Genomic DNA, 41,008 nt, shown 5'->3' on the forward strand with positions numbered 1-41,008 from the left:
GCAATCAGCCTCAAGCGCTCTACCTCAGCGTCCGAGGCTCCGTTGTCCTTCGCTTCGTGATACTTACGCATCGCCTCGACCGCCTGGGCGTAGACCAGATGATCGGGCAGTAGCACCTCATGAGGATTACTCACATTGCCTCCTGGCTTAGTGAATCGAATCGGGAAGGTATCCTGTTTCCAGCAACTGGAAATCCACTACCGCTTGATAAAGCGAGTCTGCCAGCAGCTTCAGGCGCGCCACCTCATCCTGCGGGGCGCCACTATCTTCGGCGTCTCGGTACGCCCGTATTGCCTCAAGGGCTTCTCGCAGCATCGGTTCGCCAACTTTCGCCATGCCTTCAATTGTCCGCTTCACGATCTGCTCCGATTACTGAGTCAGAGCATTATAGGCCGCTTCGCTGACACTCCCCTGGGACCGACTAAACGGCAGTCACGCAGCCGAAACGCTCATCGGCAAGAAGCGTTGGCGGCAACCAGTTCGCGCTCGTAGCCGATCCTCTGGCGGCGCTCAGCCAACAGCGCTCTCACCTTAACCTCCAGGCTATCAGTCTTGCGCAGGCCGGCAGCTGCCCAAGGCGGCACCGTCACCTCCGGCGCGCGACACGGCACCTGGACTGGTACCTCGACTCGAACATATTGCCGCTCTGACGCAGGTTGCCATGCGCAGCCAGACACAAGCACGCCGACGATCGCCACCTGTAGCACCCGCAGCCTCATAGCCCCAGCTCCTTGTCGATGATCGATGTGGCAGCCGTGCACTGGTCACCACCGGTGCGCTCCTGCTGCAGGCGATTCGCCGCGGCGTAGTCTGCCTGGGCTTGCTCCCCAGCTTCTTGCACAGCTACCTCGGCCCTGGCCTGTCGCTCGTTCGCGGCCAGGGTCAGATCGCCCAGGGCTTTCCCTTGCTCCTGCGCCAGGCCGGCGAGGTTGTCGCGGGCCGCCTTGCAGGTGGTCGCCTCGTCCTGTGCGGCATCGAGCGCCGGACGGAAATGGCTGGTGGTTGCCCAAGAGCCAACCACCATGCCCAGGAGGATCAGAAGACCGGCCCCGGCAGTACGCGCCAGCCAGCCGTTCATGCCAGCGCCCTCCGCACACCCTCGTCGATGATCGCCGCCGGGTACGGGTTGCCGCCGTTCTCGTGGATGATGATGCTCACCACCATCCCGCGCAGCGTGGCCGGGTCCTTGATGTTGATTGGGTCAGTGGTGGCCACGCCGATCCGCTTGGCTACCGCCGAGGCATAGGCCTGGGTGTCGTTCTCGTTGCTCGGCGCCCAGCGGTTGATGGTCTCGAGCACGGTGTCGATGCCCTTCCCGCCCACGCCGGGCATGCCGTCCTTGCCCCGGTAGTTGATAAGCAGTTTGCCCAGGGCGCGGATGCCGTTCTCGGGCGTGTCGAAGATGGCGAAGCGGCCACCAGGTTCCTTGCCGATCTGGCCCTGCCAGTCGTTGCGCGGGTTGAAATCGATGTTGCCAGGGTTGCGGTTGCGCACCCCGCGGGGCTGCGATTGGGTCATGGGTTTTCTCCAGGCAAAAAAATACCGCCAGTTGGCGGTCGGTGGGTTCGGTATGGGTCAGGCCGGCGGCGCGGGCCAGTCGATACTGGCGGGGTAGCCTTCCTGATCAGCGAGGCGGTTGAGCGCGACGCGGTAACGTCTCCATTCGGTGAGCAGTGCCGCTTCGCTTTCGGTGGAATCGCCTAGATCCACAGCGTCTTGGAGCGGTGCTATAGCAGCGTCTGCAATTGCTCGACGCCTTGCAACTTCCGCAACTGCTTCGGTCAGTTCCTGCTCGGCAGCAGCCTTGGCCTTCGCTTCCGCAGTTACCTCCTGCGACCAGTCTATGATGCCGATCGCTGGAGTCTGTTGATCGAGCATCTCCAGGCCTGGAAATTGGATAGGCCCATCAACGGGATGGAAAATATCCACCGGGAACAGGGCCGAGTCGGGCGAGTCCGGCCAGCATGGCAGAACGAGTTGCACCACCAGCTCTTCGCCATCCCGATACACCGGGGCTTGGATCGCATCGCAGCCGATCGCCTCCGCGGGAAGCGTAGAGCCGGCGCCAAGCTTGGAGAAGTCGAATACCGCATTGTTGATCGTAAGGGCATCGCCACTCTTGGATACTTGCAGCGTGACATCTCGCGACAGTGGGGAAATTGGAGAAAGCTTGATGATCATCAGAACCACCTTCCTATTGCGACAATCTGCAGGACCCTGGCAACCAGAGAAGGCAAAGTTGGGCTGTAAAGTCTGGCCGATACAGTCGATGTGGTGGCAATACCCGTCCCCCACAGCGATACGGTAGAAGCGTCTGCGCAATAAACTCTCGGCACAGACGCGAATGTCATCGGCAGGTCTCTCGACACAGCGTCCGAGGCATACAGCGAACCGGTGGCAGAAAACGACGAGGTCGTTCCGTCCCGCATGGCTATTGCAGTTCCATCGGCGAACTTGACGTACTCACCATTGGCATTACTGCCGCGCTCGACGATGGCTCCTGTTGGAACTCCGCCGCTCTGGCTGACCGTGCCGAGGATTGCCGCAACGGCCGCAGCGCCTAGCCCCAATCCAGTGCGGGCGGCTGCCTGGGTCTTTCCGCCAGTCCCGCCCTGGGCAACGCTCAGCGCTGTAGTCAAGCCTGACAGTGAGGTGATGTCACTGTTTGCGCCACGGGTGGCCGCCAGGATGTTCTGCCGCAACGTCTCAATGTTGGTAGCGCCGCCGAACAGGGCGAAGGTCGCCCCGAGCTGATCCACCAACTGCCGAAGGCGGTCGGCAGATTCCTTCACGTAACCCTGCATGGGCGCCAGTCCGTAAGCGCCTCCGCTCACCGTCGAACCTTGGTAGGCTGGCAGAATGCTCAGCACCGTAGCGCTCGCAATGTTGGTCACCTCGTACCAGCGGCCATCGGGGCCTTGAAACGCATCGCCCACCCGGGCGTTCAGCGCGAATGCGGTGCCGGTGCCGTTCACCGTCGTTTGGCCAGCCGTGATCGCCACGGTGCCTGTTCTGTACCAGGGCATAGTGTTTCCTTGAATTAGAGTTGGCGCATCAAGCGCGCAGCGGAAATAGTTCGTATACCGAGCCCAGGTTGATATCTTGCTTGGCCATCAGGCCTTCTGTTTAGAACCCGGTAACGTCTACGATCATCAAAGTCGGGGGCTGCATTGCTGGAGAGGATGCCGGTGGCGCCACTCCCGCACCGCCGGTTGGCCTTGACGAGATCGGCAACTCGCCAACCCCAGCGCTGGACGGGCCAATGCTCACGCCGTACGACATTTGAACCCAATACGGCACGCCAGCCAGCGCGGCCCCAACTCCCCGTTTCGGGTAGCTGCCAATTCCAGCTGCATAATTTCTAGTCGCGCTGGGCCATGCTCTCGTGGTGCCTGACGGCGCGCCCCGCACAATGTCGGACACCCTTAAAAACTTGCAGTCGGAGTCGAAGGTGAGGATCCCAGCGGAATCGAACAGCTGAAGGCCAGAAGTCGAAGGGGCGATGGTTTGATCAGCAAATCCATAGATTTTGATCGTTCCCTCTGCTGAGCACTTGAACCGCCATGTCGTGCCTACCCGTGTCCACAGCCCGATGAACATTGAGGTATCGGAGTAGAAGAACAAAGATTTGACCGAGGTCGGGATCGTAATATCGAAGTAGTAATTGGCGCTGACGAAAGGCCCGGTGTTGCTTACAAACGGGCCGCTGAACGTGGCTTGATAGGCCAGGGTCGCCACTCTTGTCTCCGAATCAATCTGGAACACGCCATCATCAAACCAAACCGTCATGCCTGCTGGCATCAGAACGTTCCCGCTGAGATGTTGACAGCACGTCGCGGAACGCTAGCGCCGCCCATCGGGTTGGTGAAATCGACAAATGACCAAGTCACCGTCCTGCCGCTGATACTGACGTTGGGATAGGCATAGAGGGTGGCCAGCGTAAGATCCGCCGAGTTGTCTTCGACGAACACAAACGGCTCACCACCATCCGCTAGCCCAGCAACAGTTCTACTTCCATTGGCCGTACCGCTCGACCAGGTCTCATGGATACGGCCGATGCGAGACGTAAGGTCCAGCATCAGCACACCATCCGCATTCCATGTTTGTAGGCCTTCTGGCATATCACCCCCATATCCCAAGCCTGACACGCATACGGGTTTGGTCGTAGACGGTCAGAAGCTGGTTCGTAACGTTCATACGGCCTTGCCCGGCTCGCACTCCGTTGATCTCGAACTCATTGGTCACGAAGTTAATGCGAATCCCCTGTGAGCCTGCGACATAGTTCGAACTTTTCAACTCGCCGGTTATGATCAAGTTGATGATGTCGGCCTGGTTGATGATCGCGCTGTTCATGAATACCTGGCCGTTCTGGATGGCGAATACCGACTTCGGTGTTCCGCCCGGCTGGTGCATGACCGCGAACAGGTTGGCAAGGAATACCACCATGGATTGCATGCCGTCCGGGGTGTTCTCGACCCCAATGCCCATTCCGGCGCCGTAGTACCGCCCGTTCACGTCGACGCCGACCTTGATGTTGCGGGTGGCCGATACGTCTCCGTTGAGGTCTACCAGGGCCTCGGACGTGTCCTGTATCAGGGCTTCGGTGCTGCCCACCCGACTGCTGAGCTGCGATATCTTGGTGGCATTCGCACTTTCATTGGTTGTCACCACTCGATCGAGATCGGTAATGCTCGTCTCGTTCCCTGCCACCCTGGCGTCGAGGGTGGTCACCCTCTCAGCCATGGCCATGTTGTCGGATGCCTGCACCTTCTGCGCAGTAGCGATCGCCGCGGTGCTGTCCCAGCCTTTCAGAGCATCGGCCAGTTCGCCCTCACCGTCGTCATCCCGGTACGCCGCGCGCAGAGCCTCGAAGGCCGTGACCTGCGCTGTCACCTTCCCGTCGAGATCCGTGATGTCTGCCGTATTGGTGGCCACCTGTTGCGCCAGGCCGTTGGCCGTGGTCAAGGACTGGCCCACGTCCACCCAGTAGGTGGCATTCGGCGGAGCACTGGCACCGGTCGGGTCCGCTGGCACATCTTGCTTGGCCTGGTAGATGCGGCCATCTACGACAACCATTTGGCCCTGTTCGTACGGATCTTCCTTGATGTAGCCCTTTAGCCCGTCCAGGGCGTCGATCTGTTCCTGAAGGCCCGGAATCTTCTCGATCTCACTGAGCAGGCTCTGGCCGAGGTGGGTCTCGGTGATCTTGCCGGTGATGTAGTCGAGGATTTCGTTGGCGTCTGCGCTGGACTGGCCGTAGATCCAGTCCGACCATGGACCGATGTTGCCGGACCGGTCGACCAAACGACCGCGAAAGTACCGCACCACTGCCGCAGCCATACCGCTGTGTAGGTAGGTTGCCGTAGGGTATGAAAACTGCGCCAGAGCAATGGGGTTCTGCCCGGTTGGCTCGGAAGCCACCTGGAACTCGGTATAGGCGGTGTCTTCCGCCCCTTGAGGAAATCCCCAATTGAGCCGGATACCGAATATCTCCGAGGTAGTACTTAGGTATGCCAGGGCTGGCGGCTCACCGGTCTTCCCATACAGTTGGGTCGGCTCCGAGTACGCCCAAAGCGAGCTGCTATCTGCTACCCCTACCGCAGAGACACGAGCGGTGTACACCCCCGTGTAGATCCCCTTCACCTCAATTGCAGCGGTGTAAACGACGCCTGCATAGACCCAGTCACCTGAGTCGCGTTTCCACCAGACGTTATAGCGTTGAGCGCCGCGCGGGGCATCCCAGGTAATCCGCATAGTGGCGACGTTAAGCCCTTGGCTAACCGTGTCGAAGGTGCTCAGTTCGACATTTGTCGGCGGAGCCTGAATGGCCCCAGGCAGTACGCTGGTTGGTGGAGTGACGATCTGTGCACCGTTGTCGATCGCCGCGAACTTGCTCGAATTGTGCTGTACCGCGCCGACGTCGTACTGAAGCTTGTCGTCCCCAAAGTTCTCTGTCACGGAGAGGATGCGGTACGTCTCGGCGACCAACTGCGAGGTCTCTAATGTATAGATCGATTCCTTCACTGGAACCGCCGTGAAGGCCTGGGTCACTGTTACGACGCGGCCCGCAATCGAGCGGATGACACGGGTCTCAGCAACACCCTTTGGCAGGATAACTACCAGTGTGTCGCCGGCAGCACCTTCAACATCGTTATCCATAGTGATGGTGGTAGCGGTCGCCGCTTTCACCCGACCACTGAGCGGCGCGCCGGCGAAGTTCTCATCCGCCACTCGAATAATGTCGCCAGGCCTGCAAATCGTCCCGTCCAGTCCAACGCTGAAGCTGATGGTTCCGGTTTCCAGCCGGTTGGTGAGCAGAATGTACTTGCCGGCCCGCTGCGCCTGGCCCTGAGACACGCACCCGAATGCGGTCACCTCGGTCTCGCGAACGCCATAGCGCACCAGAGCCGTTCGATCCTGCACGTACTCGACGCGCTGGTTGCCGAAGTTCTCCCGGTCAGTCCAGGCCACTTTGGCGACGCTGAAGCGGGTAGAGCCACTGGAGCCTGCCCTACTGAACTTGCCGTCGATGACGTTGGCATTGGTGTAGGTGTAGACCGGGTCGGTCGGCATGTCCGCCGAGCATGCGACCTCGTTCGCAGCGTAGTAGCTCATGCCGCGGAACACGCTGGCCAGGTCCTGCAGCACGGTCAGCGCTTCGGCGCGGGACTGCAGGTAGACGTTGCAGGTGAAGCGTGGCTCTTGTCCGCCCTTCCCGTCCGATACGAACGCATCACAGTACTGGGCGATCTGGTACAAGCCCCACTTGTCGACTTGGCTCTGATCGATGAAGCGGCCCAGGCCGTATCGATCATTCAGGACAATGTCGCGCCAGATCCATGGCGGGCAGTCGGTCCATGCTGGCTTGAACGTGCCGTCCCAGGTGCCGGTATAAGTCCGGGTGGCCGGGTCGTAGTTGGTCGGTACCTGAACAATACGGCCACGGATCCTATAGGCCCGCTCCGGTACCGAGGAAAACTGGCTGGCGTCGATCTTCAGCCCGCACAGAGCGGTGTATGGATACTGCAGCTTGGCGTCGATGATCTCCGTATAGGTGCCCACCGACGTCTGCGCCTGGATGTTGGAGGTTTCAGAATCCGGAGTGGTGCGGCGTACCCGAATTCTCCAGCCTGTCTCTGCCGCCGGCAGGTCTACGCGGATCGAGCGTTGGTAACCGGTGGTGGTCTTGCCGTCGAAGGCGCCTTTGTTCACCACCACATAGTCGCTGTCATCGGTGGAGAGGTCGATCTCGTAATTGACCCTATACCCTACACGGTCTCCGTCGCTTTCAGTCTTGACCAGAGCGCCGACGGCCAGCTGAATTCGCACCGCCGACAGTTCCAGATTGCTGAACGATTGCACCCATGGCTGAGTTGCCTTGAGCTCAACGCCCACGCTGGTTTGGGACTCGACTGCAGGGAAGCCCGCGATGTGATCCTGATCATGCTCGCCGGTACGCTGCTCCCAGGTGACGCCGGTGAAGTTCAGGCTGCCATCGCTATTAGCCAGAGGAGTTCTGTCGAGATAAATGGACTGAGCGCCATTCACCAGCCCAACAATAGGACCTTCACTCAGTCCGTCGAGAATGTTGGCGTAACTGGTGTTGATCAGGCTGTCTGGACTTTCGACAGGCGTGTGCGGCTTGGACCCGCCTTTGGAGCCCAAGATAGAAAGGTCAGTCATGGGGGCCTCTATTGCTGGTCTTCAGCGCGGATGCCAAGTGATAGCTGGGCGGAACCCGAGGTCATCTCGCCGTAGCAGAGAGGGACCGGATTGCCCTGGGTGATGGTGTTTTTGATGCCAGAGAAGTTGTAGCTGGGACGGTTGTCGGCTGATTCGCTGCTGTCGATTTGGGCTTGCGTGCCAGTGATCATCTGGGCGATCCCGCCAATGGCCAGGGACAGGCCGACCATGGCTGTTGCGCCTGCAAGTCCGCCCGCAGTGAACGCGCCGCCCCAGGCCGATGCAGACGCCAAGCCAGCCACGCCGCCAGTCGCAATGGTCGCCGCAGCGATGAGAGCGATACCCAAAACGATCTGCAGCCCGCCACCACTCTTGCTGCCTTGGACGATGGGCGCGATCCTGATGTCGGCCGCGCCCGGAGGGTCGGCGAGTTCGTCCCTGCTGATATTCCGTTTGCCGTAGAACACGGCGAAAGCCAAGCCTTTGTCCTTGGATGACGCAAGGTATTCATTGAAGCCTGGAAACAGCACACCTAAAGCCCTGACGGCCTCGGCTGAAGAGTGCACGGCCAGATAGTGGACCCGACCAAAGAGACGGCCAAGCTCGCCATACAGGCGGATGGTACGGATGCGCTCAGCCATAGGGAGAATCCTTGTGTCGCATGAAGAACCGGGCCGACTCCCGCCAGAACCCACCAAAAACATCGCGCTTGGAGTCGCGACCGTAAAGGTGGTGCAGGATCCCGCCGGGCACTGGGTAATGTTCAGGTTCGGTTTTCAGGATCCCATCAGCCAGGTACACGCCGGCGTGGTTGGCCTTCTGGGCTCGAACCTGCATGACGATGAGGTCGCCCTGGCGCAAATCAGCCGGATCAACCGGATAGAAGCCCGCGCCCTCGAAGTTGTCGGCATAGAGGTCCTGCCCCTTGTCCCACCATCCATCTTCGCGCTCGAAGTCAGGCAGCGTGATACCCAGCTCTCGCTGGTAGTAGTCGCGGACCAGGGTGTAGCAGTCCAAAACGCCGTGGTGAAACGGCCTGCCCACGAGTGGCGCCTGGTAGCCGGTGGGCTCGTGCACCAAGTGCGAAACCGGTAGCCCTTCACGAACCTCGATGATCACCCAGGGCAGCGCGGTGGCCTCCATGGAAGTGCGGTCCGCGGCACTCAGCCTGGCCGACTGGCCGGGGTGGCTGTGCACGATTGCGGCAACCACGCCAAGGTCCTCAGCCTCTGCCCAGTCCTCGGCAGAAATCCGGAAATCTGCCTTCGGATCGGGCGCAGCATTGGGGCACGGCCAATACGACGACTTCCTGCCTACCTTCAGGATCAAGCCGCAGCATTCCTCAGGAGCTTTCTCGCGGGCGTGCTGGTACATGGCGTCGATGACAGCCTGGGAGAGCTTCATGGGAGACCTCAGTTGCCTGCGGAGGGGAAGCTGCCGTATCGCAGCGGGTTGTTCGCGCCGAAGCGCAGCTTGCAGCCGGTGAGCGTACCAGAGCACATGTCTTGCTCTGGGTCGTCTGTCTGGACGTCTTTGTCTGTGGCGTAGTTCGAACCGGTGTAGCCACAGTACACGCCACGGTACCCGCCAATGGTCAGCCACTGGCAGCAGTTGGCCACGATCTGCCGGCCGGGCAGCTTGCGGTCAGAGGCGATCAAGGGGGACTTGAGTACGAAGACCATCAGCTCACTGTCGCCCGACTGCTTCTGGTCGATCGTGTAGATGTCGTCGGCAAAGTGCTCATCTGGATCAGCCTCTGGGTTGCCGCCGGGAAAATTCGCAGCGTCAAGGAAGCGCCCCATGGTGCGATGCCTGACGATCTTCGCGTCCACCAAGTCGTCGTAGATCCGGCAGAGCGCCGTCAGGAGCCCGGAGACGTTGCCGACCGAGAGGGTCGGGCTGTTCTGCTGCCCCTCGCCGGTCATCCCCATGCCCTCGATCTTGATGGGCCAGGGCGTGTACTCCATGCCTTGCCAGTAGATCGGGCCGACCTGCGTGTAGCCGTGGAAGTAGTAGATATCGCCGCCCAGGTTCGTCAGGTCCATCTCGTACAGCTCGACATACTGCCCGGGCGTGAGCTTCTGGATGTCCTCGTAAATGCTCTCGGCCATCAGGTCACCTGGTGGGTCTGTTGGAAGGTTGCGGTAAGCGACCACATATCACCGCCCTGATCGGTCGGCTGGTAGGTGTTGCAGAGGAAATAGAGGTCGCCGTCGAATGGCGTCTTCCAAATGAAGGGCTTGTAGCCCTTCTGGGCGCGAAGGAAATTCAGGATCGCAGCGATCTTGGCTTTCCTCCCCGTGAACGTGAGATCCCAGGACTGGGTCTCGTTGTTGATGCCGTCGCCGGCGGTCTGCGTGTAGCCGTTGCCGAATTTCGCTGACCGCACGGCGTTTTGGAAAGTGCCAGGGGCCGAACGATTCGGCCTCCAAGTGAATCGTTCGGCCATCTGGCCCTCCTATTTTCAACGCATCGGACGGTTGATCGCGGTCCAGATCATGCCGCCGCGCTTCAGCTGCTTTGCGATCTCCTGCTGCGCGCCATCCTTGGCCGCCTTGGCATAGGCCTGGGCAACTGCGCTCATATCACCGGACCCACCGCCAGCCTGCCCGCCTCCGCCATCCACAGAGATCTCCTGCTGGACTACCACGGAGTTTGAGCCGCCAGCTGCAGATATCTGGCTGGGGATCGGTCTCGCCGTCACTGATCCGACCAGGCCGCCGTCGGCGTAGCCTTTGGTGTTGAGCGAGTCGAGGAACTCAAGCATCCCTGGCTGCTGAACGATTTCTTTGCGCATCACGAACTCGTCGCGGTGCACGATGCCGGCCGGCTCGTATTTGCCGCCAGGACCGGTGTAGCCGCCATCGGAGAACGTCGGCGTGTAACTCATCCCGGCAGAAGCACTACCCAACCCGAAGTCGAACCCGCCGCCAGCCGTACCAGCAGACGCCGCCGAGCCAACGCTGGCGCCGATCAGGCCGGTAGCAACCGTGCCGAAAATGCTGGAGAACACACTCGATGCCGCAGCCTGAAGCGCCATCTTGGCCAGCATCTTGCCGAAGCTGACTGCAACGTCGCCGAAGGTCTCGTCTGCGCCAAATGCCCACTCCACTGCGGCATCGGTGAGCCCGTCGTACAGGGAGGTGAATGCGGTCTGCATCTGGCCGGCGACGTTCATGGCCTGCTCTTGGTAGTTCGCCCAGGCAGCCCTCGCGCCGATAGACCAATCAGCCTGCGCGGTGTCGAGGTCGCCGTAGTACTTCTCCTGCATGGCCAGGCGCTTGTCGAGAGAGTCCTGCAAGGCCGCGTTTTCACGCTGGTACAGGCTCTCGCTGACCCGCCCCTCGTTGCGCTGCTGCTGCAGGTTGTCCATCTGCTGCTGATATCGCTGCTCGATGCTAAAGCGCTCCTGCATGCGCTGGCGGGCGACATCCCCAAGCCCCATTCCGGCAAGGTCGTTGCTCAGACCCACCGAATCACGCTGTAGCTGGTTGTTCAGGTTGGTCTCGAAGGCCGAAAGCTTCTGCGCCTCTTCGGTAGCCACCTTGCGCAGCTGCATTTCGCGCTCGAGTGCAGCGTTGCGCTTCAGCTGAGCAGTGATCAGGTCCTGATTGGCCAGAAGCGACTTCTGGTCGGCGGTCAAGGTCTTCTCGTCCTTGATGTCGGCGAGTTGTTGCTCCCATTTGACCAGGGCCTGGCCGGCCTCGCCGAGTTTCTGAACCTCGCCAACCTGGGCGCCGATGAGGGTGTTCTGTTGCTGGAGCACCGAGTATTGCTGACGGGCTTGGTCTAGGGCCTTGGTGCCGGCGTCTTCCCGGTAGGTTGGAGTCCTCTTGTCCTTGAGTCTCGTCTCTATGCCGGCAGCCAAGATGTCGTACGCACCGCCGGAAAACTTCTTTCCATCATATTGAACACCCTCCAGCAGAGGGCTTTCTTTTCCGCTGCGAGCAGCGGCAGACATCAACTCAAAGAACTGCTCATTGAGCTTTTTGTAAGCATCTGCTCGTTTGTTGGCCGGACTGACATTATCAAGTTGACTGTCAAGCTCTCGGCTAATCCGGATGAGGTCACGATTCGCGTTGCTAAGCTCCGTTTGAGCCTGAGTCTCACGCTCAGCAGCTTGCGCCCTCTCCTCTGAGGTCAAGACCAACTTTTTCAGGGACTGCGTCGAGTTGTCTCCGAAGCTGAACAGGTTAGAAAGCGACCCTAGGAATCCGCCTTCCTGTCGACGCTCAAGAATTCGCCGAGCAATATCTACCTGCTGCGCCTCGTTCGGAGCAATTTCAGCTTTTACCGCAGCGTATGCATTGCTGATCGCTTTTTTGATCGATTTCCAATCCTTCTCGATATCGGAAAGAGATTCTCGATACTTTCTCAATCGCTCTTGGGCAGCGGTATTAAGATCCTCGCTGAGGACGTCAAGTGCGCGCTGGTGCTCACCCTGGTCATCAAGAGCCTTAATAAACTCGTACTGCTCAAACGTCAGCAGACCGTACTGCTCACTGATCTTGGCAGCGGAATCGGTGGCGTTCTTCCCAGATTTCTCGAGCGCGCTTGCCACATCCTCGACACCCTTGCCCGTAATTTCGCTGATGGCTACGGCAGCGCTAGCAAGGTTTCGAATTTGGGTAGAGCTGCCAGCCAGACCTGACGATAGCGAGATCACCGCATCGCGAGCCCCTCCAAAACTACCGGTAACTTTTCCTACGGTAGTAGCGATCTGATTTAGAGAGTCGACGGTCTGACCAGATCGGTTCACACCCGTGAAAATCGCGCGACTGAACGCCCCTATCTCTCTCTGAGCGTCGTAAAAGGCATAGCCTAATCCAGCAATGGCCGCAGCCGAGACCGTCGCTGGGTTTACGAGCTCCAGCAGATAGCCGCCCATCGCTTTAGTCGCCGCCCCAATGCCGCCGAACGAATCTTTAATTTGTGCGCCTTGCTGCAAAAAAACCGTCAGCGGGGCCTGCCCTCCTTGCAAACTTACAAAAATGTCGCTGAACTGCGCGGGCAGCATTCGCATGGCCGCCGCAGTTTGCTTGGCACTAACGCCAGTTCTGCCAAGCGCCTCATCAAAGCGACTTAAATCATCGCGAGATTGCTGAATCTTCGATCGGTATTCATTGAACGTCGATGGATCAAGGTTGCCGAGCTTTCGCTGCTGAGACAGTCGTTTTTCTAGATCATCTAGCCTGCCAAGCGCCTTTGTGGTCGGGTCGATCTCACCTAGCAGAGCGGATACGTCGCCAGCCTGTTCCTTGAGCGCCTGTCCAGCCTTCTTGGCGCTTTGCTCGACCCCAGCGGCGGCTTTCTCTGCTCTACTGCCAGCGTCAACAAGGCGATCCAGATCCGCGGCAGCGCCCACGGCATCCCCAGAGTCAACTCGAATACCGAGCTCCGCAATGGTTGTCATGCTTTCCTCCAGGCATAAAAAAACCCGCCGCAGCGGGTTTTTACTGAAATGTGATTAGTCAGCCTTTAGGAGCCTGGCCTTTTCAGACTCGAACTCTTCTTGGGTTAGGTGGCCGCTTTCCTTCAATTTGGCGAGTTTCTCAAGCTTCTGAAAGCGGTCCAGAGCGACTGGTGAGGTTTCGCTTGAATAGATCTCTGCAGTTTTCTTAATCGCTGAGGCGGACCAGATTAAGGCGGCTAGCCAGCCTATGAAGGTCCAACCCAAAAAGAGATCAAGTAAGAAAATTGATGTCCCGTTCGGGTGACCTCGCTTCGCGGCCACAAACGTCGGCAAAAAATAAATCACGAATACTACGATCAGCATGATGAATGCTGCCACAGGGCTGGCTTGTTCCGCCATGGATGCTCTCCTTGTTGATGAGGGGAATCTACCATCGCATGGCGTCAGCACCAAACTGAGTGACGAATCCAAAAAGAAAAGGCACCCGAAGGTGCCCTCTCGATGCCGTTTACGGCCCATGCCTCACCTTGGCAGACCTGACCCCACCCCGCCTGACCTGAGCAGACCAGAGCACACCGTGCCATTTAGTGACTGTCGCCACCGCACAACGCACCCTCTGGATGCGCTGTACGCTGTGAAATCATCGCAGCGCTTTGCCTGTCATCCCGCGCAACGCCGAGAATTTCGCGACCTGGTCCAGATTGTCACGCCGCTGCTCGTCCGTCAGCTCAGTGATCCGCAAGTGCCGCAGCTTCTGTCCGGTGCTGCGGAACACCTTGCGCACGTTACGCCCCAGTTCTTCCATTGCAACACCGGTTTGCTCATGCGGCGGAACCCAGCGGTAGCCCCGTCCACGCACCGACTGCAGACAGACCTGGTGATCGCGCAGCAATTCAGCCTTGAACGCTTCGACATTGGCCAGCCATTCGAACTGCCGGTCGCGGAACTGCTCGACCGTCAGAGACTTGGACTCACTCATCGACGGCATGCCGAAGCGCGCCTCCAGCCAGTCATGACCGACGAGATCTCCGTACTTGAACTGCGCCAGAAAGTCCTCCACGACCTGCTTGTGAGCCGGATACTTGGTGACCTCAGACATAGGCTACCTCGAAGCGCCCGAAGCGCGGGCGGTACTCACAGACACCGATCAGCTTTCCGGAGTCTTCGATGGCCTTCTTGACCTCCTGAAGGTCCAGCACATCGGTATTGATCGCCACCTCAAGCTGGCAGGCCCAGTCGAGGAAGATCGGCCGATACCGCATGATCTTGGCCTGTCCAACCTTGACGCCGCGGCAGTCGACGAAGCGCTGATCCTCCCATAGCGCCTCCGGCGTATCCGGTCCGTCGAACTCCAGCAATGCCTTGTCCGTCATCACCAGTGCGCCACGCTTCCAGTGCGTGCCGAGCTTTTGAAGCTTCGCGCCAGCCAAGAAAGTGGCGTCGAAGTTCGCTCCAGGTATGTGAATGCCTGCGCGCGCATCGAAATAGGCGCCAGCAATGAACTCGGACTTCGCGATGGCGACGTGATCGTCATCAACTTTTTTGCGCTTGCTGGTGAGCTCCCGATGCGCCTTCGTGGCCGGGTGCAGCGGGTTAGCCAGCTTGTCAGAGTGCATCATCAGAGGAGAGGTGCCCTTGATGCTCAGGGTCAGAAGCTCCATGCTCATTTCCCAGTCCTACGGGTCATGTGCTCGTACCGGCTTTTCAGGTTCACGACAGCTGCCATCAGAAAATTGAACATGTCAGGTACCGAGACAGGAACATCACCCGGGGTAGCAACCATGCCCTCCATCAGCTCGTGCTGAGAAAGCACGTAAGCGTCATGCGGGATTTCCTCAACCGTTTGCTCGCCTTTGTTGTTGAAGGCAACCAAGTATCGCTTTTGCGGACCTCCTACGATCTCGACCTGTTCGCGCTTCGTCAGCAATTCGCCCTCAAGAGCGTAGGCTGCGACGAAGTTGCAGGCGTTCGGCAGCTCCTCCGCTGGGATAAGGGCGGTTTTCTGAACGTTGAAACGTGTGCGCAAGCGACTCTTCATGGTGTGTTTAAAGCTTCGACGGAGCGCGACAGGCAGAGCAGCTGCTTTCTGGTCTATAACGCGATCCAGAACCACTTCACCGCTACTGCCGATCACGGCACCAACCAAATCACCTACGAGCACATCCGGCTTCAGGCTCAGTCGCTTCGCCATCTCGTTGAAGGCGAAGATGTAACCTTCCTTGATCGCGGCGGCCTTGGCGCCAGTGAAGCCCATCACCAAGAACATGAAGCCGTCCTTGGTCATTTCGAAGGCTTCGTAGGTGTTTCCACGATGCTCAAATTGAACCGACGAAAAGTTGTCGGTTAAAAATTGATCAGAACAATCCAGTGCTCTCACCTTGGCCAGCACATGGTTGTGCAGCTTTTCGAAAGCAGTGGCGACTTGGTGGGTAGTGGTGAAGGCTTTGCCGTCACGCGCCTCCACGAATTTGCGCATGTCAACCACTGTGGTAGTATTGGCCATGACGTTGTTTTCCTGATCGATTACTGCGTTGATATCCGAAGCCTCAGTGTTCCCGCACTGGGGCTTCTTCGTTTTCAGGCTACTGCCTGCTTGCTTTGCATTTCCCGCCACTTCAGGCCCTCCTCGATCAACAAGCCGAGCTCCGCGTTCAAGCTTCGACGATTCTTCTTGGCCTCTGTCTCTACTACTGCTTTAACTGACGCCCCGAGGCTTAGGGGGTATCGAGCCTTTGCCTGCTGGTTCATGCTGCTCTCCACCCATCACTTGACATCATTAGGCATCATGTTTGATTTCTAGTCAACATCATTTCCCATCATCTCTTGCGATAAATGAGTTTCGCGGACATCATGCATTCCATAGCAAACTGTGGAATCACCATGCGCCATCCCAAAGGCTTTCCCTCCAGACTGGTCCGTCTCCGCGCTGATGCAGGAATGACTCAAAAGGACTTGGCAAAAGCTTCTGGAATAAGCGTCCCTCAGATCGGCCGGTACGAGACTGGCACCTCATCTCCTCGCCTGTCGGCGCTTGTAAAGCTATCCGAGGCCCTGGGCGTGACCATAGATGATCTCCAGGACGTGGATCAGGAATCGAAAACCGTGACACTGATCCTTGAGGAGGTGGGCGGCGAAGACTTGCCGCTGACCATCGACCGATCTGCCTTTGAGCTGCTCCAGAAGGCGGCGGAAGAGACTGGGAAGCCACTGGGCGACATCGTGTCGGATACGTTGCTCTGGGGGCTGCGAATGATCAAAGAAAGCCCCGAGTTCGCCGCCAGCCTGAGGCGCCAAATCAAGGAAAGCCGAGAGCCGGATGACGGCGAGTAGCCCCAAGCCCGGCCAAGCGCCGCTCCAAAATCTCATTCATTTCCAAGGACGATCATGAGCGATCCCCAACCGCTGTCGAAGGAAGAAATCCAGAAGAAGGTGCTCACGAAGCTGGACGAACAGAAAGGCCTTAGCTTCCTGGAGCAGTACGCCATTTATATGGGCAAGGCACAGCTCCTTGAGTTCGGCCTGAAAGGCCTGCTCCACCGAAAATTTCAAATTCCGCTTGAAGATATGCAGCGGCTTACCTTGGGTCAAACCAAGAAAGAGCTCAAAAAACACGGCATCCGACTGGATTTCATTGAGTATCTGGGAAGCGTCGTGAAGCACCGAAACGACATGGCTCATGAGTTCCTGCTGAACTGTGCTGTCATGAACTCACTCGGAAACTTTTCTGGCAAAGGCCAGACAGGCGACCTCTTCCGTGCCTCGTACGAGTTGGAGCAGATCATCATCCTCCACGACTGGTGCGAAGAGCACGACGCCTGGACTTAACCTGTTGCTCCGCAGGTAACTCCGAGCCCGGCTTTATGCTGGGCTTCTTGCCAAGGATGAATGGATGCCAAAAACAGCTCAGGAACGAGCCACTCTGCTGCGCCAGGCTGCGAGCGATGGGCGTCGCAACCCTGACGATATCTTCGATGCGCGGATGACCATTCATGATGCGTTCGAAGGAACCGGAGCCGACAGCAATCGGCTCTGCGAACTATTGATTTCCCTAAGCCCGCCCCTAACCGAGTGGGACTGCAATCGACTGGAAATGGTGGCCAGCCTTATCGAAAGCGAGCCTGCTGCTCAAGGTGATCACCTATTTCGCCTGTGCGAAATGGCAAAGCTGGTAGCGCCTTGGTAACAATCGGCGACAGACGCAATAAGCCCAGCGCGGGGCTGGGCTTACAGATTAGTATTCGACCTCACAGTCCTGATGCTTCAGACCATCCCTCAAGAGGGCGACCACACTACCAGCGCCTCCTCCGTAGATGAGAGTGTCGTAGGCAAATTCTGACTGCAGGTAGTGTCCATTGAGAATCTCGAGAACCGCGCAGATTGATTCCAAGCCAGCCTTGATTTTTTGGCGATTCGCAGGAGGAAGTCGTTTAGCGGCACACCCTTGAACATGTAAAAGATCAGTGTGAGCAATACGTTTGTTGCGATGGTCGCGCGCGAATTTCGTATCCGCCAACGCTATCTGGATCGCACCGTCCACCTGATCGCGGAGGTTTAAATCACTGACAAGCGGCGGGATCGATCGAATGGAAAGGTTTTTCTGACATGAGTTGACCGGCGAATCGGTAAGCCTTGATATCCCGAGCATCACTGAATCTAAGAACTGTGCCTGCACAACACCAAAGAAAGTAGGCGCTGCACTGTTCAAGACCTGCACTGTCTCTTCATCTGCACCGAAAAGCTGCTCAAATTGCTCCCACAACAAAAGAACGTCCACTAGGTGATCGTTGAGGTCGCAATACATAGCCCCAAGAGCATCCCCCATACCTTTGATGCACCGACCCCGCCTCTCATCCTCGCTGATCACCTGACGACACCTCTCTGCTCGACTAAACCATGGAGCCTGCCACGCTATCATCACGCGCACCACCCTGTCCTCCCATCCACCCTGGACGGAAAGCCAGTACCTGGCTCGGACGGCGGCGTAGTAGCGTTGTGCCTCCAGACGACGACGGAGTAACGCTATGGCAAAACAACCGACGAACAGCGGGAAAGAGTGGACAGCGGCAGAAGTAGCACAGCTGCGCAGTCCTGCCGCCGGAAACACTCCCACTCGAGTAATCGGCCTGAAGCTGGGGAGGTCCGAAGCCTCTTTTTACAGCAAAGCGGCTGAGCTGGGGGTCAGCCTGAAACCGACGAATCAGTCTCCTTACAACCGTCAGAAGTGAGGTAGATCACGCTCGCCTCGTATGCCTGGCGCTGTTCGGTGGTCCAATGATGACCGTGATCGGCCAAGGACAACGCCATCGAGTCCAGGCACTTCAAAATAAACTGCTGTTCTGCTTGCATCATTGTCTCCTGCGGCTGAGCCGCTTCATTCAGCGTCTCTATGACGCAAGATCAGACGCTCCCGACGCCATGGCGAGCCGGGCACCCTGATTTCTATGGATCAGCCCTACTCCGCCGCCTCTGCCATAATGGCCAGAGCTTCACGCTCCATGATTCGGATATCTGGGAAGACGTCAGCCAGCTGGCTGCGTTTGATGTCCATCATCCGTGCCACCGCCGGGATGGCTGCGTAGTCAAGCCCGGAAGGTCCGCCCGGCCCAAGGCGCCACTGGGTGCCCAGGGCCTCGAATAGACAGAAGCCGAGCCAAGCGTCTGGCCAGACCTCCACCTCTTCCACCTCGATGTCATCCAGCGTCAGACCTAGTGCGGCCAACTGCTCGGCGGACGGTCCCTGCTCGTACAGTGCCCGCGCCGCCGCCTTCAGTTTCCCAGGCGGGCCGGGCTGTAGGCGGCCTGGTAGGCGTCGATGACCGCCTTCGGAGCGCCGGTGCAGGTGCGCACCAGGTCGGTGATGGCCTCGGCGCTGAACTCGTCCTCCAGGTCCCAACCAGTGACGATCTCGCCCAGCTGCTCGGCCTGCAGAGCGATTTCCCCGGTGGTGACCTCCTCCCAGGTTGCCCCGTCCTTCTGGGCCTTCGCCGCCCAGGCGTCACGCGCCTTGTTCCAGCGATCAAACATCGAGGACAGGGCCACGCGGTCCATGTAGCGGAACTGGAACTCCACCGGCTCCGGCTCGCGGCCAATACGCGGAACCTGCACCACAGCGGTAAATGTCGGGTTCTGCGCGATTTTGATCTTCGGCATGGTGACTCCTTAGACGGCCAGGTAGCGCAGCGGGCGACCGGAAAGGCCGACGCTGATGGTGCGGGTCATGATGTTGTTCCGCTCCATGGTCGGGGTGGTGGTGATGCTGACGTAGCCCGGATAGAGGATCTGGTCACCGTTGCGCAGCTTCAGGCGAACCACGGTAAGTTCCTTGGACTCGTCGAAGCCCTCGACGGCGCCGACGTAGGCTGCGGTGGGCTGGTCCTCGACCACGATGGCCAGGCTGATCGGGTTGCGGTTGGTCGGCATCTGGCGGTCGTCGTCGTCCTCCAGGTAGCCCACGGTCAGGAATTGCTGTTCGCCGCCGGACGGGGTGAAGCCAGTGACCTTGGAGATCTGCACCCAGTCGGTGACCGGGATTACAGAACCCAGGCCGGCGCCAGGGGTAAAGATGTCGGTATCGGCGGTGCTGATGCTGCCCAGGCCGAAGCTGTCGGTCAGCGGATTCACGACCCGCGCAGCACGGTCGGTGAGCTTGGCCCAACCGGAGTCGATCAGAACCACGTCGTCCTCAGTCAGGGCGTGGCCTTCTGCACTGAGCACGGGCGGCGCCGCGTTGGTGATTGCGGTGAAGGGGACAGCGGCCCCCAGGGTCGCGGCGATCTCAACGATAGCGCCGTTTGGCAGCGGGAAGCGTGCGGCCATGGTGTTTTCCTCTTGGGTAGAAACGAAAAGCCCGCACGCGGCGGGTTTAGGTGGTGTTTTGATCAGCGGCGATGCAAAAGGCCGCCTGGCCGCAGCTCTTCACGAATGACTCGGCGGATCTGATCAATCGGGTCGATGATCTCGAATTTGAGCGGCTCAATGCAGGAGGCCAGCCTTTCCACAAGCTGATCGGAAGTTTCAACATCAACCCCAATACCGGAGGTAGCAGCCCAGTGCTGGTCCTGCGAACCGCTCCGACGCGGCACGTGACCTTTTTCGTCATCATTCCAGCAACCCAGGCGAACAACGACTCGCCCTCTGGAGGTGATGGTCACGTCGCCGCGATCGCTGATCACTACCGAATCGGCGGGAAGTGATGCCCTGGCCTTGGCCTCTTCAGCAGTCTCCAGTCGCTGGTAGGTGAGCCGGGTGCGGACATCGGAGCCGTCGCTGTCGAAAGATGCGTCCTCAGTTGAGAACTCTGCGCTATCCCGGTACTGGCAAGGGACTTCCATCAACTTGTCTCCAATGAACCGGTACCGCTCGATCGCATTGGTCGGCATGTCGCTATCGGCCCATTCGCCTGCGGTCACGGTGATCGTCTGCGGTTCGCTGAGCAGACTGCCGACGGGCACGCCACCGCTGTTGATTTCAAATGAGCCAGTCTTGAGGTTAAGGCGAATGCCTCGCACCCCCGGCACGTAGTCGGCGCTCTGCATCGTTTCTCTCTCCAGTTAAGCGGCATCAAGGCCGAGGGTCATTTGCAGCTGCTCACGCCAGTAATCGACCTGGTACTCAAGCGCAGGCTTGCGGCCTTTCCAGCGTGCGAGTTCGCGGCCTGAGAGGCTGGCGACCTGCTGGGCGTCGTCGAGAGCACGGCAGGCGCGATCAAACTGCTGCTTCTCGTTGAGCTCGCCGCGCAGCAGGGCGTCGATGTGCAGGTCGGCCCAGACGGCGAAGTCGTCGTCCAGCCAACGGGCGAAGGCCACGGCAAGCTTTGGATGAAGCCAGGTTCCAGCGCGCCGACCTCGAATGGCCTCGACCAGCTTGAAGTCCGATTTTCGGACCTCATGACAAAGATGGCGCTCGAGGGCTGCCATGTAGCTCTTGGTGCTTGGTAGCTCTAGCCATTTGATCGGCTTCTTGCCGAACCGCCTGGCCACGTCGGTTGCATTAATCCAGCCATCGCTGTTGAAGCGGACGGCCTGGCCTTGGTAGTGAAACGGAATGACGTTGTTCTCGATCATCTGTGACACCTCGTTCATCTGGCGAATAGATACGCAGCCAGGGCGGACGGATGAGCGAACATCCACCGTTCGGCTGTACGGGCCTAGGCTGCGTAATTGGTTGCTCCCAGGACAGGGCCGCTAAAGGAGTAACTGGTCCGCGACACCGCGGTAGGTGAAGCTGGCCGGGACCGTGTAGGTCGCCGACTCGGTGATGGTTGGGCCCTGATCAACTGGCTCGGTGACTAGGCCCTCGAATCCGCTGCGGCTGAGCTCCGAGTCCACCCTGAAGAGGCTCGAAAGCTCACCGACCAGGCTCTCGGCAATGCCCAGTGGCTGGCCAGCCGGGCAAACAATGCTGACCTGGTAAATCCCGCTATATTCGTAAGCCTCCCCTCCCAGGTAGCGGCAGATGGTACTGGCCGGTAGTTGGAAAGCCTGCAGGTAGGTTTCATCGGGCCCAGCCTCGAAACCCTGCTCGAAGTTCGCGACCCGAATTGGGCGCGCCGTGGCCCAAGCCATCAGCTTGATCTCGATGGCCTGTCTGGCTCGTGCTTGGCTCATACGCGATTGTTCCTGATAGCTTCGTCAACGATTCCCTGAAAGCGATCCAGCGTCACCCTGACCATGCCTCTTGGCGCCTGGGTTGAGTGGCCGTATTCGAGTGGGATGGCGTAAGGAAGGTTGTTCACGATATAGGCTGTCTGTCCTATGGTTAGCGCCTGAACCTGGGTAATCAGGTCGGCAACCGCCTGACTGCCAGACGGATCAATGCGGTCGAGCTCTTCGGTAGCCGGTGAGTCGATAGAGAACTGCCAGTTGCCTCGGAAACGCCCGCCGACGTAGCCCAGACCTGCTACCAGGCCATTGGTGGCGAAGTTCTGCTCGCGCTCGGTCTTGGTGAGTGGCTTGGCATACTTCACGCCCTTGCGCAGCTTGCCGGCCTTTGTGAAGTTGTCCTGATTCAAGTTGATCAGGGTGTTGCGCACCGCGACCTTGAAGTCGTAGTCATCGGCTGCCCTGGTGGCCTTGGTCCGGTGTGCTACGTTGGCCGCCCACAGCTCCGGGTTGCCGACTGGCGACATACGTATCACGCTGCTGCCGATCTCGATCACGATCTCGCGGAAGGTAGCGTCCAGCGCCTGCTCGGCCTGCTCGGCGAACGCCCGGATGCTCTCGGCGAATCCGCCCTCAAGCCCGCCGTATCGCTGGGTCATGTGTGAGCCGCGCGGCATGGTCATTTCCTCAGCTGAATGGTCCAGGTGGCTTGGGCTGGGTCTTCGGACACATTGAGCGTTCGGTAGCCGCTGATTTGGTCGCCGATTTTGGGCGAGGCCGGGGCTTCAGTAACCAGACCGTCCCGCTCTTCGAACAGCTCGTTCTGCAGCGCCAGCAGTTTCACGTCCTCGGTCTGGATGCGAGACCCGTCGATCTCCTTGGCAAGGTAGCTGCCGAACACGCCGCGGCCTGAGTAGCGAATGGTCGAGGCAGGCACTGTGCCGCCGAGCTCCGGGTCATACCCGCCCTTCACCGTGCGACTGCCGAGAACCGGCTTCACCGCATCGGCCAGACCATCGGGATCATCGAAGGCTTCGGCTAGGTCGGCCTGTAGCTCCTCACGCATGCCCATGGTCAGATCCTCTTGAGCATCACGGTGCCCGACCGGCGGGTCCAGGGCGCGATGAGGTCCAAGGCGAAGTTCTCACCGGTGGAACGCTCGACGGAGCCCGCAACGTAGGTCTTGCTGGTCGAGGTTCCGGACTGGGCCGACACCGTCTTGCTCTGCACCTCGCGCTGCGTGTCCTTGTAGAGCTTGCCCTCGGCGGCCAGCTTGGCGACCTGCGCGCCGGCGGTCACGATTGCGTCCGGCACCGCCTCGGGCACCGTGCGCTTGATCTTGGCCGTGAGCCAGGCATTGGCCATGGCCACGGCAAGGACCGCATCACCGGTGCCAGCCCAGCCCGCCCCGAGCTTCTCGTTCACATCGGCAACGGTGATGAAGTCAGTCATGGCTTACTCCTGCGGGATCAGAGCTTGCAGCTCGGGCTTCTTCGCGCTGGCGTCGAACTCGATGCCCTTGGCGGTGAGCCACTCCTTCAGCTCAGGCACGTTCATCTTGTGCGGGTCGGTTTCCTCGGGATCGCTATCGGTCTCGACTTTGATGCCTGCCTTGCGGTACGCCTCGACGATGTTGGGATGATCACCCTCGACCGTCACGTGTGTTGCGCCGGAGATGACGCCGAAGAAATTGCCGGTGGAGCGGTACAGCTTGCCCGGCTTGCGTTCTTCGCTATCCGAATAAACGACTTCCATAACTCTTCTCCCGAATGAAGAAGGGCCGTCTAAGCAGCCCTCAAGGATCAACCGCCAGCGGGTGGCGTTACGGTGCCGCCGCTGATTACAGCAGCGAACGGAACCTGCTTGCGGTCGAACACCCGCTCCCAGTTGCCCGCACTCGCGTACTGCGTGGCGGTCGGGCTGAGGTTCTGACTGTTCGCGCCGACCCAGCTGAAGCCCGCAGGCTGCAGGATGTAGGTCTTGCGCTCCCACAGGACTTCGGCACCACCACCGTTACCGCCATCAGGCTTTCGCTGCAGCTCGACCGGCACCTTTGGAGTGCCTTGGCCGTAGCCGAACGCGCCTTGGCCGAAGAACACCGACAGATACTGGTCAGAGCCGTACACCAGGCTGTCATCCATGAACACCGGCTTACCCAGGTAGGTCGCCAGGATGATGCGGCCGGTGGAGTCGCGCAGGTACTCGATCAGATCCTGCTTGACCATCTGGTTCATCACCACCGAGTGAACGCCGATTGCGGAGAACACGTCGGCAGCATCACCAGCGGTGAAGGCCGCATCCTGGAATGCACTTGCGCTGATGGCTGCGCCAGCATCAACGACCATGTCGCCTCCATCGTTCGCGATGTTCGAAGCGATCACGCCGCGCGCCGCGCCGAGGAGGTAGCGCTGCCACTGGCGGTTCCAGTAAGTGCCGAAGCGGTTGCGGATGTGCTGCATTGGCTCGCTGTTTGCGAGCTCAGCAGTCAGGTCGGAGACGCCATAGCCTTTGTTGAGGTACAGCACGCGGGCACGCATGCTTTCCTGCTCGGCCTTGCCGACTTCGCCCAGGTCGTCGGGATCATCATTGCTGATGTTCGGCGCCTCATTCGGGTCGAGGTCCTGCCAATAGCTGACCTCGGCAGTACCTTGGCTGCCGGAAGCGATGGCATCCAGCACAGGGGAGCGGGTGACAATGCCGGATTCGTATACTGCGGTTTTTTCCGGGCTGTTTACCGGGTCAAGAGACGCATAGTACTCGCCGACGAAGATGTCGGACAGCTGGGTAGAAGCCATGGGTTAGGTTCCTTTGGTGGCCAAGAGTTTTTTAAATGCCTCGGGGTTGGACGCGGCCAGCGCGGCGCGCTCGGTCTCCGTGTACTCGCCCCATTTCTTTGTGGCCTTGCCACCGTTGTCGCCGGTCTGTCCGGCACCCTGGGCCCTTGGCCACAGGTGAGTAGCGGTTTCGCGCAGCGATTCCGCCCATTCGAAGGGAGACAGCGGGGTCTTGCCGTCCTTGCCGTAGATGACCTGGCCATCACGGTCGGTGGCGATCGGCTCGCCGTCTTCGCTCAATTTGAAGGTGCCCCGGGCTCGCAGAATGATGTCTTCGGCGGCCTCAGGCAGCGCACCAGCCTTGATGGCGGCAGCGCGAATGGAGTCGGCCAGGACCTTGTCGCTGTATTTGGCAGCGAAGGCTTCGGCCTTTTCGGCGCGATCATTGGCCGCCTTGAGCTGCTTGTCGTAGTCGCCGCGCAGGCGCTCGGTACGGCGGGTGACGACTTCGTCCAGCTTGCCCTCGGCGATCAGCTTGGTTTCTTCGTCCTGGCCGGCCTTGGCCAGCAGCCCCTTGACCGCCTCGATGTCCAGGCCGTCGAACTGGCCTTTCAGCTTGTCCAGCTCGCCCTTGATGGTCTTGTTGGAGCCGAGTAGCTCCTGGTTCTTGGACTTGAGGCCCGAGACCTCGCCATCCAGATACTTCTGCACCTCTCCGCCGAGTGCCGCTTTAAGCGCCGCAGCTTGGGTGTCGTCGAGAGTGAGGCCGTGGGCGGCCGGGTCGAAGTCGAAAGGCATGTGGCTATCCCCTTGGGATTGGTTGGCCCGCCTGGCGGGCATAAAAAAACCCGGCATTGCCGGGTTATGTTTGATCCGCAGAGCTTAGGAACTAAGAGTGAGGAGGTTTTTGTGGATTGCTCCTTCAAACTCGCGCAGCGTCGTACCGACAACAAACTTGAGGCCCTTTACTCTGCCCTGGCAGTGGTCATGCACGAACTTGGCGATTTGCCGGTCGGTACCAGGCGGCAGGTGGAGCGAAGCGTTGTCTCCGTAAGACATAGAAACGGGCAGAGAATCACTTCCCCACCAAAACTGCGTGAACTGAATGTAGTTTTTTGCAAACGGTGAGTGAACCGAGAGTGAGATCACCTTCACCGGGCGTCTTCCGTCCGAGGTTAGATTCACAGCGATAAACCAGCCTCCCTCACCGGTATCCGCAATGGCGGATCGGACAGAGACGCGGATATTCTCAACATCCTCTCTTCGCTGCTTATCTGCGAGCCACAAAGTTGTGATCACCGCGGCCAGCGCCCCGATGCCCGATACCCATCCGCCGAGCATGGAGAGGACAGGAACCGCCTCATTTACGAACGGCGCACTGCTTCCACTAAGACCAAACGACAAGCCCAAAAGAAATGCGAATCCCACTAGTAGAAAGATTACGGGTATCCATAACAGCTTCAGCATTGTTCTTCCCATGACAGTGAGGCGCAACGCGCGCTACTGCAATGATCTCCGAATTGGGTCTCGTGTACCAAGATGAAATAAATGACTCATAGCCCCGCCCGCTCGAACGCCGATGGCTCCAGCTCCTTGAGCTGATCCAACGTCAGAGGCTTGAAGTTCTTGTCCAACTGCAGCGCGGCGAACCGCTCGGCTGTCAGGCCGCCATCGCGGAACAGCTTGCCGCGCACTGGCCCCAGCGCGGCGTCTTGGAAAGCCGCTGGCTGCGTCTGGAGCCATTGGTAGTAGCTGAGCCCCGCCGAGACCTGGGCACCGCCAGCAGCGCCCACCGAGGCGCGCGTGGCTCCATCGGTAAACAGCCCTGACAGCTTGGTCACCGGTACAGTGGTCGACCGGCAGTTGACGTGCGCCGGCGGCAGCGGGCCCTTCCCTAGCTCGAACACCCGACCGTCCAGGCTCTTGCACAGGGCGCTGGTCTTGCGGTCGAGTGTGGACACCCAGCGATAGCCCGGGATGACATCAGCATTCGCCTTGAGCGTTTCCATGCGCGCCGTGGTAGCCACGTGCTGGACAGCGGTCTGCACCACTGACCGGGCATTGCGGTTGCTGACTGCCAGCACGCCGTCGGTGAAGTTCTGCGCCGCAGTACCGCGTATAGCCTGGGTGATATCGGCGTTGGTCTGACCCTGCACGACGCCGAGTCGGATGGCGTTCGTGACCCGGTTTGACTCGGTGCGCGTCCAGCCGCTGAGGAACGACTTGAGCAGCGTGCCACCGTCGATGCCTGACACCTGCAGCGGCTGCGTGTTGATCGCCGCTCGGATCAGCGCATCGGTCGGCATGACCGCATCGATCAGCAGCGCCTTTGCCAGGCTGCGCCCTTCGAACGCGGCTTCGTACAGCGCGATGTCGGCCAGGTCAGCCTGCATGCGGTCATTGAAGGCCTGGTAGATCCCCAGCAGCTTGCCGCCGACCCTGGCCAGGAACTCTTCCAGCCTGCTTCGGCTGTAGGTGGTCAGCTCCTTGCGAGTGAGCTGGTCCCGAACCTGGGTATCCACCTGGCGCAGAACGGTCTCGAACTTCTTGACCTCGCCGGCCTTGAGCCGCTCAAGCAGCACCGAGTGGCGGCTGACCTGCTCCAGCAGCTTCTCGTCCGCCGTCTGCTCCGGTTTCGTCGCCATCTTCGTTGTCCAGGTCAATGCCGGCCGACTCGCGCTCATCGCTGATCAGCTCGGCCTCTTCGTCGTAGGGGCGCTCCGGCAGCTTGCCGGTGGTGAGGTATTGCCAGTAGGTCTCGGCGCTGATCGTGCCGGCCATGACGCTTTTCTGCAGTTCGGCCAGGACCTGGGCGTTGACCTCAGGAATGACGAACTCAGGCTTGACCGTGAAGACCACCTCGTCCGGGTTGTAGCCAGTCCACTCGGCCGCGTAGCGAAGGGCCTGTTCGATGGCAGCGGCAGCGGTGATGACGATGCTGTGCAGCGTGGCGTGCTGGTCGTTCTGCCGCGTCTTGCGCGCCTCGCCTGACTCGGTACCGGACACGTCCATGACCTTGGCACCCGCCTCGAGGGCGGCGTTCTTCTGGTCTTCCATGGCCGTGCGGACGGCTTGAATGCCAGCACCCGGGAACTCGAGGTACCCGCAGGAGCCTTTCGGACCGAGATCCCAAGCAGCGGATGGGCCGGTGACGCTGAGCTCCACGCTCTCATCCAGTCCGGACACCCACGGCTGCGGGTGGCTGGTCTGGTGCAGCGCAGTGAAGTAGTCGGCGCTGAGCTGATAGGACTTCAGGGCCGCCCGGGCCATGGTCAGCAGTGGAATCTCGTCCACCTCAGGCGAGTTGTCGGTCGAGCCGCAGTAGATGACCGGGATGTACTCCAGGCCTCGCACCAGCTGGTTGTCGGTACCGACAGTACCCAGCGGGCGGTCCTGCTCGATCAGTTCGCCGGCCTCGTTGCGCACGGCGGTATAGCAGATCTGGTCGAGCATGTAGAACTCGCGGAAAACCGTCTCGCAATCGTGGCTGTAGCGGTCCTCGGCTTTCTTCCTGAACTCGCGGAACACGGCCAACACCAGATCCTGGCGCCCGCCTTGGTCGGCAGTGTCCCAGTTGATGGCGTTGCGCACCGCGTAGGTGGCGAAGTACGGCTGGCCGGAGTCATCCACGTTCACTACCAGCGGCACTCGGCCATGGGAGATAGCCTGGCGCACGACGCGCAGGAACAGCTGGGTCAAGCCGAAGCCGTCGGCCGTAGCGTTCTCTTCCAGGTCCTTCAGCCCGTTGGGCAGCTTCACCTCGGGAATGAGCCGGGAGACCAGGCCCATCATCGAGCGCAGCGAATCGCGAACCCAGTGCTCGTACTGGGCCCGATCGGTGTAGTTCCGGTAGAGGTAGGCATTCCCCTGGCCGTCCAGCTTCTCCGCCTCGACCATGCCGCTGGGCTTGGGCAGATTGCGCGGGCTGCGCTTGATAGCGCCCTCGCCCTCCAGGGCGTCGTCCATCATGCGCCACTCTTCGATGTGAGCGTCGTAGTCTGGGTTCGTGGATTGAACAGGCATTACGCCAAACCTCCGATGCGGCGTGTGCCGGCGGACTGGGTCTTGATCGGGAACCGCTTGGCGATGAAGTAGCCGGCGGCGTCGTTCATGTGGTCGTGGCCGCCCTTCTTGTCAGGCTCGCCCTTATCGTCGTAGACCTGTCGCTCCAGGCACTGGGTGAATTTCGGGCACTGGTCGATGTTGACCTTCAGCCGGCGCTCACCATAGGTGTTCAGGAACATGGCGTTGACCGCATTCACCCGGTCCTTGACGCTCGGGTTCGTGGAGTCGACCACCACGGTGAAGCCGGCCTTCTTGAGCAGTGACAGGTCCGATTCGCTAGCGTTCTTACTACTGGTGTTCTGGCCGCTGGCGTCGGGGTACACGGACACGCTATGGCCGCAGAAGCGTACCTTGATCTTCTCGATCATCTCGGGCGTATCCCGCACCGAATGGAACTCGTCCAGTGCCAGCGGCAGACCGTCCCGGACCACATACACGACCGCGGCCATCTTCATGACGTTGAAGTCCATGCCGATGTGCACGGCCTCGCCCGGCTTAATGCGCTCGCTCGTACGACACTCGGCTCGGTCGAAGGTGTAGTAGACCACCCCTGCGTAGTTCTCGAACCCAGCCTCGTATTCCTGGCGGAACGTGCGCGGGTCCATCTTGCGCCGGGCGGCGTCCAATTCATCGGCCGGGACGTTACCGCCCTGCAGCGAGGTGTACTGCCAGCTCTTGTGATCAGGCTCGCCGCCCGGCTGCCCGTCACGGTAGGTGTCGTAGCAGTGATTGAAGCCTTTCGGCGTGCCGATCCGCAGCGCATGCCCGCCCTTTCTCGACTCCCCGGTCTGGGGGATCGTATACTGACAAGTCGAGAGCATTGGCCTGAGCACTTCTTCCCAGGCCGCCCACGGGCAGTCAGCCCATTCGTCCACCAGAACAAAGAACAGGCCGGAGCCCCGCAGGTTGTCGTAATTGTCCAGGCCGACCACACGCATGATGTGTCCGGATTTGAGGGTAATCGAGCACTCGGTCTCGTTCGGCCGGGTTGCACGCCAGGCTTCGGGGATGGCCTGTTTCAGCCTGCGCCAGAAGACCCGCTTGGCCTGCTTGAACGTCGGCGCGCCATACCAAATCTCATCCTCTACGCTCACGCCCCACTCCGCAGCCAGCCGGGCCGCGCGGCGCATCTCTGCCTTGCCGAGGAAGGTCTTGCCGAATCGACGCCCGCACACCGCATCACGGAAGCGCGCCTCAGGCTGGAAGCCCCAGACGTAGATGTTCGCCTGCTTCGGCGTCAACTTCACCGGCTGGTCATAGGTACGGGGTAGTCGGAACACCTTCGTCTGGCTCCAGCTTGTACTCAGCAACGGCGTGCTGCTGGTCCGCCTGGGAGCCCAGGGGCTTGTCGGGTTCGATCTTGCGGTTGACGTACATGTCGCCGCATTCCTTGGCTGCCTGCTCGTACAGCTGGGCGGTCAGCGCAAGGTTGCGCATGCTCTCGGCTTTCTCAGCCATGCGGCCAAGGCCACGAAGGCGGAAGGCTCGGTTGGCAATGGGTATCTCTGCCGTTTCTTCACGGAAGCGCTGGCGGGTGTCTTCAAAGAGGGTTCGCCACTTCGCCGACAGTCCCTTCCCGACGTACTTGGTGGGATCGTAAGTCGCAACCTGTTGGCGGGTGACGACGATATCGAACTCCTGCTTTACCGCATCGGCAACCTGGGTTGGCGTATCAAAGCAGGCAAGGCTTTGCACTATGAAGGCTTTCACCTCGTCTTTGAGTGCAGCCATGGGTTGTCATCCGTAAAGGTCCGGTAAAACTACGCGACCCGACTGAGACAGGTTCCGCAGGCCCTCGCAATGTTGATTTTGGCCACCTCGGGCGGCCTGCTTGCAGCGTCGATCAGCTGCTGTACGTCGTGGCTCGGACCATACCGGCGCACCACCCCGACGAACTCTTCGACGTCGTGACCGCGCATCTCCAGCTTGGGCATGCCGTCATCGCCGAAGGCTGGAGCACCGTACTTATCGAGCTTGTGGCCGATGTGGTACAGCTCGTGCTCTACCAGGGCGCAGAACTCGGCCTCACTGCATTGGGCGCAGTAGTCGCCGGCCAGAGTGATGAGGAACTCAGGCTCTTCGCCGAACCAGTCCCGCATCTGCTGCTCTTGGCGCGCCTTCTGCCACCCACCGGCGCGGATCATCAGCTGTTCGGCCTGGCCCAACACCGAGCGGCCCTTCTTGTTGAAGGCAGACGAGGCCCACATCACACCGATGTTGGCGTCGATGAGGTGGGAGTGCTCGGGGTTGTGAATGCTGCCAGTGTCGGCGAGGATCTCGCTCTGGACCCAATCCCACAGTTCGGGAGCAGGGTTGAGGATCAGGAATGGCGATTCGAGCAGGTCGGCCGGAGGCATTGGCCTTTTCAAAATGATCACCTGCAACTTGAATTGGATAAGACCTACCAGTACTTGAGCAAAAGCCCCGAGGAGGTTTCGACATGAAGCAGCGGTTCATAGTCGTCAATTCCAGGCCACTGGAGGGCATCAAATCGCGTGATCCCTCCGAGCCACCGCACTGGAAAGTTCGTGGCTATCGAATCCTAGACACGCGAACTGACAAGAGACTGCCAGAGCTATATCCCAATCGTGCTGATGCCCAGGAGGAATGCGACAGGCGGAATTCCAAATAAGGTCACTCCCGCGCCACGAAACGGCGGACATCTGTTTTGTGGCGCGGCTCAGCGAGCCACGAACAAATGCCCTCGCCTTGCCCACGCATACAGCACGATGCCGGCGTGGATCATCACAGTGAAGGGGCTGATCATGTGGACCTGCATTGCCGCCAGGAACGACCCGAAGGCGCCAATGGCGACCAGGTAGAACGCAACCGATAGCATCGGCTGGTCTATGGGGCGAACGCGCCGTAGGTAGTCACAGGCAGCGATGACCACCAGGACGCACAGGAAGGCGTCCGTAGCGGCCATTGCCGACATGAGGGTCGTGTTCATCAGGTAGCTCCTTTGGCACCGAACTGTCCTACCAGTGACTTCAGAACTGGGATGATGTTCATTGCCAGGAGGCCTATCAGAAAGGCCACGCCGTATTGGGTTTCTCCGCTTGTGCCAAGGTTGAAGTAACTGATGGCGAGCGGGGTGCAGAACACTGCAGAAGCGAAGCCGGTGAAGAACGCGGCGACCGCCTGGCCCCGGGTGAGGCCGCGCAGGAAGGTCAGCGAGAGGATCGCTCCTGCGAAGCCGCCAATGATCACGCCGTACTTCACCAGCAGGACGCCGGCAGTCGTGCTTGCTGGTTCGGCCATGAGTGGTTCCTAAAAAATGACCCGATTTAGACCCTTATTAGGGCGCGGGCAAGTAAAAACGGTACACAGAGAGTCAGTTACATGGCCAACAGGCTCTATGCCAGGCATCGGCCGGCATGATTACCTAGGCACAAAAAAGCCCGCACAGGGCGGGCAAAGAGGGATCGTGCTTTTTTAAATCTGGTGGCTGTAGAACAGCGAGTACGACTCGATACCGTCGTTGGGCTGCTTAATGCCAGCGTTGGAATAGTGAATCGCTCGGATGCCAACCTTCTGCGTCTCGCCGATCTTCAAGCCCGCACCGATGCGGTCTTCGAAGTTGAAGGCCGAACCAAAGTCCTGGTCACCTGCGGACGTACCAGAGAAGACTGCCACGCCGATACCCGCCTCAACGAATGGCTTCACGTTACCGCTGCCGAACTCGTAAACGAAAACTGGCGCAAAGGACAGCGAGTGAGCGCCACCGGAAGCATCTCCTGCTTCCCAATAGGTATACCCAGCATCCCAGTAACCGGTTAGACGGCCAGTACTGGATTCAAACCAGCTTTTGTCCCAGTTAAAGCCAACGCCTGCACGCGCCGTAATGCCGCCTTGACTTGTCGCACCCAGCGCACCGGAAAGCTCAGCTGCTCCGGCAGACGCAGCAAAAAGGGACAGTACTGCAGCAGCTAGAACGGTTTTCATAATCACGGTCTTCCATGTTTGTTTAGTTAGCAACCTATCAGAATCATAGCGCCATCAAAACGTTCCGTGCTATACAAAAAAAATCTGACCTCGCCACAGGTGGCGTCGGGCCTCTTGAGGGCCTCTTCGGGCAATAAAAAACCCGGCTCATTGGCCGGGTTTCTTTTCGTCACTCATCAACACGCGCAGGAATGACAGGATGCAAGAATTTTGTTGCACCGTTGCAGAGTTGTCAAGCGGCATCTGCCATCAAAACGCCTTCCTCCTGAAGTATCTTGCCAGACGCGACCAGCGCCTCTGCAACCATCTCGTCCAGCACCTTCTCGATGGCCTTCTTCCAGCGCCAGTACGTGGTCCGGTTCAGGCCCTGCCCGTCCCAGGTGTTGATGTCGTAGAACTCGGCCGGCAACACGATCATGTCGGTGGAGCGCTTCACGTACTGCTCGCGGCGCGCCTGCCCGGCGTCCTCCGGCATCTCGCCACCTGCCAGGTGCTGGACCACGCCAGCGTGCAGCGAATCGAACTCTGCACGCTCGCGCGCTGCCCGGCTGGCCACCTCATGCCCAGACTGCGCCTGCACCCCCTTCACCGGCGGGATAGCCCAGGCGGTGACCGCCTTGTACCGGAACAGGCTCGGCGCCTGGGTCGCGATCAGCGGCACCAGCTTGCCGATCGCATCCACCTTCTTGGCCTTGTGGGTGGAGAACCTGGCCGTCAGCGCATTCCAGTGCCGCGGGATCAGCTTGCTATGCAGGCGGGCGTGCACCCAGCAGTCGACCAGCATCGCCGCATCTTTCCCGGAGATCTCCCCCTTCAGCTTCGAGGCCTGGACCTTAGGCTCGAAGTCGCCGCCGCCCACCCCGCTCATGGTCTCTGCCGCCAGGGCGCGAACTACTGCTGCCAACACGCTTTGGTATTTCATCGTCCCTGCTCCTTCTTGCGGCGGTTTGCGATCAACTGGCCGCGCAGAACGCACCAGGTGGAGGTGATGGTCATGGCCAGCAGGATGAGGCCGGTGGTGTCTTGGATAGTCCAGGTCATGCTGCTACCCTCTTTAGGTCGCGGAGTTTCTGCCTGTACAGGGCCTTGATGGCCTGTAGGTCTTCGATGGTCAGGCGCTGGGGCTTATGAGGCCCTTCGAGCCATTCAACCTGGTCGGCGCCGATGCGCTTCACCAACCGGATGCGGTACTCGATCGCGTTGCCCGACAGGTTCCGATTGCACTTCACGCACTGGCGGTGGACGTTCAACGGCTCGAAGCGCAGCTCCGGGCAAGCGCCGACTGACCGATAGTGCCCGGCATCCCAGCGGCTGCCAGTGATAAGGTCGTGGTCGCTCGGGAGCGAGTCGCAGCTGATGCACGGCAGGCCGGCGTCACGCTCGCGGATGTAGGCGTTGAACGCGGTCTGGGCCTCGGCCATGTGCTCGCGGCGGGTTTTCAGCTTATCCCGCCGCTCCTGCAGGTCCTGGCGGGCCTGCTTGGTGATGGCCTTGGCCGCAATCTTCTGCAGCTTCGGGTCCTTGGCCATGGCCTTGGCACAGGCGATGCTGCACACCTTCTGTGTGGTCATGTTCGGCTTGAAGTGCTGGCCGCAACCTGGCGCCTTGCATTTCTTCGGCTTGATCTCCTTGGTGATCATGAGTAGCGACCCTCCCAGTGGTCTTGCGCAGTCCAGCGCACGCCATGCTCGGCGCCGAAGGCGTGAATCCATTCCAGAAGGCTCGCGCACTGCTTCACGCTGAGCTTGCTGGTGCGCTCGTACACGACGTCGAAGCCGTTGCCATCGACTGCCGGGATCATCTGCGGCTTCTCACCGCTCTCACGCAGCCAGGCGGCCGTCAGGAGGCGCTTCCAGATCAGGACGTCCCACTTCTTGCCAGCATGCTCCACCTGCTTGGCGATATCGCTCAGGCAGGCGTGGAGTTTCTTGTTCTGCTCGCCGCTGCGGTCCTGGTCCTTGATGACGATCTTCTTGGGTCGGGTGAAGTCCTGGGCTTGAAGATGACCCAACAAACGGTTGGCATCGGCCATGCTATGCATAACGAATTCGGTCATGCCCGTGCTCTCCCATGATTTGCGTGAAAACCCAAACGGCTTTCAGCAGATTTCCTTGCACAGCACGCCTCGAAGAAGCAGCCGAAGTACCCGATGTGTTTGTTCTGGATCTTCACCAGCCAAAGCCCGCGCGACTTGAACCAGGAGACGCCCATCAGCCCCGACTTGTTGTCCGACCGAAGCTTCTGGTTCTGCATGTTCTGCTGATGGGTGACCGGCCTGAGGTTTTCTCCACCATTGCTCTTGGATGACCCATCCACGTGGTCGATCTCATCCGGGAGTGTCTTTTCGCGCATCATCCAGAGCACGCGATGAGCAAGGAGTAGCCGGCCGAAGACCTTGACCTGCAAATATCCCTTACTGTCGGTAGAGCCCGCCTTGCGGCCGGCATGCTTTGCGTTCCACGAGTTGGCAGCGCGAGAGCTTTTGAAGTGCTCTGCTGGCCTGGCCTTCCAAAACAGCTCGTCGCCGTGAATCTCAAAGCAGGCGCCCAGCAACTCAATGCTCGCCGGATCCGGCTTGGTCAGGTCGACCGCCTGCGCATTGACGTCGCCCATGCTTCGCATCAGGAACTCGGTCATGGCTGGCCTCCCTGGAACATGAGCAACAGGCACAAAACGATGAAGGAGAGTCCAATCACATCACCCATGGCTCGCCTCCTTGGCCATGGCCAGCCGCTCGACAGTCACTCGCCAATCGCCAATCTCGGCTCCATCCTTGGTCACGCCCTCCTCAGTGACGACGCTGCGAGCAGAATTCAAATCGCTCGCAAGACTGATGAGGATTCGCGAACAGGCTGACCAGATGGCGGCGCCTTGCTCGTCCGACTTGAGCTGCTCCATAGCGCGCAGAACTGCTTTCCAGTTCCCAGCATCCTTGCGCAGCGCCTCGTTCTCGGCCTTGAGCTGGTCGCGCTCATGCTGAACATCCAGAAGCTGGTCCTCTGCCTTTTCGCAATGCGAGACCCATACCTTCCGCCGATCCCGAAGGCTCAAGTTGAGCCGAAGATGCATGAGGCGCTGAGCATTCAGCATCTCTATCTCCGCGAGAAGGGCCAGGACAGTGGCCGGGCTGGCGGCGGCGATGAACTCCCTGTCATGCAGATGAGAAACGGCCTTTAGGCCATAGCTTCCAGCTGCGTACCACTTCGGCTCCAATGCAGACTGTCCTGCAAGATCCTTCAGCTTCTCTTTGTCGATGGTCATGGCTGCACCTCACACTCAGGCCAGATCAACTGCGCCTCACGCAGCGCACCGGCTTGATCCAGGCTCTGCTCCATCAGCACCATCTGGAAGGCCTTGAGGCCTACGATTACGGTCCATACGCGCTTCACACCCCCTCCCCGGCCGGCTGCCCGGCGCGCTCAAACTCAACGTGATATCCGCGCTTCTGGCTGCCATCGGCCATCACGACACGGCGGTCGGCACCCTTGGTCATGCGGACGATTTCACGGCCTTCCACGATTTGTGCGAAGCCCTGGCTCTTGAGCTGGGCGACTGTGATTTCTTGTGCTGGGGTCATTTGCACTCCTCCAGCGCCGCTTCCAGCCCGCGCTGCTCGCCAACGATCCGCACGCAGACCAGGGCAAAGGTTCGGCCCATATCCGTTGCGAACCAGTAGCCAGCCATAAGAGCCGAGACCATGGCCGCCGCCCAGATGAACTCCTTGAGAGCGCGCATCAGATGGCCTCCTTGCCGCGGTGCGATTCCCACTCGAACGGCACCACGATCATCCCGCCCTCGCGCAGGCGGTCGACGCAGCGCTCGCCCATGGCCACTGGCAGCTGCTCGGGGCCAAGGTTGGAGATCACCACAGTGGGCTTCACCTGCTCGTACCGGCCGTTGATGATCGCGAACAGGGTGGTCAGCTCGAAGTCGCTCGGCTGCTCCTTGCTCACGCCGACTTCGTCCAGCACCAGCAGGGAAGGCTCGATCAGGCTGGCCAGGATGCTCGCCTCGGTCGCCTCGCTGGAGCGGTCGTAGGTCGCGCGGATGGCTTGCAGGATCGACCCGACCGTCCGGTACACCGCCGAGTGCGACGTGTTTCGCATCAGGTCGTTGGCCATGGCGGCTCCCAGGTGGGTCTTGCCGGTTCCAGGCTTACCCAGCAGCACCATGCAGCGCCCGTTCTCGGCGATCTGGTCGAAGGTCTTCACGTAGTGTCGGCAGAAGCGCAGCGCCTCGGCCTGGCCCTTGTGCTCGGCCTTGTAGTTCGCCAGAGAGCGATCAGCGAAGCGTTTCGGGATCAGCGAGTCGCCCAGCTTGCGGGAGATCGCCAGGCGCACGTTAAGGGCCTGCTCGGTCTCGGCGCGAGCCTCACGCCCCTCCTTGGCAATGCGAGCGCATTCAGGGCAGTGGCTGCGCAGAGCCTTGCCCAACAGCATGGTGACCTTCTGCTCGAAGGGGCCATGCTTCTCGCACTCGGCTGGCTGGATGCGGGCAACGACTGCGCCCTGATCGATCTGGACGACTTTTTCAGAGCGCATAGCTTCCGTCCTCCCGCTGTTTCAGGCCTGAGGTGTAGTCGCGATCAGCGAAGCCGTGGTGACGACTGGTTGGCAGGTGGTGGACGTTGTCAGCAGGAACCTCGACCTCGTCCTCCCAGCGCTTCCCGTTGAGCCAGGTGGCCGCGTGGGGGATGAACTGGCCGTTGTCCTTCGTCCAGCCGGGCAACTGCCGGTGCTTGGCCAGGGCGGTGACGATGGTGTCGAACAGCTCCGCAGTGAGCTTGAGCTTTGCCCAGGCCTTCTCGGCCTTGTCCTTCCCAACCTTGCGCGGATACAGCTTCCAGAAGCGCGCGAACAGCTCGGCGGAATCGACCGGCGCGGGCGACGGGGTGAGGGAATCAGGAATCAGGAATCCGGAATCAAGAGAGAGGGAATCAGCAGGGAAAGAACTGTGCGAGTCTGGTGCTTGCACGGTGCTTTCCTCATGCTTTCCCTGGCATGCGTCTACTACGGGCATTTCAGGGATGGTGCTCTTGGCTTCCTTGACGTGTGGGTTCTGGTGCTTCGACCAGTTGATGACCTGAATAGCCTTCACGTCTCCCACGGTGTAGCGCTTGATGAACCCCAAATGATCCAGGTCATCGAGCATGCGGTCGATGTCGACATTGTCAGCAGGGAACAGGGCCATCTTCAGGCGGCGCGGGCGATCTTCCAGGCGCCCCTCACGATCTGCCTCGGTCCACAGACCGATGAACAGCAGGCGAGTGGCAAAGTCCAACTCTGCCAGGTGTTCGTTCGAGAAGAACCCTGGCTTGATGTTTCTTGAGCGGGCCATCATTGGGCCTCCAGGTTGTACTGTGCCCATAGGCCGGCCACCCAGGTGACGCCCTTGGGGGTAAATTTGGCTTGATTGAAGGCATGGCCGCTGTCGCTGGTACCGGTCTTGACACTGAACCGGCCAGCATCGATGTGCTGCTGGTAGGCCTGCCACTCGCCACCCATGCGGTACATGATCTTCTTGTCGAGCAGGAACTCGCGGAAGCGGGCCTCATTAGCTCTCAGCAGCTTGGCGGTTTGGCGGAAACCCTTGAGGCCGGTCGATTCGACGTACTTATCGACGAAATCGACCTTCGGCGCGGCGATAGCCAGGGCCTGCTGGGCGAGTTGGCGTTGCTCGTATTGCTCGGCCCAGGCGCGAGCTGCAACGGCAGGGTTGGAGAAGTCAGGTAGCGTGGCAATGACGCGACCGCTCAGGCGCTCTTCCAAGTCGGTCATGTGGTCATACACGGCCGCCTGCAACTCATAGCTGTAGGACATTGCCATCAAACACGCCTCACGCTTCGGGAAGCGGTAGCAGTCTTGGGTGCGGTTTTGGGCATCCTTGTAGATATCCCGAAACTTCGGGGCATCTTTCTTGAGCACCTTCGGCACCTTTGCCATCAGGTGGTCGTGGCGCAGGGCTGATTGGTCGCCGATCTCTTTGCGCTTGGCGTTGATGAAATCCACCAGCTCAAGACTGGTCATTGAAACTTCTCGCGCCACGAAATCGTGGTTCGCATTTTGTGGCGCGGGCCGGATGAGGGCCTGTACACTTGGGGTCTGTGGATGCATAATTGGTCTCACTTTTATGCGTTGCAGAGAGCCGGGCCTTCACCCCCGGCTTTTTTGTGCCCGCAATTCGGGCTTATCAGGGCCTGATCAGGCCTTGCGCTGGAACGGCTGAACCGTCCCCCTCGCGTTTCGAGGTTTCGTTCGGCTGGCCAGCTCTCGATCAATCAGCTCAGCGGCTAGCGCTTCTGGGGTAATGCCCCTTCTTCGCGCTTCACGCTCAAGCACATCCATCGAGCCCGGATCCAGACCGAATTGTTCGGTCGGCATAGGGCCTCCTCGCGGCCTTCAGGCTGCGCTCTGGTCACCGGTATTCTCAGAAGCCAACGCAGCCAGCTGCGCTTCCAGCAACTCGCGGCACAGCACAGCACGCTGGGTGCGGTGATATGCCGCCAGCGCCTGGATTAGGTTGAACGTGTCCTCATCGACCCGGACCTTGATCTCGCGGTCATGCAGGTGATTGCGGTTGGCGTACATGCGGGAGTAGCTCCTTGCAGTTGGAATTAGTTAGGCGGCGACTTGTGCCGGCGGGAACGCATCATCAAGGGCGCAACTGGCGCCCAGGACGTTCAGCGCTTCCACGATCTGGCGCGCCTCTTGAAGGCCCGGATTCCTGAGGCCTGATTCGTAATTCGCCAGGCGGGACTGATTCCAGCCGAGCTGACGGCGCAGCGCTGCCTGGGTAACGCCAGCCCTTTCGCGGATCGTTCGGACTTGGTTCATACGGTCTTCCTCCATTGATGACCGAAGGATAAACACGCATCGTGTTAACTGCAATCACAATAAGTGAAAGCTGGGTATTTCGTTTCGTGATGAAATTCCGCGCATGAACGAATCATTGAGCCAGCGCATCAAGCGCCTGAGAAAAGCCAAAGGGATGTCCCAGGCCCAACTTGCGGAGGCCTGCGGCTGGAAATCACAATCCCGGGTTGGTAACTATGAGGTCGGCACTCGCGAGCCGACCCTGGCCGATATCGCCTCGATGGCAGCAGCCTTGGGCGTGGACCAGTCCGAGCTGCTCCTGAATTCGCCGGCGCCAGAACCAACTGCCGCGCCTGAGCGGAGCATGGCCGATCTTGTGAAACAGATGCTCGCAAAGAGCGGAAAAGGCTTTTCCGAAGAGGCGCGCCGCCGGCTTCTCGCAGCAGCTGAGGAGCCGCAACCGTCAAACGTGATTGAGGCTGACTTCTCCCGGCCAGGCCTGGTAGGTGATGAGGTGTGGATTGCCCACTACGATGTCCGAGCATCAATGGGCGGCGGTCAGAGCGCGCACGACTTTCCAGAGCTGCTCAAAGACATCCGCGTCAGCCCGAGCCATCTCCGTGAGCTGGGCGTCGAGTTCGAAGAGCACTTCCACCTGAAAGTGGTCACCGGTTGGGGCCAGTCGATGGAGCCCACCATCAAGCACCGTGACCCGCTGATCGTGAATATCAACGTCCGCGAGTTCGTGGGGGATGGGGTTTACCTATTTGTCTGGGATGACCTGCTCTACATCAAGCGCCTGCAGGTGGCTGATGAGGAGCACTTCGAGATGATTTCGGACAACCCGCGGCACAAGGATCGGCTGATCCGGCGGGACATGACCTATATCCAGGCCAGGGTGCTGCTGGTTTGGAATGCTCATTTAGTATGAGGCCACAGCCCCCACTCCACCTGAAGGTGGCCTCAAAACAGCCACGAGAAACGGATAACTCATGAAGCGCCCTCTGATTGAGCCGAGATTGGTCGGCAAAAGATTCGATGACCATACGATTCCGTTAGAAATGCTTAAGGACCTTGCGGTCCTAGAGGAATTTCTGATTGCCGTCGCAAAATGGATCTACGTCCAAGACAATAGCCGGCAACGCTCGCCCAAGGGCTTCACAAGCCCGCTAACGCTAGCCTTGTCTGAAGTAAAAAAAGGCAGCGCCTGTCCAGCGATCGTAATCGAATACGAAGATCCTTCAGCAGGGCTGTTCCCAGCTGCCAATGAAGACTTCTTTTACCGAGCCGCAGACGCTATTGGCAGAGCAATTGATGCGGCGGAACACAATGAGCCCATCACTCAGCTCCCGGCTAATCTTCTGGGGTATTTTGATCGCTTCGGGCGAGGGTTGCGTGACGGGGAAATCCTTGAATTCTTCCCCGGTAAAGAGAGGCCGGCAAGGCTCACTAAGCTAACGCGCAGGCGCCTGCTGCTAGCGTCCCAGAATGAGGAGATCACTGAGGAGGTTACCGTTCGTGGGCTGGTTCCAGAACTAGACCAGGCGAAAATGAGCTTTGAGCTTCAGTTGCCGACCGGCCGAAAGATCACATCGTCTGTGGATGCGATCCATCTCGATACCATTCTCGAAGCAACAAGCTGAATCGCCCCTAGTTTCGTAGACACCTCCAAGCCTCATAATGAGGCCCAAATAGGAGGTGCCATGAGTCGTCAGC

General features: G+C 59.8%; 63 protein-coding genes (1 of these 63 running past the window's edge). 5 read left to right on the plus strand and 58 right to left on the minus strand.

Annotated elements, in window-relative coordinates; genetic code table 11:
• The 20 genes from KY379_RS17430 to KY379_RS17525 all read right to left on the minus strand — a co-directional run.
• Positions 1-134, minus strand: partial view of a hypothetical protein gene (locus KY379_RS17430; RefSeq protein WP_133326690.1) — the 5' portion only. 73 nt of this gene lie to the left of the window's left edge; the window shows 134 of its 207 coding nt (coding positions 1-134); its start codon is at positions 132-134; the stop codon falls past the left edge of the window.
• Between the two features lie 13 nt (positions 135-147).
• A complete protein-coding gene (locus tag KY379_RS17435; RefSeq protein ID WP_261240343.1) occupies positions 148-357 on the minus strand; it encodes a hypothetical protein in 210 nt (69 codons plus the stop codon).
• Positions 358-449: 92 nt separating this feature from the next.
• Positions 450-719, minus strand: a complete 270-nt coding sequence (locus KY379_RS17440; protein WP_261240342.1) for a hypothetical protein — start codon at positions 717-719, stop codon at positions 450-452.
• A complete protein-coding gene (locus KY379_RS17445; protein WP_261240341.1) occupies positions 716-1,078 on the minus strand; it encodes a hypothetical protein in 363 nt (120 codons plus the stop codon). Before KY379_RS17445 ends, KY379_RS17440 begins: the two co-directional genes overlap by 4 nt.
• Positions 1,075-1,518 (minus strand): structural protein P5, encoded by a 444-nt coding sequence (locus KY379_RS17450; RefSeq protein ID WP_261240340.1) that lies wholly within the window; start codon positions 1,516-1,518, stop codon positions 1,075-1,077. The genes KY379_RS17445 and KY379_RS17450 overlap by 4 nt, the downstream gene beginning before the upstream one ends.
• 57 nt (positions 1,519-1,575) lie before the next feature.
• Positions 1,576-2,181 carry a tail fiber assembly protein gene (locus KY379_RS27280; protein WP_306466500.1) on the minus strand — a complete coding sequence of 202 codons (606 nt, stop codon included), beginning with the start codon at positions 2,179-2,181 and terminating at the stop codon, positions 1,576-1,578.
• A complete protein-coding gene (locus tag KY379_RS17460; RefSeq protein ID WP_261240339.1) occupies positions 2,181-3,026 on the minus strand; it encodes a phage tail protein in 846 nt (281 codons plus the stop codon). The genes KY379_RS27280 and KY379_RS17460 overlap by 1 nt, the downstream gene beginning before the upstream one ends.
• 100 nt (positions 3,027-3,126) lie before the next feature.
• A complete protein-coding gene (locus KY379_RS17465) occupies positions 3,127-3,801 on the minus strand; it encodes a hypothetical protein (protein ID WP_261240337.1) in 675 nt (224 codons plus the stop codon).
• On the minus strand, positions 3,801-4,085 hold the full coding sequence (locus KY379_RS17470; protein ID WP_261261836.1) for a hypothetical protein: 285 nt from the start codon (positions 4,083-4,085) through the stop codon (positions 3,801-3,803). Before KY379_RS17470 ends, KY379_RS17465 begins: the two co-directional genes overlap by 1 nt.
• A gap of 37 nt (positions 4,086-4,122) precedes the next feature.
• The gene (locus KY379_RS17475) at positions 4,123-7,683 is read right to left on the minus strand and encodes a phage tail protein (RefSeq protein ID WP_261240333.1); all 3,561 of its coding nucleotides are present in this window, start codon (positions 7,681-7,683) and stop codon (positions 4,123-4,125) included.
• 8 nt (positions 7,684-7,691) lie between these two features.
• On the minus strand, positions 7,692-8,324 hold the full coding sequence (locus tag KY379_RS17480) for a tail assembly protein (RefSeq protein ID WP_261240332.1): 633 nt from the start codon (positions 8,322-8,324) through the stop codon (positions 7,692-7,694).
• Positions 8,317-9,087, minus strand: coding sequence for a C40 family peptidase (locus KY379_RS17485; RefSeq protein ID WP_261240331.1), 771 nt, complete (start codon positions 9,085-9,087; stop codon positions 8,317-8,319). Before KY379_RS17485 ends, KY379_RS17480 begins: the two co-directional genes overlap by 8 nt.
• Before the next feature lie 8 nt (positions 9,088-9,095).
• A complete protein-coding gene (locus tag KY379_RS17490) occupies positions 9,096-9,794 on the minus strand; it encodes a phage minor tail protein L (protein WP_261240330.1) in 699 nt (232 codons plus the stop codon).
• Positions 9,794-10,132 (minus strand): phage tail protein, encoded by a 339-nt coding sequence (locus KY379_RS17495; protein ID WP_133326718.1) that lies wholly within the window; start codon positions 10,130-10,132, stop codon positions 9,794-9,796. The genes KY379_RS17490 and KY379_RS17495 overlap by 1 nt, the downstream gene beginning before the upstream one ends.
• A 15-nt stretch (positions 10,133-10,147) precedes the next feature.
• Complete coding sequence (locus KY379_RS17500) at positions 10,148-13,096, minus strand: phage tail tape measure protein (RefSeq protein ID WP_261240329.1); 2,949 nt, start codon at positions 13,094-13,096, stop codon at positions 10,148-10,150.
• A 54-nt stretch (positions 13,097-13,150) separates the two neighbouring features.
• On the minus strand, positions 13,151-13,495 hold the full coding sequence (locus tag KY379_RS17505) for a superinfection immunity protein (protein WP_261240328.1): 345 nt from the start codon (positions 13,493-13,495) through the stop codon (positions 13,151-13,153).
• Positions 13,496-13,736: 241 nt separating this feature from the next.
• Positions 13,737-14,195 carry a hypothetical protein gene (locus tag KY379_RS17510; RefSeq protein ID WP_261240327.1) on the minus strand — a complete coding sequence of 153 codons (459 nt, stop codon included), beginning with the start codon at positions 14,193-14,195 and terminating at the stop codon, positions 13,737-13,739.
• Complete coding sequence (locus KY379_RS17515) at positions 14,188-14,763, minus strand: hypothetical protein (protein ID WP_261240325.1); 576 nt, start codon at positions 14,761-14,763, stop codon at positions 14,188-14,190. The genes KY379_RS17510 and KY379_RS17515 overlap by 8 nt, the downstream gene beginning before the upstream one ends.
• On the minus strand, positions 14,760-15,599 hold the full coding sequence (locus KY379_RS17520; protein WP_261240323.1) for a Rha family transcriptional regulator: 840 nt from the start codon (positions 15,597-15,599) through the stop codon (positions 14,760-14,762). The genes KY379_RS17515 and KY379_RS17520 overlap by 4 nt, the downstream gene beginning before the upstream one ends.
• A 74-nt stretch (positions 15,600-15,673) precedes the next feature.
• The gene (locus KY379_RS17525) at positions 15,674-15,844 is read right to left on the minus strand and encodes a hypothetical protein (RefSeq protein ID WP_261240321.1); all 171 of its coding nucleotides are present in this window, start codon (positions 15,842-15,844) and stop codon (positions 15,674-15,676) included.
• 132 nt (positions 15,845-15,976) lie between these two features.
• Between KY379_RS17525 and KY379_RS17530 the strand changes: the two genes are divergently transcribed.
• The 3 genes from KY379_RS17530 to KY379_RS17540 all read left to right on the plus strand — a co-directional run bounded on the left by KY379_RS17530 (position 15,977) and on the right by KY379_RS17540 (position 17,279).
• Complete coding sequence (locus KY379_RS17530; RefSeq protein ID WP_261240320.1) at positions 15,977-16,426, plus strand: helix-turn-helix domain-containing protein; 450 nt, start codon at positions 15,977-15,979, stop codon at positions 16,424-16,426.
• A gap of 54 nt (positions 16,427-16,480) precedes the next feature.
• Positions 16,481-16,921, plus strand: coding sequence for a hypothetical protein (locus KY379_RS17535; protein ID WP_261240318.1), 441 nt, complete (start codon positions 16,481-16,483; stop codon positions 16,919-16,921).
• A 64-nt stretch (positions 16,922-16,985) separates the two neighbouring features.
• Entirely contained in the window at positions 16,986-17,279 is a 294-nt protein-coding gene (locus KY379_RS17540; RefSeq protein WP_261240316.1) for a hypothetical protein, read from the plus strand.
• 48 nt (positions 17,280-17,327) lie between these two features.
• On the opposite strand, the gene KY379_RS17545 is transcribed toward KY379_RS17540, so the two are convergent.
• The 38 genes from KY379_RS17545 to KY379_RS17730 all read right to left on the minus strand — a co-directional run bounded on the left by KY379_RS17545 (position 17,328) and on the right by KY379_RS17730 (position 39,313).
• Entirely contained in the window at positions 17,328-17,960 is a 633-nt protein-coding gene (locus KY379_RS17545; RefSeq protein ID WP_261240315.1) for a hypothetical protein, read from the minus strand.
• Between the two features lie 314 nt (positions 17,961-18,274).
• Positions 18,275-18,442 carry a hypothetical protein gene (locus KY379_RS17550; RefSeq protein WP_261240314.1) on the minus strand — a complete coding sequence of 56 codons (168 nt, stop codon included), beginning with the start codon at positions 18,440-18,442 and terminating at the stop codon, positions 18,275-18,277.
• A 106-nt stretch (positions 18,443-18,548) separates the two neighbouring features.
• The gene (locus KY379_RS17555) at positions 18,549-18,815 is read right to left on the minus strand and encodes a DUF1799 domain-containing protein (RefSeq protein WP_261240312.1); all 267 of its coding nucleotides are present in this window, start codon (positions 18,813-18,815) and stop codon (positions 18,549-18,551) included.
• Between the two features lie 47 nt (positions 18,816-18,862).
• Positions 18,863-19,246: a phage tail assembly chaperone gene (locus KY379_RS17560; protein ID WP_261240311.1), complete on the minus strand. Its 384-nt coding sequence runs from the start codon at positions 19,244-19,246 to the stop codon at positions 18,863-18,865.
• A gap of 9 nt (positions 19,247-19,255) precedes the next feature.
• Positions 19,256-19,912: a phage tail protein gene (locus tag KY379_RS17565; protein ID WP_261240310.1), complete on the minus strand. Its 657-nt coding sequence runs from the start codon at positions 19,910-19,912 to the stop codon at positions 19,256-19,258.
• A gap of 62 nt (positions 19,913-19,974) precedes the next feature.
• Positions 19,975-20,631, minus strand: a complete 657-nt coding sequence (locus KY379_RS17570; protein WP_261240308.1) for a hypothetical protein — start codon at positions 20,629-20,631, stop codon at positions 19,975-19,977.
• Positions 20,632-20,646: 15 nt separating this feature from the next.
• The gene (locus KY379_RS17575; RefSeq protein ID WP_261240307.1) at positions 20,647-21,159 is read right to left on the minus strand and encodes a KilA-N domain-containing protein; all 513 of its coding nucleotides are present in this window, start codon (positions 21,157-21,159) and stop codon (positions 20,647-20,649) included.
• Positions 21,160-21,279: 120 nt separating this feature from the next.
• The gene (locus KY379_RS17580; RefSeq protein ID WP_261240305.1) at positions 21,280-21,702 is read right to left on the minus strand and encodes a DUF4128 domain-containing protein; all 423 of its coding nucleotides are present in this window, start codon (positions 21,700-21,702) and stop codon (positions 21,280-21,282) included.
• The gene (locus KY379_RS17585; protein ID WP_261240303.1) at positions 21,699-22,373 is read right to left on the minus strand and encodes a hypothetical protein; all 675 of its coding nucleotides are present in this window, start codon (positions 22,371-22,373) and stop codon (positions 21,699-21,701) included. Before KY379_RS17585 ends, KY379_RS17580 begins: the two co-directional genes overlap by 4 nt.
• A 2-nt stretch (positions 22,374-22,375) precedes the next feature.
• Positions 22,376-22,768, minus strand: a complete 393-nt coding sequence (locus KY379_RS17590; protein ID WP_261240302.1) for a hypothetical protein — start codon at positions 22,766-22,768, stop codon at positions 22,376-22,378.
• Positions 22,769-22,770: 2 nt separating this feature from the next.
• On the minus strand, positions 22,771-23,148 hold the full coding sequence (locus tag KY379_RS17595; protein WP_261240301.1) for a hypothetical protein: 378 nt from the start codon (positions 23,146-23,148) through the stop codon (positions 22,771-22,773).
• Positions 23,149-23,151: 3 nt separating this feature from the next.
• Positions 23,152-23,451 carry a HeH/LEM domain-containing protein gene (locus KY379_RS17600; protein WP_261240300.1) on the minus strand — a complete coding sequence of 100 codons (300 nt, stop codon included), beginning with the start codon at positions 23,449-23,451 and terminating at the stop codon, positions 23,152-23,154.
• A gap of 47 nt (positions 23,452-23,498) precedes the next feature.
• Positions 23,499-24,491 carry a phage coat protein gene (locus tag KY379_RS17605; RefSeq protein ID WP_261240299.1) on the minus strand — a complete coding sequence of 331 codons (993 nt, stop codon included), beginning with the start codon at positions 24,489-24,491 and terminating at the stop codon, positions 23,499-23,501.
• Between the two features lie 3 nt (positions 24,492-24,494).
• Positions 24,495-25,268, minus strand: coding sequence for a hypothetical protein (locus KY379_RS17610; protein ID WP_261240298.1), 774 nt, complete (start codon positions 25,266-25,268; stop codon positions 24,495-24,497).
• Positions 25,269-25,352: 84 nt separating this feature from the next.
• Positions 25,353-25,937, minus strand: a complete 585-nt coding sequence (locus KY379_RS17615) for a hypothetical protein (protein ID WP_261240297.1) — start codon at positions 25,935-25,937, stop codon at positions 25,353-25,355.
• Between the two features lie 86 nt (positions 25,938-26,023).
• Positions 26,024-27,115 carry a phage head morphogenesis protein gene (locus KY379_RS17620; protein ID WP_261240296.1) on the minus strand — a complete coding sequence of 364 codons (1,092 nt, stop codon included), beginning with the start codon at positions 27,113-27,115 and terminating at the stop codon, positions 26,024-26,026.
• Positions 27,042-28,493, minus strand: a complete 1,452-nt coding sequence (locus KY379_RS17625; RefSeq protein ID WP_261240295.1) for a DUF4055 domain-containing protein — start codon at positions 28,491-28,493, stop codon at positions 27,042-27,044. The genes KY379_RS17620 and KY379_RS17625 overlap by 74 nt, the downstream gene beginning before the upstream one ends.
• The gene (locus KY379_RS17630) at positions 28,493-29,815 is read right to left on the minus strand and encodes a terminase large subunit (RefSeq protein WP_261240294.1); all 1,323 of its coding nucleotides are present in this window, start codon (positions 29,813-29,815) and stop codon (positions 28,493-28,495) included. Before KY379_RS17630 ends, KY379_RS17625 begins: the two co-directional genes overlap by 1 nt.
• Positions 29,790-30,266, minus strand: coding sequence for a DUF2280 domain-containing protein (locus KY379_RS17635; RefSeq protein ID WP_261240293.1), 477 nt, complete (start codon positions 30,264-30,266; stop codon positions 29,790-29,792). Before KY379_RS17635 ends, KY379_RS17630 begins: the two co-directional genes overlap by 26 nt.
• 29 nt (positions 30,267-30,295) lie before the next feature.
• The gene (locus KY379_RS17640) at positions 30,296-30,892 is read right to left on the minus strand and encodes a putative metallopeptidase (RefSeq protein ID WP_261240292.1); all 597 of its coding nucleotides are present in this window, start codon (positions 30,890-30,892) and stop codon (positions 30,296-30,298) included.
• A 323-nt stretch (positions 30,893-31,215) separates the two neighbouring features.
• Positions 31,216-31,485, minus strand: coding sequence for a hypothetical protein (locus KY379_RS17645; RefSeq protein ID WP_200928595.1), 270 nt, complete (start codon positions 31,483-31,485; stop codon positions 31,216-31,218).
• Positions 31,485-31,796 carry a hypothetical protein gene (locus KY379_RS17650; protein ID WP_019751350.1) on the minus strand — a complete coding sequence of 104 codons (312 nt, stop codon included), beginning with the start codon at positions 31,794-31,796 and terminating at the stop codon, positions 31,485-31,487. The genes KY379_RS17645 and KY379_RS17650 overlap by 1 nt, the downstream gene beginning before the upstream one ends.
• A 174-nt stretch (positions 31,797-31,970) precedes the next feature.
• Complete coding sequence (locus KY379_RS17655) at positions 31,971-32,480, minus strand: acyloxyacyl hydrolase (protein ID WP_261240291.1); 510 nt, start codon at positions 32,478-32,480, stop codon at positions 31,971-31,973.
• 232 nt (positions 32,481-32,712) lie between these two features.
• Positions 32,713-33,402 (minus strand): hypothetical protein, encoded by a 690-nt coding sequence (locus tag KY379_RS17660; RefSeq protein WP_261240290.1) that lies wholly within the window; start codon positions 33,400-33,402, stop codon positions 32,713-32,715.
• Positions 33,399-33,521: a hypothetical protein gene (locus tag KY379_RS17665; protein ID WP_261240289.1), complete on the minus strand. Its 123-nt coding sequence runs from the start codon at positions 33,519-33,521 to the stop codon at positions 33,399-33,401. Before KY379_RS17665 ends, KY379_RS17660 begins: the two co-directional genes overlap by 4 nt.
• On the minus strand, positions 33,518-34,120 hold the full coding sequence (locus KY379_RS17670) for a recombination protein NinG (RefSeq protein WP_261240288.1): 603 nt from the start codon (positions 34,118-34,120) through the stop codon (positions 33,518-33,520). The genes KY379_RS17665 and KY379_RS17670 overlap by 4 nt, the downstream gene beginning before the upstream one ends.
• Positions 34,117-34,521: a recombination protein NinB gene (locus KY379_RS17675; RefSeq protein WP_409977284.1), complete on the minus strand. Its 405-nt coding sequence runs from the start codon at positions 34,519-34,521 to the stop codon at positions 34,117-34,119. The genes KY379_RS17670 and KY379_RS17675 overlap by 4 nt, the downstream gene beginning before the upstream one ends.
• 11 nt (positions 34,522-34,532) lie before the next feature.
• Positions 34,533-35,117: an HNH endonuclease gene (locus KY379_RS17680; protein ID WP_261240286.1), complete on the minus strand. Its 585-nt coding sequence runs from the start codon at positions 35,115-35,117 to the stop codon at positions 34,533-34,535.
• Between the two features lie 60 nt (positions 35,118-35,177).
• Positions 35,178-35,741 (minus strand): hypothetical protein, encoded by a 564-nt coding sequence (locus tag KY379_RS17685; protein ID WP_261240285.1) that lies wholly within the window; start codon positions 35,739-35,741, stop codon positions 35,178-35,180.
• Entirely contained in the window at positions 35,738-35,869 is a 132-nt protein-coding gene (locus tag KY379_RS17690) for a hypothetical protein (protein WP_261240284.1), read from the minus strand. Before KY379_RS17690 ends, KY379_RS17685 begins: the two co-directional genes overlap by 4 nt.
• Complete coding sequence (locus KY379_RS17695; protein ID WP_060498323.1) at positions 35,866-36,057, minus strand: hypothetical protein; 192 nt, start codon at positions 36,055-36,057, stop codon at positions 35,866-35,868. The genes KY379_RS17690 and KY379_RS17695 overlap by 4 nt, the downstream gene beginning before the upstream one ends.
• Positions 36,054-36,215: a hypothetical protein gene (locus tag KY379_RS17700; RefSeq protein ID WP_261240282.1), complete on the minus strand. Its 162-nt coding sequence runs from the start codon at positions 36,213-36,215 to the stop codon at positions 36,054-36,056. The genes KY379_RS17695 and KY379_RS17700 overlap by 4 nt, the downstream gene beginning before the upstream one ends.
• Complete coding sequence (locus KY379_RS17705) at positions 36,215-37,021, minus strand: ATP-binding protein (RefSeq protein WP_261240280.1); 807 nt, start codon at positions 37,019-37,021, stop codon at positions 36,215-36,217. Before KY379_RS17705 ends, KY379_RS17700 begins: the two co-directional genes overlap by 1 nt.
• On the minus strand, positions 37,011-37,817 hold the full coding sequence (locus tag KY379_RS17710; RefSeq protein WP_261240394.1) for a hypothetical protein: 807 nt from the start codon (positions 37,815-37,817) through the stop codon (positions 37,011-37,013). The genes KY379_RS17705 and KY379_RS17710 overlap by 11 nt, the downstream gene beginning before the upstream one ends.
• Entirely contained in the window at positions 37,817-38,593 is a 777-nt protein-coding gene (locus tag KY379_RS17715) for a phage antirepressor KilAC domain-containing protein (protein WP_261240278.1), read from the minus strand. Before KY379_RS17715 ends, KY379_RS17710 begins: the two co-directional genes overlap by 1 nt.
• An 87-nt stretch (positions 38,594-38,680) precedes the next feature.
• Positions 38,681-38,860 carry a hypothetical protein gene (locus tag KY379_RS17720; protein WP_232858660.1) on the minus strand — a complete coding sequence of 60 codons (180 nt, stop codon included), beginning with the start codon at positions 38,858-38,860 and terminating at the stop codon, positions 38,681-38,683.
• An 18-nt stretch (positions 38,861-38,878) separates the two neighbouring features.
• The gene (locus tag KY379_RS17725) at positions 38,879-39,067 is read right to left on the minus strand and encodes a hypothetical protein (RefSeq protein WP_015269827.1); all 189 of its coding nucleotides are present in this window, start codon (positions 39,065-39,067) and stop codon (positions 38,879-38,881) included.
• A gap of 30 nt (positions 39,068-39,097) precedes the next feature.
• Positions 39,098-39,313: a helix-turn-helix transcriptional regulator gene (locus KY379_RS17730; protein WP_009397152.1), complete on the minus strand. Its 216-nt coding sequence runs from the start codon at positions 39,311-39,313 to the stop codon at positions 39,098-39,100.
• A 103-nt stretch (positions 39,314-39,416) separates the two neighbouring features.
• On the opposite strand from KY379_RS17730, the gene KY379_RS17735 reads away from it, so the two are divergent.
• A complete protein-coding gene (locus KY379_RS17735; protein WP_261240277.1) occupies positions 39,417-40,223 on the plus strand; it encodes an XRE family transcriptional regulator in 807 nt (268 codons plus the stop codon).
• Positions 40,224-40,284: 61 nt separating this feature from the next.
• A complete protein-coding gene (locus tag KY379_RS17740; protein WP_261240276.1) occupies positions 40,285-40,935 on the plus strand; it encodes a hypothetical protein in 651 nt (216 codons plus the stop codon).
• Positions 40,936-41,008: the final 73 nt, after the last annotated feature.

The organism is Pseudomonas sp. HD6422 (assembly GCF_025377065.1).
GTDB classification, from domain to species: Bacteria; Pseudomonadota; Gammaproteobacteria; order Pseudomonadales; family Pseudomonadaceae; genus Aquipseudomonas; species Aquipseudomonas putida_U.

Coding starts and splice junctions, on each gene's coding strand:
- KY379_RS17575 (WP_261240307.1), bottom strand. CDS start 21,159: ATGATCGAGAACAACGTCATTCCGTTTCACTACCAAGGCCAGGCCGTC.
- KY379_RS17515 (WP_261240325.1), bottom strand. CDS start 14,763: ATGAGCATGGAGCTTCTGACCCTGAGCATCAAGGGCACCTCTCCTCTG.
- KY379_RS17495 (WP_133326718.1), bottom strand. CDS start 10,132: ATGGCCGAACGATTCACTTGGAGGCCGAATCGTTCGGCCCCTGGCACT.
- KY379_RS17440 (WP_261240342.1), bottom strand. CDS start 719: ATGAGGCTGCGGGTGCTACAGGTGGCGATCGTCGGCGTGCTTGTGTCT.
- KY379_RS17700 (WP_261240282.1), bottom strand. CDS start 36,215: ATGCGCGCTCTCAAGGAGTTCATCTGGGCGGCGGCCATGGTCTCGGCT.
- KY379_RS17500 (WP_261240329.1), bottom strand. CDS start 13,096: ATGACAACCATTGCGGAGCTCGGTATTCGAGTTGACTCTGGGGATGCC.
- KY379_RS17445 (WP_261240341.1), bottom strand. CDS start 1,078: ATGAACGGCTGGCTGGCGCGTACTGCCGGGGCCGGTCTTCTGATCCTC.
- KY379_RS17595 (WP_261240301.1), bottom strand. CDS start 23,148: ATGACTGACTTCATCACCGTTGCCGATGTGAACGAGAAGCTCGGGGCG.
- KY379_RS17685 (WP_261240285.1), bottom strand. CDS start 35,741: ATGACCATCGACAAAGAGAAGCTGAAGGATCTTGCAGGACAGTCTGCA.
- KY379_RS17670 (WP_261240288.1), bottom strand. CDS start 34,120: ATGATCACCAAGGAGATCAAGCCGAAGAAATGCAAGGCGCCAGGTTGC.
- KY379_RS17460 (WP_261240339.1), bottom strand. CDS start 3,026: ATGCCCTGGTACAGAACAGGCACCGTGGCGATCACGGCTGGCCAAACG.
- KY379_RS27280 (WP_306466500.1), bottom strand. CDS start 2,181: ATGATCATCAAGCTTTCTCCAATTTCCCCACTGTCGCGAGATGTCACG.
- KY379_RS17610 (WP_261240298.1), bottom strand. CDS start 25,268: ATGCCTTTCGACTTCGACCCGGCCGCCCACGGCCTCACTCTCGACGAC.
- KY379_RS17730 (WP_009397152.1), bottom strand. CDS start 39,313: ATGAACCAAGTCCGAACGATCCGCGAAAGGGCTGGCGTTACCCAGGCA.
- KY379_RS17620 (WP_261240296.1), bottom strand. CDS start 27,115: ATGGCGACGAAACCGGAGCAGACGGCGGACGAGAAGCTGCTGGAGCAG.
- KY379_RS17550 (WP_261240314.1), bottom strand. CDS start 18,442: ATGCAAGCAGAACAGCAGTTTATTTTGAAGTGCCTGGACTCGATGGCG.
- KY379_RS17480 (WP_261240332.1), bottom strand. CDS start 8,324: ATGGCTGAGCGCATCCGTACCATCCGCCTGTATGGCGAGCTTGGCCGT.
- KY379_RS17490 (WP_261240330.1), bottom strand. CDS start 9,794: ATGGCCGAGAGCATTTACGAGGACATCCAGAAGCTCACGCCCGGGCAG.
- KY379_RS17635 (WP_261240293.1), bottom strand. CDS start 30,266: ATGGCTGCACTCAAAGACGAGGTGAAAGCCTTCATAGTGCAAAGCCTT.
- KY379_RS17475 (WP_261240333.1), bottom strand. CDS start 7,683: ATGACTGACCTTTCTATCTTGGGCTCCAAAGGCGGGTCCAAGCCGCAC.
- KY379_RS17720 (WP_232858660.1), bottom strand. CDS start 38,860: ATGCCGACCGAACAATTCGGTCTGGATCCGGGCTCGATGGATGTGCTT.
- KY379_RS17655 (WP_261240291.1), bottom strand. CDS start 32,480: ATGAAAACCGTTCTAGCTGCTGCAGTACTGTCCCTTTTTGCTGCGTCT.
- KY379_RS17650 (WP_019751350.1), bottom strand. CDS start 31,796: ATGGCCGAACCAGCAAGCACGACTGCCGGCGTCCTGCTGGTGAAGTAC.
- KY379_RS17535 (WP_261240318.1), top strand. CDS start 16,481: ATGAGCGATCCCCAACCGCTGTCGAAGGAAGAAATCCAGAAGAAGGTG.
- KY379_RS17645 (WP_200928595.1), bottom strand. CDS start 31,485: ATGAACACGACCCTCATGTCGGCAATGGCCGCTACGGACGCCTTCCTG.
- KY379_RS17485 (WP_261240331.1), bottom strand. CDS start 9,087: ATGAAGCTCTCCCAGGCTGTCATCGACGCCATGTACCAGCACGCCCGC.
- KY379_RS17625 (WP_261240295.1), bottom strand. CDS start 28,493: ATGCCTGTTCAATCCACGAACCCAGACTACGACGCTCACATCGAAGAG.
- KY379_RS17740 (WP_261240276.1), top strand. CDS start 40,285: ATGAAGCGCCCTCTGATTGAGCCGAGATTGGTCGGCAAAAGATTCGAT.
- KY379_RS17715 (WP_261240278.1), bottom strand. CDS start 38,593: ATGCATCCACAGACCCCAAGTGTACAGGCCCTCATCCGGCCCGCGCCA.
- KY379_RS17590 (WP_261240302.1), bottom strand. CDS start 22,768: ATGGGCATGCGTGAGGAGCTACAGGCCGACCTAGCCGAAGCCTTCGAT.
- KY379_RS17615 (WP_261240297.1), bottom strand. CDS start 25,937: ATGCTGAAGCTGTTATGGATACCCGTAATCTTTCTACTAGTGGGATTC.
- KY379_RS17585 (WP_261240303.1), bottom strand. CDS start 22,373: ATGCCGCGCGGCTCACACATGACCCAGCGATACGGCGGGCTTGAGGGC.
- KY379_RS17735 (WP_261240277.1), top strand. CDS start 39,417: ATGAACGAATCATTGAGCCAGCGCATCAAGCGCCTGAGAAAAGCCAAA.
- KY379_RS17710 (WP_261240394.1), bottom strand. CDS start 37,817: ATGGCCCGCTCAAGAAACATCAAGCCAGGGTTCTTCTCGAACGAACAC.
- KY379_RS17570 (WP_261240308.1), bottom strand. CDS start 20,631: ATGCAGAGCGCCGACTACGTGCCGGGGGTGCGAGGCATTCGCCTTAAC.
- KY379_RS17450 (WP_261240340.1), bottom strand. CDS start 1,518: ATGACCCAATCGCAGCCCCGCGGGGTGCGCAACCGCAACCCTGGCAAC.
- KY379_RS17520 (WP_261240323.1), bottom strand. CDS start 15,599: ATGGCCAATACTACCACAGTGGTTGACATGCGCAAATTCGTGGAGGCG.
- KY379_RS17675 (WP_409977284.1), bottom strand. CDS start 34,521: ATGCATAGCATGGCCGATGCCAACCGTTTGTTGGGTCATCTTCAAGCC.
- KY379_RS17580 (WP_261240305.1), bottom strand. CDS start 21,702: ATGAGCCAAGCACGAGCCAGACAGGCCATCGAGATCAAGCTGATGGCT.
- KY379_RS17695 (WP_060498323.1), bottom strand. CDS start 36,057: ATGACCCCAGCACAAGAAATCACAGTCGCCCAGCTCAAGAGCCAGGGC.
- KY379_RS17560 (WP_261240311.1), bottom strand. CDS start 19,246: ATGCCGAAGATCAAAATCGCGCAGAACCCGACATTTACCGCTGTGGTG.
- KY379_RS17530 (WP_261240320.1), top strand. CDS start 15,977: ATGCGCCATCCCAAAGGCTTTCCCTCCAGACTGGTCCGTCTCCGCGCT.
- KY379_RS17665 (WP_261240289.1), bottom strand. CDS start 33,521: ATGACCTGGACTATCCAAGACACCACCGGCCTCATCCTGCTGGCCATG.
- KY379_RS17505 (WP_261240328.1), bottom strand. CDS start 13,495: ATGGCGGAACAAGCCAGCCCTGTGGCAGCATTCATCATGCTGATCGTA.
- KY379_RS17640 (WP_261240292.1), bottom strand. CDS start 30,892: ATGCCTCCGGCCGACCTGCTCGAATCGCCATTCCTGATCCTCAACCCT.
- KY379_RS17565 (WP_261240310.1), bottom strand. CDS start 19,912: ATGGCCGCACGCTTCCCGCTGCCAAACGGCGCTATCGTTGAGATCGCC.
- KY379_RS17600 (WP_261240300.1), bottom strand. CDS start 23,451: ATGGAAGTCGTTTATTCGGATAGCGAAGAACGCAAGCCGGGCAAGCTG.
- KY379_RS17510 (WP_261240327.1), bottom strand. CDS start 14,195: ATGTCTGAGGTCACCAAGTATCCGGCTCACAAGCAGGTCGTGGAGGAC.
- KY379_RS17465 (WP_261240337.1), bottom strand. CDS start 3,801: ATGCCAGCAGGCATGACGGTTTGGTTTGATGATGGCGTGTTCCAGATT.
- KY379_RS17725 (WP_015269827.1), bottom strand. CDS start 39,067: ATGTACGCCAACCGCAATCACCTGCATGACCGCGAGATCAAGGTCCGG.
- KY379_RS17605 (WP_261240299.1), bottom strand. CDS start 24,491: ATGGCTTCTACCCAGCTGTCCGACATCTTCGTCGGCGAGTACTATGCG.
- KY379_RS17680 (WP_261240286.1), bottom strand. CDS start 35,117: ATGACCGAGTTCCTGATGCGAAGCATGGGCGACGTCAATGCGCAGGCG.
- KY379_RS17540 (WP_261240316.1), top strand. CDS start 16,986: ATGCCAAAAACAGCTCAGGAACGAGCCACTCTGCTGCGCCAGGCTGCG.
- KY379_RS17660 (WP_261240290.1), bottom strand. CDS start 33,402: ATGAAATACCAAAGCGTGTTGGCAGCAGTAGTTCGCGCCCTGGCGGCA.
- KY379_RS17525 (WP_261240321.1), bottom strand. CDS start 15,844: ATGAACCAGCAGGCAAAGGCTCGATACCCCCTAAGCCTCGGGGCGTCA.
- KY379_RS17705 (WP_261240280.1), bottom strand. CDS start 37,021: ATGCGCTCTGAAAAAGTCGTCCAGATCGATCAGGGCGCAGTCGTTGCC.